This is a genomic window from Bifidobacterium miconisargentati (assembly GCF_019331675.1).
Lineage (GTDB): Bacteria > Actinomycetota > Actinomycetes > Actinomycetales > Bifidobacteriaceae > Bifidobacterium > Bifidobacterium miconisargentati.
Genome location: NZ_JAHBBJ010000017.1, coordinates 1 through 56,653 on the forward strand (window position 1 = coordinate 1; position 56,653 = coordinate 56,653).

The 56,653-nt window shown below is 61.6% G+C and carries 55 protein-coding genes (1 of these 55 cut by a window edge); 39 read left to right on the forward strand and 16 right to left on the reverse strand.

Features of this window, described 5'->3' with window-relative positions; translation table 11 throughout:
• Positions 1 to 532: 532 nt before the first annotated feature.
• The 11 genes from rpsL (at position 533) to KIH81_RS10020 (ending at position 14,210) form a co-directional block, all read left to right on the forward strand.
• Positions 533 to 904: a 30S ribosomal protein S12 gene (rpsL, locus tag KIH81_RS09965; RefSeq protein ID WP_003808601.1), complete on the forward strand. Its 372-nt coding sequence runs from the start codon at positions 533 to 535 to the stop codon at positions 902 to 904.
• 5 nt (positions 905 to 909) lie between these two features.
• Positions 910 to 1,380 (forward strand): 30S ribosomal protein S7, encoded by a 471-nt coding sequence (gene rpsG / locus KIH81_RS09970; RefSeq protein WP_094667337.1) that lies wholly within the window; start codon positions 910 to 912, stop codon positions 1,378 to 1,380.
• 24 nt (positions 1,381 to 1,404) lie between these two features.
• Positions 1,405 to 3,528, forward strand: coding sequence for an elongation factor G (gene fusA, locus KIH81_RS09975; RefSeq protein ID WP_109057244.1), 2,124 nt, complete (start codon positions 1,405 to 1,407; stop codon positions 3,526 to 3,528).
• Between the two features lie 173 nt (positions 3,529 to 3,701).
• The gene (gene tuf / locus KIH81_RS09980; protein ID WP_214305176.1) at positions 3,702 to 4,901 is read left to right on the forward strand and encodes an elongation factor Tu; all 1,200 of its coding nucleotides are present in this window, start codon (positions 3,702 to 3,704) and stop codon (positions 4,899 to 4,901) included.
• Positions 4,902 to 5,168: 267 nt separating this feature from the next.
• Positions 5,169 to 6,212 carry a zinc-dependent alcohol dehydrogenase family protein gene (locus KIH81_RS09985; protein WP_214305177.1) on the forward strand — a complete coding sequence of 348 codons (1,044 nt, stop codon included), beginning with the start codon at positions 5,169 to 5,171 and terminating at the stop codon, positions 6,210 to 6,212.
• 297 nt (positions 6,213 to 6,509) lie between these two features.
• Positions 6,510 to 7,508: a hypothetical protein gene (locus KIH81_RS09990; protein WP_214305178.1), complete on the forward strand. Its 999-nt coding sequence runs from the start codon at positions 6,510 to 6,512 to the stop codon at positions 7,506 to 7,508.
• Positions 7,505 to 7,873, forward strand: a complete 369-nt coding sequence (locus KIH81_RS09995) for a GntR family transcriptional regulator (protein WP_214305179.1) — start codon at positions 7,505 to 7,507, stop codon at positions 7,871 to 7,873. Before KIH81_RS09990 ends, KIH81_RS09995 begins: the two co-directional genes overlap by 4 nt.
• A 152-nt stretch (positions 7,874 to 8,025) precedes the next feature.
• Positions 8,026 to 10,854, forward strand: a complete 2,829-nt coding sequence (locus KIH81_RS12120; protein WP_236029509.1) for an excinuclease ABC subunit UvrA — start codon at positions 8,026 to 8,028, stop codon at positions 10,852 to 10,854.
• Positions 10,855 to 11,037: 183 nt separating this feature from the next.
• Positions 11,038 to 12,396: an MATE family efflux transporter gene (locus KIH81_RS10010; protein WP_214305180.1), complete on the forward strand. Its 1,359-nt coding sequence runs from the start codon at positions 11,038 to 11,040 to the stop codon at positions 12,394 to 12,396.
• A gap of 148 nt (positions 12,397 to 12,544) precedes the next feature.
• Positions 12,545 to 13,582: an AEC family transporter gene (locus tag KIH81_RS10015; RefSeq protein ID WP_214305181.1), complete on the forward strand. Its 1,038-nt coding sequence runs from the start codon at positions 12,545 to 12,547 to the stop codon at positions 13,580 to 13,582.
• A gap of 58 nt (positions 13,583 to 13,640) precedes the next feature.
• Complete coding sequence (locus tag KIH81_RS10020) at positions 13,641 to 14,210, forward strand: TetR/AcrR family transcriptional regulator (RefSeq protein WP_214305182.1); 570 nt, start codon at positions 13,641 to 13,643, stop codon at positions 14,208 to 14,210.
• A 132-nt stretch (positions 14,211 to 14,342) separates the two neighbouring features.
• Here the strand turns inward: KIH81_RS10020 and KIH81_RS10025 are convergent, their stop codons facing one another.
• Positions 14,343 to 14,762 carry a PH domain-containing protein gene (locus KIH81_RS10025; RefSeq protein WP_214305183.1) on the reverse strand — a complete coding sequence of 140 codons (420 nt, stop codon included), beginning with the start codon at positions 14,760 to 14,762 and terminating at the stop codon, positions 14,343 to 14,345.
• A gap of 155 nt (positions 14,763 to 14,917) precedes the next feature.
• Here KIH81_RS10025 and KIH81_RS10030 point away from each other — a divergent pair, with 155 nt between their 5' ends.
• From KIH81_RS10030 to KIH81_RS10055, 6 genes are all read left to right on the forward strand, one after another.
• Positions 14,918 to 15,943 carry a LacI family DNA-binding transcriptional regulator gene (locus tag KIH81_RS10030; protein ID WP_338024759.1) on the forward strand — a complete coding sequence of 342 codons (1,026 nt, stop codon included), beginning with the start codon at positions 14,918 to 14,920 and terminating at the stop codon, positions 15,941 to 15,943.
• A gap of 238 nt (positions 15,944 to 16,181) precedes the next feature.
• Positions 16,182 to 17,495, forward strand: coding sequence for an ABC transporter substrate-binding protein (locus tag KIH81_RS10035; protein WP_214305184.1), 1,314 nt, complete (start codon positions 16,182 to 16,184; stop codon positions 17,493 to 17,495).
• 87 nt (positions 17,496 to 17,582) lie between these two features.
• On the forward strand, positions 17,583 to 18,677 hold the full coding sequence (locus tag KIH81_RS10040; protein ID WP_214305185.1) for a carbohydrate ABC transporter permease: 1,095 nt from the start codon (positions 17,583 to 17,585) through the stop codon (positions 18,675 to 18,677).
• Positions 18,678 to 18,689: 12 nt separating this feature from the next.
• On the forward strand, positions 18,690 to 19,628 hold the full coding sequence (locus KIH81_RS10045) for a carbohydrate ABC transporter permease (protein WP_236029511.1): 939 nt from the start codon (positions 18,690 to 18,692) through the stop codon (positions 19,626 to 19,628).
• A gap of 163 nt (positions 19,629 to 19,791) precedes the next feature.
• Positions 19,792 to 21,177 carry a GH1 family beta-glucosidase gene (locus tag KIH81_RS10050; protein WP_214305186.1) on the forward strand — a complete coding sequence of 462 codons (1,386 nt, stop codon included), beginning with the start codon at positions 19,792 to 19,794 and terminating at the stop codon, positions 21,175 to 21,177.
• 116 nt (positions 21,178 to 21,293) lie between these two features.
• Positions 21,294 to 22,550 (forward strand): MFS transporter, encoded by a 1,257-nt coding sequence (locus KIH81_RS10055; protein WP_214305187.1) that lies wholly within the window; start codon positions 21,294 to 21,296, stop codon positions 22,548 to 22,550.
• Between the two features lie 131 nt (positions 22,551 to 22,681).
• Here the strand turns inward: KIH81_RS10055 and KIH81_RS12125 are convergent, their stop codons facing one another.
• Complete coding sequence (locus KIH81_RS12125) at positions 22,682 to 23,437, reverse strand: NADPH-dependent F420 reductase (protein ID WP_338024760.1); 756 nt, start codon at positions 23,435 to 23,437, stop codon at positions 22,682 to 22,684.
• A 129-nt stretch (positions 23,438 to 23,566) separates the two neighbouring features.
• Between KIH81_RS12125 and KIH81_RS10065 the strand changes: the two genes are divergently transcribed.
• Both KIH81_RS10065 and KIH81_RS10070 read left to right on the forward strand, forming a co-directional pair.
• On the forward strand, positions 23,567 to 24,091 hold the full coding sequence (locus KIH81_RS10065; protein ID WP_236029514.1) for a PadR family transcriptional regulator: 525 nt from the start codon (positions 23,567 to 23,569) through the stop codon (positions 24,089 to 24,091).
• A gap of 83 nt (positions 24,092 to 24,174) precedes the next feature.
• Positions 24,175 to 24,786 carry an endonuclease III domain-containing protein gene (locus tag KIH81_RS10070; RefSeq protein WP_214305232.1) on the forward strand — a complete coding sequence of 204 codons (612 nt, stop codon included), beginning with the start codon at positions 24,175 to 24,177 and terminating at the stop codon, positions 24,784 to 24,786.
• On the opposite strand, the gene KIH81_RS10075 is transcribed toward KIH81_RS10070, so the two are convergent.
• Positions 24,760 to 25,425: a DedA family protein gene (locus tag KIH81_RS10075; RefSeq protein WP_214305188.1), complete on the reverse strand. Its 666-nt coding sequence runs from the start codon at positions 25,423 to 25,425 to the stop codon at positions 24,760 to 24,762. The genes KIH81_RS10070 and KIH81_RS10075 overlap by 27 nt on opposite strands.
• Positions 25,426 to 25,594: 169 nt before the next feature.
• Here KIH81_RS10075 and KIH81_RS10080 point away from each other — a divergent pair, with 169 nt between their 5' ends.
• Together KIH81_RS10080 and KIH81_RS10085 are read left to right on the forward strand one after the other, a co-directional pair.
• Positions 25,595 to 26,074 (forward strand): flavodoxin, encoded by a 480-nt coding sequence (locus KIH81_RS10080; RefSeq protein WP_214305189.1) that lies wholly within the window; start codon positions 25,595 to 25,597, stop codon positions 26,072 to 26,074.
• 20 nt (positions 26,075 to 26,094) lie between these two features.
• On the forward strand, positions 26,095 to 26,493 hold the full coding sequence (locus KIH81_RS10085; protein ID WP_214305190.1) for a cupin domain-containing protein: 399 nt from the start codon (positions 26,095 to 26,097) through the stop codon (positions 26,491 to 26,493).
• A 205-nt stretch (positions 26,494 to 26,698) separates the two neighbouring features.
• Here the strand turns inward: KIH81_RS10085 and KIH81_RS10090 are convergent, their stop codons facing one another.
• Positions 26,699 to 27,490, reverse strand: coding sequence for an ABC transporter permease (locus tag KIH81_RS10090; RefSeq protein WP_214305191.1), 792 nt, complete (start codon positions 27,488 to 27,490; stop codon positions 26,699 to 26,701).
• A gap of 87 nt (positions 27,491 to 27,577) precedes the next feature.
• Positions 27,578 to 28,453: an ABC transporter ATP-binding protein gene (locus tag KIH81_RS10095; RefSeq protein ID WP_214305192.1), complete on the reverse strand. Its 876-nt coding sequence runs from the start codon at positions 28,451 to 28,453 to the stop codon at positions 27,578 to 27,580.
• A gap of 236 nt (positions 28,454 to 28,689) precedes the next feature.
• On the opposite strand from KIH81_RS10095, the gene KIH81_RS10100 reads away from it, so the two are divergent.
• Together KIH81_RS10100 and KIH81_RS10105 are read left to right on the forward strand one after the other, a co-directional pair.
• Positions 28,690 to 29,394 (forward strand): response regulator transcription factor, encoded by a 705-nt coding sequence (locus KIH81_RS10100; protein ID WP_214305193.1) that lies wholly within the window; start codon positions 28,690 to 28,692, stop codon positions 29,392 to 29,394.
• A 109-nt stretch (positions 29,395 to 29,503) separates the two neighbouring features.
• Positions 29,504 to 30,541, forward strand: a complete 1,038-nt coding sequence (locus tag KIH81_RS10105; protein WP_214305194.1) for a sensor histidine kinase — start codon at positions 29,504 to 29,506, stop codon at positions 30,539 to 30,541.
• Between the two features lie 6 nt (positions 30,542 to 30,547).
• On the opposite strand, the gene KIH81_RS10110 is transcribed toward KIH81_RS10105, so the two are convergent.
• On the reverse strand, positions 30,548 to 31,438 hold the full coding sequence (locus KIH81_RS10110) for a LysR family transcriptional regulator (protein WP_214305195.1): 891 nt from the start codon (positions 31,436 to 31,438) through the stop codon (positions 30,548 to 30,550).
• 362 nt (positions 31,439 to 31,800) lie between these two features.
• On the opposite strand from KIH81_RS10110, the gene KIH81_RS10115 reads away from it, so the two are divergent.
• Entirely contained in the window at positions 31,801 to 33,180 is a 1,380-nt protein-coding gene (locus tag KIH81_RS10115; protein WP_338024761.1) for an MFS transporter, read from the forward strand.
• A gap of 50 nt (positions 33,181 to 33,230) precedes the next feature.
• A complete protein-coding gene (locus KIH81_RS10120) occupies positions 33,231 to 34,235 on the forward strand; it encodes a 3-hydroxyacyl-CoA dehydrogenase family protein (RefSeq protein WP_214305196.1) in 1,005 nt (334 codons plus the stop codon).
• A 24-nt stretch (positions 34,236 to 34,259) separates the two neighbouring features.
• Here the strand turns inward: KIH81_RS10120 and KIH81_RS12220 are convergent, their stop codons facing one another.
• The 3 genes from KIH81_RS12220 to KIH81_RS10135 all read right to left on the reverse strand — a co-directional run bounded on the left by KIH81_RS12220 (position 34,260) and on the right by KIH81_RS10135 (position 37,364).
• Entirely contained in the window at positions 34,260 to 34,868 is a 609-nt protein-coding gene (locus KIH81_RS12220; RefSeq protein WP_274608221.1) for a sugar O-acetyltransferase, read from the reverse strand.
• A gap of 330 nt (positions 34,869 to 35,198) precedes the next feature.
• Positions 35,199 to 36,314, reverse strand: a complete 1,116-nt coding sequence (locus tag KIH81_RS10130; protein ID WP_236029515.1) for a CTP synthase — start codon at positions 36,312 to 36,314, stop codon at positions 35,199 to 35,201.
• A gap of 528 nt (positions 36,315 to 36,842) precedes the next feature.
• Positions 36,843 to 37,364, reverse strand: a complete 522-nt coding sequence (locus tag KIH81_RS10135; protein ID WP_214305198.1) for an NAD(P)H-dependent oxidoreductase — start codon at positions 37,362 to 37,364, stop codon at positions 36,843 to 36,845.
• Positions 37,365 to 37,544: 180 nt separating this feature from the next.
• On the opposite strand from KIH81_RS10135, the gene KIH81_RS10140 reads away from it, so the two are divergent.
• Both KIH81_RS10140 and KIH81_RS10145 read left to right on the forward strand, forming a co-directional pair.
• Entirely contained in the window at positions 37,545 to 38,330 is a 786-nt protein-coding gene (locus KIH81_RS10140) for a methyltransferase domain-containing protein (protein ID WP_214305199.1), read from the forward strand.
• Positions 38,331 to 38,394: 64 nt separating this feature from the next.
• Positions 38,395 to 39,366, forward strand: a complete 972-nt coding sequence (locus tag KIH81_RS10145) for an L-lactate dehydrogenase (protein ID WP_214305200.1) — start codon at positions 38,395 to 38,397, stop codon at positions 39,364 to 39,366.
• Positions 39,367 to 39,655: 289 nt separating this feature from the next.
• On the opposite strand, the gene KIH81_RS10150 is transcribed toward KIH81_RS10145, so the two are convergent.
• Entirely contained in the window at positions 39,656 to 40,177 is a 522-nt protein-coding gene (locus tag KIH81_RS10150; RefSeq protein ID WP_214305201.1) for an NAD(P)H-dependent oxidoreductase, read from the reverse strand.
• Between the two features lie 119 nt (positions 40,178 to 40,296).
• A complete protein-coding gene (locus KIH81_RS10155) occupies positions 40,297 to 41,289 on the reverse strand; it encodes an AraC family transcriptional regulator (RefSeq protein WP_214305202.1) in 993 nt (330 codons plus the stop codon).
• Positions 41,290 to 41,514: 225 nt separating this feature from the next.
• Here KIH81_RS10155 and KIH81_RS10160 point away from each other — a divergent pair, with 225 nt between their 5' ends.
• Positions 41,515 to 42,072, forward strand: coding sequence for a DUF1349 domain-containing protein (locus tag KIH81_RS10160; RefSeq protein ID WP_214305203.1), 558 nt, complete (start codon positions 41,515 to 41,517; stop codon positions 42,070 to 42,072).
• 13 nt (positions 42,073 to 42,085) lie between these two features.
• Here the strand turns inward: KIH81_RS10160 and KIH81_RS10165 are convergent, their stop codons facing one another.
• Positions 42,086 to 42,742 (reverse strand): sugar O-acetyltransferase, encoded by a 657-nt coding sequence (locus KIH81_RS10165; protein ID WP_214305204.1) that lies wholly within the window; start codon positions 42,740 to 42,742, stop codon positions 42,086 to 42,088.
• Between the two features lie 494 nt (positions 42,743 to 43,236).
• Entirely contained in the window at positions 43,237 to 44,517 is a 1,281-nt protein-coding gene (locus tag KIH81_RS10170; RefSeq protein WP_214305205.1) for an MFS transporter, read from the reverse strand.
• Positions 44,518 to 44,700: 183 nt separating this feature from the next.
• On the opposite strand from KIH81_RS10170, the gene KIH81_RS10175 reads away from it, so the two are divergent.
• The gene (locus KIH81_RS10175) at positions 44,701 to 45,603 is read left to right on the forward strand and encodes a LysR family transcriptional regulator (protein WP_214305206.1); all 903 of its coding nucleotides are present in this window, start codon (positions 44,701 to 44,703) and stop codon (positions 45,601 to 45,603) included.
• Positions 45,604 to 45,621: 18 nt separating this feature from the next.
• On the opposite strand, the gene KIH81_RS10180 is transcribed toward KIH81_RS10175, so the two are convergent.
• Positions 45,622 to 46,437 (reverse strand): HAD family hydrolase, encoded by an 816-nt coding sequence (locus KIH81_RS10180; protein WP_214305207.1) that lies wholly within the window; start codon positions 46,435 to 46,437, stop codon positions 45,622 to 45,624.
• A gap of 205 nt (positions 46,438 to 46,642) precedes the next feature.
• Here KIH81_RS10180 and KIH81_RS10185 point away from each other — a divergent pair, with 205 nt between their 5' ends.
• The 9 genes from KIH81_RS10185 to KIH81_RS10225 all read left to right on the forward strand — a co-directional run bounded on the left by KIH81_RS10185 (position 46,643) and on the right by KIH81_RS10225 (position 54,941).
• Positions 46,643 to 47,341, forward strand: a complete 699-nt coding sequence (locus tag KIH81_RS10185; RefSeq protein ID WP_214305208.1) for a GntR family transcriptional regulator — start codon at positions 46,643 to 46,645, stop codon at positions 47,339 to 47,341.
• Positions 47,342 to 47,593: 252 nt separating this feature from the next.
• A complete protein-coding gene (locus KIH81_RS10190) occupies positions 47,594 to 48,955 on the forward strand; it encodes a PTS sugar transporter subunit IIC (RefSeq protein ID WP_214305209.1) in 1,362 nt (453 codons plus the stop codon).
• 163 nt (positions 48,956 to 49,118) lie between these two features.
• Positions 49,119 to 49,418: a PTS sugar transporter subunit IIB gene (locus KIH81_RS10195; RefSeq protein ID WP_100496667.1), complete on the forward strand. Its 300-nt coding sequence runs from the start codon at positions 49,119 to 49,121 to the stop codon at positions 49,416 to 49,418.
• A 46-nt stretch (positions 49,419 to 49,464) separates the two neighbouring features.
• A complete protein-coding gene (locus KIH81_RS10200) occupies positions 49,465 to 49,791 on the forward strand; it encodes a PTS sugar transporter subunit IIA (protein ID WP_214305210.1) in 327 nt (108 codons plus the stop codon).
• A 32-nt stretch (positions 49,792 to 49,823) separates the two neighbouring features.
• Complete coding sequence (locus KIH81_RS10205; protein WP_214305211.1) at positions 49,824 to 51,269, forward strand: 6-phospho-beta-glucosidase; 1,446 nt, start codon at positions 49,824 to 49,826, stop codon at positions 51,267 to 51,269.
• A gap of 19 nt (positions 51,270 to 51,288) precedes the next feature.
• Positions 51,289 to 51,549 (forward strand): HPr family phosphocarrier protein, encoded by a 261-nt coding sequence (locus KIH81_RS10210; RefSeq protein WP_100496664.1) that lies wholly within the window; start codon positions 51,289 to 51,291, stop codon positions 51,547 to 51,549.
• Entirely contained in the window at positions 51,549 to 53,177 is a 1,629-nt protein-coding gene (ptsP, locus tag KIH81_RS10215; RefSeq protein ID WP_214305212.1) for a phosphoenolpyruvate--protein phosphotransferase, read from the forward strand. Before KIH81_RS10210 ends, ptsP begins: the two co-directional genes overlap by 1 nt.
• A gap of 19 nt (positions 53,178 to 53,196) precedes the next feature.
• Positions 53,197 to 53,496 carry a hypothetical protein gene (locus tag KIH81_RS10220; RefSeq protein ID WP_214305213.1) on the forward strand — a complete coding sequence of 100 codons (300 nt, stop codon included), beginning with the start codon at positions 53,197 to 53,199 and terminating at the stop codon, positions 53,494 to 53,496.
• A gap of 62 nt (positions 53,497 to 53,558) precedes the next feature.
• Positions 53,559 to 54,941: an MFS transporter gene (locus KIH81_RS10225; protein WP_214305214.1), complete on the forward strand. Its 1,383-nt coding sequence runs from the start codon at positions 53,559 to 53,561 to the stop codon at positions 54,939 to 54,941.
• A gap of 183 nt (positions 54,942 to 55,124) precedes the next feature.
• Here the strand turns inward: KIH81_RS10225 and KIH81_RS10230 are convergent, their stop codons facing one another.
• Both KIH81_RS10230 and KIH81_RS10235 read right to left on the reverse strand, forming a co-directional pair.
• Complete coding sequence (locus KIH81_RS10230; protein ID WP_214305215.1) at positions 55,125 to 55,844, reverse strand: SDR family NAD(P)-dependent oxidoreductase; 720 nt, start codon at positions 55,842 to 55,844, stop codon at positions 55,125 to 55,127.
• Between the two features lie 62 nt (positions 55,845 to 55,906).
• Complete coding sequence (locus KIH81_RS10235; protein WP_214305216.1) at positions 55,907 to 56,422, reverse strand: flavodoxin family protein; 516 nt, start codon at positions 56,420 to 56,422, stop codon at positions 55,907 to 55,909.
• Positions 56,423 to 56,565: 143 nt separating this feature from the next.
• On the opposite strand from KIH81_RS10235, the gene KIH81_RS10240 reads away from it, so the two are divergent.
• Positions 56,566 to 56,653, forward strand: the start of a protein-coding gene (locus tag KIH81_RS10240) for a winged helix-turn-helix transcriptional regulator (protein WP_236029516.1). 278 nt of this gene lie beyond the right edge of the window; the window shows 88 of its 366 coding nt (coding positions 1-88); its start codon is at positions 56,566 to 56,568; its stop codon lies beyond the right edge, outside the window.

Genomic DNA, 56,653 nt, shown 5'->3' on the forward strand with positions numbered 1-56,653 from the left:
GCCGCTTCGTCGCCATGCTGATCCTGTCTTCCATAAGACAAGCCAAACAGGACCGATACCGTTCGCGCTCATTCCCGATGAGGCACCACCACACCCTACGCGCTCAAAAAACGTGAGGCACGTCGCTGCCGCCGCAAAGTGACGGAAAAGTGATATAATTCACAATAACTAAAGATTTGGCGGTGCCCCCGGGTGACAAGGTCTCCCCGGGGGCACCTGCCGTTTACGGGGTGTACGGGGCAACACGCGAGGATGCGCCGTTGTCCGGCGGAACCGTAATATAGATATTCGTGTGTGCCAACGGCATGCCTTATGTGATAGGCGTGCGCGTTGGGATATCCCTCAAGTCTGTGAACGCACGCAGCAATACGGCGCGGGAGACTGGAGGGCCATCGGGCCGGTGGACTGGGCTAACTTTTCCGATTCGTCGGGCATTCTGCGAACAGACATGCCTTGGCAGGTTCAGGGGAGTGGGGCTGCAGTGCGGCGGCCGCACGAATGCAAGAGAAACCACTGAATCGGAGAATTCAAGTTGCCTACTATTGAACAGCTCGTCCGTAAGGGACGTCAGGCAAAGCCGAAGAAGTCCAAGACTTTGGCTCTGAAGGGAAGCCCGCTGCGCCGCGGCGTGTGCACCCGTGTCTACACCACCACCCCGAAGAAGCCGAACTCGGCTCTGCGTAAGGTCGCTCGTGTCCGTCTGTCCTCCGGCGTCGAAGTCACCGCCTACATCCCGGGCGAGGGCCACAACCTGCAGGAGCACTCCATCGTGCTCGTGCGCGGCGGCCGTGTGAAGGATCTGCCGGGTGTGCGTTACCACATCGTGCGTGGTGCGCTGGATACCCAGGGCGTCAAGGACCGTAAGCAGGGTCGTTCCCTGTATGGAGCAAAGAAGGCGAAGTAAGAGATATGTCACGTAAGGGACCTTCCAAGAAGCACGTCGTGCTGCCCGATCCGATCTACGGTTCCACCGTGGTGGCGCAGCTCATCAACAAGATTCTGCTTGACGGCAAGAAGTCGATCGCCGAGGACATCGTGTACTCTGCTCTCGACATCGTCAAGGAGAAGTCCGACCAGGAGCCGGTGGCCGTGCTCAAGCGCGCCCTGGACAACATCCGTCCGTCCCTCGAGGTGCGTTCCCGCCGCGTCGGTGGCGCCACCTACCAGGTGCCGGTCGAGGTCAAGCCGAACCGCGCCAACACTCTGTCTCTGCGCTGGCTGACCGACTTCTCCCGCGCCCGTCGTGAGAAGACCATGGCCGAGCGTCTGGCCAACGAGATCCTGGACGCCTCCAACGGCCTCGGCGCTTCTGTCAAGCGTCGCGAGGATACTCATAAGATGGCAGAGGCTAACAAGGCCTTCGCTCACTACCGCTGGTAATCCAGGAAGAAATAAGGAAAAACGATGGCTGAAGAGATTTCGGACCTCCACGACGTCCGCAATATCGGCATCATGGCTCACATCGATGCCGGTAAGACCACCACTACCGAGCGAATTCTGTTCTACACCGGCAAGAGCTACAAGATCGGTGAGGTCCACGATGGCGCCGCCACCATGGACTTCATGGCTCAGGAGCAGGAGCGCGGTATCACCATCCAGTCCGCCGCCACCACCTGCTTCTGGAACCGCCAGACGCACGACACCAAGGACAAGTTCCAGATCAACATCATCGATACCCCTGGCCACGTGGACTTCACGGCCGAGGTGGAGCGCTCCCTGCGCGTGCTCGATGGTGCCGTTGCCGTGTTCGACGGCAAGGAAGGTGTGGAGCCGCAGTCTGAGACCGTGTGGCGTCAGGCCGACAAGTACGGCGTGCCGCGTATCTGCTTCGTCAACAAGATGGATAAGCTCGGCGCGAACTTCTACTACTCCGTCGACACCATCAAGGAGAAGCTGGGCGCCAACCCGATCGTCATGCAGCTGCCGATCGGCGCTGAGAACGACTTCGCCGGCGTGGTCGACCTGGTCGAGATGAAGGCCTATGTCTGGAACGGCACCGAGGGCCTCGGCGCCAAGTACGACACCACCGACATCCCGGCCGATCTGCAGGACAAGGCCGAGGAGTACCACGAGAAGCTCGTGGAAGCCGCCGCCGAAGCCAACGACGACCTGATGAACAAGTTCTTCGAGGACGGCGACCTGTCCAAGGAAGACATCCGCGCCGGCGTGCGTCAGCTGACCATCGCCAAGGAAGCCTTCCCGGTCTTCTGCGGTTCCGCTTTCAAGGACAAGGGTGTGCAGCCGATGCTGGACGCCGTCGTCGATTACCTGCCGTCCCCGGAGGACGTGCCGGCCATCAAGGGCTACAAGCCCGGCGACGAGTCCGTCGAGATCGACCGTCATCCGACCAAGTCCGATCCGTTCTCGGCTCTGGTCTTCAAGATCTCCACCCACCCGTTCTACGGCAAGCTCGTGTTCGTGCGCGTCTACTCCGGCTCCGTCAAGCCGGGCGACAACGTGCTCGACTCCACCCGCGAGAAGAAGGAACGTATCGGCAAGATCTTCCAGATGCACGCCGATAAGGAGAACCCGATGGATGTGGCCGATGCCGGCAACATCTACACCTTCGTGGGCCTGAAGAACGTCACCACCGGTGACACCCTGTGCTCCATCGAGGATCCGATCACCCTCGACTCCATGACCTTCCCGGATCCGGTGATTCAGGTGGCCGTCGAGCCGAAGACCAAGGCCGACCAGGAGAAGATGGGCATCGCCCTCGCCAAGCTGGCCGAAGAGGATCCGACCTTCCAGGTCACCACGGACGAGGAGTCCGGCCAGACCCTGATCGCCGGCATGGGCGAGCTCCAGCTCGACATCATCGTCGACCGTATGCGTCGCGAGTTCAAGGTGGAGTGCAACCAGGGCAAGCCGCAGGTCGCCTACCGCGAGACCATCCGCAAGGCCGTCATGGACCAGGGCTACACCCACAAGAAGCAGACCGGTGGTTCCGGCCAGTTCGCAAAGGTCCTGATGAACTTCGAGCCGCTCGACACCACCGAGGGCAAGACCTTCGAGTTCGAGAACGCCGTCACCGGCGGTCACATCTCCCAGGAGTTCATCCCGTCCATCGAGGCTGGCGTCAAGGAAGCCATGGAATCCGGTATTCTCGCCGGCTTCCCGGTTGTGGGCGTCAAGGCCACCGTCACCGATGGTCAGATGCACCCGGTCGATTCCTCCGAGATGGCCTTCAAGCTCGCGGGCTCCATGTGCTTCAAGGAAGCCGCCCCGAAGGCCAAGCCGGTCATCCTCGAGCCGATCATGAAGGTCGAGGTCCGTACTCCGGAGGAGTACATGGGCGAGGTCATCGGCGATCTGAACCAGCGTCGTGGCAACATCCAGTCCATGACCGACGCCATCGGCGTCAAGGTCATCGACGCCAAGGTCCCGCTGTCCGAGATGTTCGGCTACATCGGCGACCTGCGTTCCAAGACCCAGGGCCGCGCCATGTTCACCATGGAGATGGACTCCTACGACGAGGTGCCGAAGAGCGTCTCCGAGGAGATCATCAAGGCCCAGCGCGGCGAGTGACACGCGCTGCCCGTTGAAGTGGCCAGTGTCTCCAGTCAGCGGTAAAATCGTGTACCGCTGACTGGGTTCTGGCTCTTCAATGTGGCACATAACCCAGAAACCCAGTAGAATAAGCGAGTCCCCATGCGACCAGCATGGATACACTCACGAGACGTCCAGGAGGACAAAGAGTAATGGCAAAGGAAAAGTACGAGCGTACTAAGCCGCACGTTAACATCGGTACCATCGGCCACGTCGATCACGGTAAGACTACCCTGACTGCCGCCATCTCCAAGGTGCTGCACGAGGAGTTCCCGGATGTCAACCCGGAGTACGACTTCAACCAGATCGATTCCGCTCCGGAAGAGGCGGCCCGCGGTATCACCATCAACATCGCCCACATCGAGTACCAGACCGCGAAGCGTCACTACGCTCACGTGGACTGCCCGGGCCACGCCGACTTCGTGAAGAACATGATTACCGGTGCTGCCCAGATGGATGGCGCCATCCTCGTTGTGGCCGCCACCGACGGCCCGATGGCCCAGACCCGCGAGCACGTGCTGCTCGCCCGTCAGGTGGGCGTCCCGAAGATCCTGGTCGCCCTGAACAAGTGCGATATGGTCGAGGACGAGGAGCTCATCGAGCTCGTTGAGGAAGAGGTCCGTGACCTCCTCGACGAGAACGGCTTCGATCGTGACTGCCCGATCATCCGCGTGTCCGCTTACGGCGCCTTGCACGATGACGCTCCGGACCACGAGAAGTGGGTTGAGCAGATCAAGAAGCTCATGGATGCCGTCGACGAGTACATCCCGACCCCGGTGCACGACCTGGACAAGCCGTTCCTGATGCCGATTGAGGACGTCTTCACCATCTCCGGCCGTGGTACCGTGGTGACCGGCCGTGTGGAGCGTGGCCAGCTGGCCGTCAACTCCCCGGTCGAGATCGTCGGTATTCGTCCGACCCAGTCCACCACCGTGACCTCCATCGAGACCTTCCACAAGACGATGGACGCCTGCGAGGCTGGCGACAACACCGGTCTGCTGCTCCGCGGCATCAACCGTACCGACGTCGAGCGTGGCCAGGTTCTGGCCAAGCCGGGCTCCGTCACCCCGCACACCAAGTTCGAGGGTGAGGTCTACGTGCTGACCAAGGATGAGGGTGGCCGTCACTCGCCGTTCTTCTCCAACTACCGTCCGCAGTTCTACTTCCGCACTACCGACGTCACCGGCGTCATCGAGCTGCCGGAAGGCGTCGAGATGGTTCAGCCGGGCGACCACGCTACCTTCACCGTTGAGCTGATTCAGCCCATCGCTATGGAGGAGGGCCTGACCTTCGCTGTGCGTGAGGGTGGCCACACCGTGGGCTCCGGTCGAGTCACCAAGATCCTCGCCTGATTTCCATCAGACAAGATCTAGTGCGCTTGAACTAGCGTCTTAGGAAATCCCCTTCGGGTTCGTCCCGGAGGGGATTTCTTGTATGCGAACGATTGCCGAAAGGCAAGAGACCTGAGTGGTAAACCATATACGGTATGGCTTGCGCTGGGAGCACACGTTCGTAATCCATAAGTGCAGGGCATGGCCCGACATTGCTGAGGGTTATTGGATTTCGTTATCGAGCGGTTGTTCAATAGAGGAAAGCCGCAACGACAAGGAGCGATGATTATGAGTGAGACCATGAAGGCCGCTATGTTCGTGGAACCCGGCAAGATGGCCGTGGAGGAAATCCCGAAGGCGCGCCTCGAACAGGACGATGACGCGGTGGTGCGCGTGGTGCGCGCCTGCGTCTGTGGATCCGACCTGTGGTATTTCCGCGGACTCTCCGGACATCCCAAGCACAGCCAGATCGGTCATGAGTCCATCGGCGTGGTCGAGGAAGTCGGCCCCGAGGTCACGTCCGTCAAGCCCGGCGACTTCGTGGTGCTGCCCTTCCCGTACAGCTGCGGCAAGTGCCCGGTGTGCAAGGCCGGCTTCGAATCCGTGTGCCCGCACGGCGGTTACTTCGGCGCCAGCCAGGCCGAATACGTGCGCGTGCCCGAGGCCGACGGCACCGTGGTCAAGGTGCCCGGCTCTCCCGAGGATTACGACGACGCCACGCTCGCATCCCTGCTGACCATCGCCGACGTGATGTCCACCGGTTATCACGCCGCAGCATCCGCCGAAGTCAAGCCCGGCGACACCGCCGTGGTGATGGGCGACGGTGCCGTGGGCCTGTGCGGCGTGCTCTCCGCGCATATGCTCGGTGCCAAGCGCATCATCGCCATGAGCCGTCATGAGGACCGTGCCGCGCTGGCCCGCGAATTCGGCGCCACGGACATCGTGGCCGAACGCGATCAGGCTGCCATCGACAAGGTGCTGGAAATGACCGGCGGCTACGGCGCGGACGCCGTACTCGAATGCGTGGGTTCCAAGCAGTCCTTCGATACCGCCATCGGCCTCATCCGCCGCGGCGGCGTGATCGGCCGTGTCGGCCTGCCGCATGATGTCGAGATCAGCGCCGAAGGCACGTTCTACGGCAACATCGGCATCAAGGGCGGTCCGGCCCCGGTGCGTCACTACGATCTTCACGCCGGTCTGCTCGATGCGGTGCTCAAGAAGGAGATCAACCCCGGCCGCGTGTTCACCGCCGAATTCGACCTCGACCACATCCAGGAAGCCTACGAGGCCATGGACCAGCGCAAGGCCATCAAGTCCCTGATCCGCTTCTGAACGTTGCGATACTCGGGCTCCCTCTCTGAGGGGCGCTGTCCCCGAACCCGACCGGATTCTTGCACCGCCCAGCAGGCTCCCCTCCCTGAGGGGAGCTGTCAGCGAAGCTGATTGAGGGAAGCATTCATGCAGCCCGCTTCTCATCTGTGCGGGCACTCATTGCTCAATACTCATTGAAACTGCACCATACTTCTGATACACTTTAAACTGTATTAGAAGTATGGTGCAGTTTGCGTTGGTGGTCGATGATGACCATACGGCGCGACTGCTCATCCAATGAGGAATGGGGTGATTGCGATGGCAATCATGGCGTCCTATGTAATCGTGGCGATGCTGATCTGGCTGCTGATGCTGGTGCTCACCATCACGGTATTGGTGCTGGTGATCAGGGCGTTGCTGCGCATGAATCACGAGCCCTCACTCTCGACGCGGACAGGATCAGCCGGCAGCAATCCGCCGATATCCGCTGACGGACCGCTCTTCGCAGCCCGGCATCGTGTGCTGATGGCGTTGCTCGCTGGTGCCGTGGTGCTCGTTGCGGGACTCGTCATCAACGATGCGTTGCCGCAAAGCATGTACCTCATCGCGGCGCTTACGCCGGGACTCGCCGCATCGGCGGTCATGGCGGTCATCGCACTGCCGTTTCCGGACGCTCCCGTGCGACGCACCACCGCCGGCGTGCGTGTGGCATCGCTCGAATCACGCGAACCGTGGACCTACGCCCGGCGATACGTGCTCATGCAACCGCTGCTCGCCGCAGCGCTGCTCATCGCGTACCTCGGCTTCACTATGGCCACGGCCAGTCCCGACGATTCCGGCCTGATGCGCAACATCTCGCTGACCAACCGGAACGGCGAACTGGTGAGTTCTTCCGGACCGTATCCGGGCGCGTACTATGCGGTGCCGTTGATCGTCGTCACGCTGGTGCTGGTCGCCCTGACCTGTCTGGCGCTGTGGCGCATCGCGCACGCTCCCAGTTCGCCTGACCCGCGATATGCCGAGGAAGACAAGGCCTGGCGCGTGCTGCTGACCCGGTTCGCGGTGTTCCTGTCCTCCGGCGCGATGCTCGCCTATGCGGTCGGCGTGCTGGTGGTGGCCGGTGCCGCCACAGTGCGCGTCGGCACCAATTACGGCTCGCTGCCCCCGGCGTATGCGGACGACGTGTATCCCACGCTGGGCAATGCGCAGATCATCATGGGCGGCGTGGTGGCCGTGGTCGCCTGCATCTATCTGGTCCTGGCATGCATCTCGGCCGTACGCTTGTGGACGAGCCCGAACCGTGGAGTGCGGCGATGAGCGGCGGAGGGGGCGAACTGCGTCTGGTGATCCGCGAATCGTCGCCTACTCCCGTCTACGAACAGATTCGCGCGCAGATCGAAGGCATGGTGCGCGTCGGCGCCCTGCACGACGGCGACAAACTGCCTTCGGTGCGTCAGCTCGCCGGGGACCTACGCATCGCCCCCGGCACGGTGGCCAAGGCCTATGCCGAGCTCGCCGAAAGCGGGGTCATCGAAACCGCGCCGGGCCGTGCCGCACGCATCCGACACGTGCCCACGATTCCCGAGCCGTTGCTCCAGGCCGCCCGTGCCTATGCGCAACGGGCGCACGGCCTCGGCGCGACATTCGATGACGCGCTGAACGCCCTTCGTGCTCAATGGTGAGCGACGCGGATAACTGCGGATAGGGATCGGCCGCATCGCACGCCGGTCACAATCGTGCCGCTGGCATATCAGGCGGTTTGATTTCCGTCCGTGGACTTCCGTGCTCTTTACAATGAGATGCGTTGCATCAATGAGAGGAAACGGGTGGGGCGATGCAGAAACAGGACATGTCGCAGACCGATCGCAGGCGGCGGCCGAACGCCATCGAAGTGCGCGGCGCCCGCGTGCATAATCTCAAGAACATCGATGTGAACGTGCCGTTGGGAGAACTGGTGGGCATCGCCGGCGTGTCCGGTTCCGGCAAAAGCTCGCTGGCATTGGGCGTGCTGTACGCGGAGGGCTCCCGACGGTATCTGGAGGCGCTCTCCACGTACACGCGCCGGCGTCTGACCCAGGCCTCCCGCGCACAAGTGGACGAGGTGTTGCATGTGCCGGCCGCGCTCGCCCTGCACCAGCGCCCCGCCGTGCCCGGCATCCGCTCCACGTTCGGCACGATGACTGAACTGCTCAACAGCCTGCGTCTGCTGTTCTCCCGCTGCGCCTCGCATGTATGTCCCCATTGTGGCGCACGGCAGCGGCCCACGATGAACGTGGCTGCCGAACTGCCCACCGTGTGTGCGCATTGCGGCAAGGAATTTCATGCTCCCGGCGCGGAATCGCTGGCCTTCAACTCCGGCGGCGCATGCCCCACCTGCTCCGGTACCGGCGTCGTGCGCGAAGTGAACCGTGCGGCCCTGGTTCCAGACGAATCGAAAAGCATCGACGACGGTGCCGTACTGCCATGGGGCTCGCTCATGTGGGACCTCATGAAGCAGGTGTGCGGCGCGATGGGCGTGCGTACCAACGTGCCATTCCGCGAGCTCACGCCTGAGGAGCGTGACATCGTATTCAACGGCCCGGCCGTCAAGAAGCACATCCTCTACCGGCCGAAGAAGGGCGACGATTTCGCCGAACTCGACTTCACCTACTACAACGCCGTCTATACCGTCGAAAACGCGCTCGCCAAGGCCAAGGACGAGCAGGGATTGAAGCGTGTGGCTCGATTCCTCGAGGAGAAGCCTTGCCCGGACTGCGGTGGTACCAGACTGAGCAAGGCCGCCCGCGCGCCCGAGATCGAGGGGCTGAATCTGGCCGAAGCCACCGCCATGACCCTGGACGATGCGGTGGCATGGGTGCGTGGCGTGCCCGGCTCGCTCCCGTCCGAAATGCAATCGATGGCCACGAACATCTGCGAATCGTTCCTCGACGTGGCCCGACGGCTGCTGGAACTCGGCCTCGGATACCTTTCACTCGACCGTGCCGGGGCGACCCTGTCCACAGGCGAACGCCAACGTGTGCAATTGGCCCGGGCCGTGCGCAACCGCACCACCGGCGTGCTGTACGTGCTGGACGAGCCGTCCATCGGCCTGCATCCCTCGAACGTGGACGGTCTGCTCGGTGTGATGCGTGACCTCGTGGCGGACGGCAATTCCGTGGTGGTGGTCGACCATGATGTGCGCGTGCTCAAAGCCGCCGACCATCTCATCGAAATGGGGCCGGTCGCCGGTGCCGAAGGTGGTCATGTGATCGCGCAGGGCGCGGTGTCGGACGTGGAGCGCACCGCCGGCAGCCGTATCGCGCCGTTCCTCACGGAGGATGGGCAGCGGCGCGTGCGGGCGCGTGTCGGTGCGGCATCGGCAGGTGGTGCTGGTGCTGACCGTGACGTTGTCGCAACCGACAACGTTGCCACAACCGACGCCGCCGCGACCTGCGGCACCGGTCAGGTCAGCGGTGCCGTCGCAGCCTGCGATGCTATTCAGGTCGGTGATGGTGCCGTGGTCACGTCACCGGACAATCCGGATATGTTCGCGCTCGGCCGCATCCATCTGGAAACCGGCCCATTGCACACCGTCAAGCCGCTCAGCGTGGACATCCCGCGCGGCCGGCTGGTGGCGGTCACCGGCGTATCCGGATCCGGCAAGACCACGCTGGTGCTGGAAACGCTGATCCCCGCGCTCAAGGCCGCGGCGGCCGGCGGCCCGCTGCCCGCGCACGTCCGCAAACTCGAAGCCGACGGCATCGTCCGTGCCAATCTCATCGACGCCACGCCGATCGGTGCCAACGTTCGCTCCACCGTGGCCACCTATGCCGACATCCACGATGAGCTGCGCCGCGCGTTCGCCCGTACCGACGAGGCCAAGGCGGGCGGATACAAGGCCGGCGACTTCTCCTACAACACTGGACGTCTGCGCTGCCCTACCTGCGACGGCACCGGGTCCATCTCGCTGGACGTGCAGTTTCTGCCGGACGTGACCATCGCATGCCCTGATTGCCGTGGCTCCCGATACGCGCCCGCGGCGAGCCTGATTCACCGACCGGTCGCCGTCCGGAAAGCCGGTAAGGCCAGTGAAGTCGGTAAAGCTGGCAAAGGCGGTACGGCCGATGGCACGGACGCCGCCGCTGACAAGACCAATCGAGTTGCCGGGAAGGGCATACAGGATACGGTCGCGACCGGTGAACCGCCGCGCTCGCTGACCCTGCCGCAGCTCATGGCGATGAGTGTGGACGAGGCTCTGGCCGTAACCGCCGACATGCGGAAGGTCCACGCCAGACTGACCACGCTGCACGATCTGGGACTTGGCTATCTGACGCTCGGCGAACCGACGCCCGCCCTCTCCGGCGGCGAGGCGCAGCGGCTCAAACTCGCCAGTGAGATGGGCAAGGTCCAGTCGGACGCCGTGTTCGTGTTCGATGAGCCGACCATCGGCCTGCACCCGCTCGACGTGCGTGTGCTGCTCGGCGTCTTCGACCGGCTCGTGGCATCCGGCGCCACCGTGGTGGTCATCGAACATGATCTGGACGTCATCGCCAACGCCGACTGGATCATCGACCTCGGCCCAGGCGGCGGCGAGGCGGGTGGACGAATCGTGGGCGAAGGCACACCCGAACAGATCGCCGCCAACCCGGCGAGCGTCACCGGCAAATACCTGCATATCCTTTGACTCGCATAATGATGTGGGTGCGACCGCCGTGGGCCTTTCCTTCGGCTCCCCTTGTCAGGGGAGCTGGCGGCGAAGCCGACTGAGGGGTAGTTCCAGGAAACTGCCGATTGGAAGTGACAGCCCTGCCCTCGCAAGGCGGGCAATGCGGAAGCACGGACGCGGCAGGGGAGTAGGATAACCGGCGTGGCTCAGGTTCTAGGCATCAAACGCGCGACAGCGGACGCAAAATACCGGCAAATGACCGAACAACCGGTCCGTCCGCTGATTCTGAGGCTTTGCCTGCCGGCCGTCATCTCCAATCTGGTGACCACCGCGTACAACCTCACGGACACGTTCTTCATCGGGCAGCTCGGTACCTCGCAGTCCGGCGCCATCGGCATCGCCTTCTCCATCATGACGATTCTGCAGGCGATCGGCTTCTTCTGCGGCAATGGCGCGGGCAACTCGATGAGCCGCGAACTCGGCAAACGCAACAACGAACGCGCATCCCGCCTGCTCGCGCTCGGCTTCGCGGGGGCCGTGCTTTTCGGACTGCTGGTCACCATCGTCTGCCTGAGCACGCTGCGTTCGCTGGTGGTGGCGCTCGGTTCGACGGCCACCATCGCGCCGTACGCCGTGCAATACCTGACGCCGATTCTCGTGGCCGCGCCCTGCGTGTGCGGCTCGTTCGCGTTGAACGGGCTCCTCAGATACCAGGGTCAATCCGCATTCGGCATGATCGGCCTGGTGTCGGGCGCGCTGCTCAACTTCCTGCTCGCGCCGCTGTTCATTTTCGTGCTGCATCTGGGTATCTTCGGCGCGGGTCTGGCTACCGGCATCTGCCAAACCGTCAGCTTCATCATCCTGACCACCATGAGTGCCAAATTCGGTGTCCTCAAGCTTTCGCTGCGCAACTGCAAACCAGACGCGCTGCTGCTACGTGAGATCGCGGGCGGTGGCCTGCCGTCGCTGGTGCGTCAGGGCGCGGGCTCCATCGCCACCACCTGCGTGAACATCGCCGCCAATCCGTTCGGCGACGCGGCGATTGCCGGCATGGCCATCGTGATGCGCATCATGCTTGGCGTCAACTCGGTGATCGTGGGTCTCGGCCAAGGCTTCCAGCCGGTGTGCGGATACAATTACGGCGCCGGCAAGTTCGCCCGCGTGCGCGAAGGCTTCTGGTTCTGCGTGAAACTCGCCACGGGCGTGCTGCTGGTGCTCGGCATCGCGATCTGGCTGGCTGCACCGCAATTGGTAGAGATCTTCCGTTCCGATCCGGAAGTGGTGGCGGTGGGCGTGGCCGCGCTGCACTTCCAATGCCTGTCCGTGGCGCTTAACGGCATGAACATGATGGGCAACATGATCAGCCAGACGCTCGGCAAGACCGGTATCGCCTCGTTCCTGGCGGTATGCCGCACCGGACTGTATCTGGCTCCAGTCGTGCTGGTGCTGCCGCACGTCATCGGCATCACCGGCGTGGAGGTGGCGCAAACCGTGTCCGACGTGCTCACGTTCGCCACGACAGTGCCGTTCATGCGGCGCATCCTGCGTCAGCTTCGGTAGCTGCGGTAGCTACGGCGACTCGGGGTGGCGATAGGTTCGGATTAACATCAGGTTCGGGATATTGCTCAATGGGCCCCTCGGTCGGCTGCCGTCGATAGCTTCTCCGGCAAGGAGCGACAAGGGAAGCCAGGATGTGAAAGGGGAATGAGTGGGACAGTTCGGTGTGATGGTCGGCCAGTTGGTCGGCTTTTTCATCATGCTCATGGTGGGTTACGGATGCGTTCGACTGCGCTTCTATGGCAAGGTGGCGCTGGACGGCATGTGCTCGCTGCTGCTCAACGTGCTCATCCCCGTGCTGGTCTTCTCGAACGCCGTGGACGGCACGGACCGCTCGCATCTGGCAGCCAACTGGGGCGTGATGCTGCTCACCGCCGTGATGTATGGCCTGCTCATCCTGACGTTCTGGGCGCTCGCGCATCTGCTGCGTCTGCGCGGCTCCAGAAGCCACATATTCCAGGCGTCGCTTATCTTCGGCAACGCCGGATTCATCGGCATCCCGCTCATCATGGCGCTGTTCCCGAAAGAGGGCGCGATCTACGTGGCGCTCATGTCCATCGTCGATCAGGCGCTGCTGTGGACGTACGGCGTGTGGCTGTGCGAACCGGTCCGCGAAGACGGGCACGACGATGCCGGGGAAACGCCCGACACCGGGAACGCGGCGGGTTCGACGAGCGCGAAAGGCGTGCGTCCCACGCTCGGCGCCCGAGTGCTCGGCATGCTGCGCCGCTTCGTCAACCCCGCCTTCATCGGCGTGATGATCGCGCTGGCCTTGATCCTGCTGGGCGTGCGCGTTCCGGACATCATCCTGAAACCCTTGCACACCATCGGCAATATGGCCACGCCGATGTCGCTCATCTATCTCGGTGGCCTGTTCGCACTGACCCGCTGGTGGAAGGTGCTGCGTCGTTACGAACTGTACGTGGGTCTCGTGGCCAAGATGATCGCGTTCCCGCTGGCGTTCTACGCGCTGCTTACGTCCGTCGTGGGCTGGCTGCCGGCCGCGGTGCCGATTACGCACGACATGGTGCTGATGATTACCGTGATCGCGGGTCTGCCCACGATGACCACCATTGCGATGTTCACCGGCCGCAAGGACAACATGCCCGAATACGCGGTGGGATTCGTGCTCGTGAGCACGCTGTTCTCCCTGTGCTCGCTGGCCGTGGTCTCCGCGATCGTGTTCTGAGGGACGACGTCCGCCGGGCTCGTATGCATGTACCCGTAACCGGGTAAGGTCGGCGGGTATGGAGAGCAACGCTGATGCGCCACGTAGGCGCGTGGACCCCGAACGCAAGCAACGCATCATCGAATCGTGCCTGACGGTGATTGCCGAACGCGGCGTGGCCGGCACCTCGCACCGCGTGGTGGCCGCCGAGGCGCACGTGCCGCTTGGCTCCATGACGTACTACTTCGACGGCATGCACGACCTGCTGCATCAGGCGTTCGACCAATTCGCCGATTGCTCCATCGCGGCGTTCGCGGCACGAATGGGTGCGGCCCGCACGTCCGAGGAGGCATGTGAGGCCATAGCCGCAAGTGTTGAACATGATGTACTCGCCACGGAGCGGGACACGGTCATCACCCTTGAGTTCTACACGCTCGCCGCCCGTGATGCATCGTTCCGCGACATCAGCGACCGGTGGATGGGCGCCGTGCAACGGGAATTGGGCCGGTTCTTCGACGCGCGCACCGTGGCGTTGCTAGATGCGATGATTGAGGGACTGACCCTGCACCGGGCACTCGGCGGCGAGCCCAAGGACGCGAACGACCTGCGCGCAGGCATCCGTCGCGTGGCGTTCGGCGAGGCCCGATAATCGGTGGCTTTGTTAAACCAAGATTGACATGAATTCTATTGGACTGCCCCTCAGTCGACCTCGCTGCCAGCTCCCCTGACGGGGAGGAGCCAGGAATGGGGCATGCCAATCATGGTTTAACGAGCCTGAACGTTACTGGGCAGCGTAGTTGTCGTCGGCATCTCCGGAATCGCCGAAAGCACTGTCGCCCATGTATTCGCGGGCGCTGACGCGGTTCACGTTGCGTGACTGGTCCACCGCGCGCTGGATGACGCGGCGCACGTCGAACCCATGGATGATGTTCTTGAGCACCAGTTGTCCGCCGGAGGACTGGTCGCGCGTCTCCAGCGTGATGGTGGACAGGCCGAACAAACGCTGCAGCAGCGTGCGCGTGACGGTCAGATCGACCACACGGAACAGTTTCGTCACGTCATAGGTCTCGCGCAGAATGCCGGATTTGACCGCGATCTCATCGTTGGTCAAGGTGTAGGTGGTGAACGTGAAAGGGGTGCGGCACCAGTTGCGCTTGCGCTGCGCCCACAGGATATCGCCGTCGGCCATGCTGTTGGACATTGCGGTTCCTTTCGTCAAAGGCCTTACGACTCCCATCGTAGGCGATGATGGTCCCTCGTTCGACGCGAAATCAAACGATTGCTGACTGACAAGTCCGTGGCATGGATGTATGCTAGGCGGCATTACGAGATACGAGGCGGTATTTCCATGGAAACGTGAACCAGGAGGTTCCTGAAATGACACAAGGTGATGCGGTCACGATACGTGACGTGGCGAAATTGGCCGGAGTGGCGGTCTCGACGGCATCGCGTGCGCTGGGGAACGGTTCGGCTTCGGCGAGGACCAGACAGAAGGTGCAGCAGGCAGCCGAAGAGCTGCATTTCGTGCCGAACCAGGCGGCGAAACAACTGACTTCGGGCAAATCGAACATCATCGCGATCATGGTGCCCGAGGAACCTGACTTCGTGTTCCGTGATGCCTTCGTTTCAGGGATGGTGGCACAGCTGGCCACCTCGTTCACCGCGGTGAACCTGTTGCCGTTCCTGGCGCTGACCAAACCGCATGATGCGAAGGGGTTCTTGAAGGTGCTCAAGGGCTCGGGCGCCGCCGGCATCGTCGTCGTCAGCTTCCACTATTCGAAACCGTTCGCGGATGCCCTGAAGCAATGCGGCAAGCTGATCGTGTCCATAGGCACTCCGAGCCCGTCCATGCACTACCCATATGTGGACGTCGATAACTATCAGGGCGGGTACGATGCCGTCATGCTGCTGCACAAACGCGGCTGCCAACACATCGCGGTGATCGCCGGCCCCACCGACATGCAGGCTTCGGTGCTGCGCACCGAAGGCGTGAAGGACGCTCTTTCGTCGTTGGGAATGGAACCGGTTGCATTCATTCCGGGCGAATATGGTGCCCAGCGTGGCGAGGAGGTCATGCTTCAGATACTTTCCGAACACCCTGAAGTGGACGGAGTTTTTGCAATATCCGACGAGACCGCGGCCGGTGCCCTCCGTGCGCTGCTGAATTCAGGCAAACGAGTGCCGGAGGATGTGGCGCTGATCGGATTCGATGATTTCCATGTTGCGCGTGCGGTCTCGCCAAGACTGACGACCTTCGCTCAACCCTTGGCAGCTATGGCGGAAACGGCTACCGAGATGATGTCCGAGCGGTTGGAGACAGGGGAGTGGAAACGCAAGGCCGTGCTGTTCCCGGCCCCCATGGTCAGACGCGAAAGCGCCTGATAATAACGCCCGCATATGTTGATTTGAACATATGCGGGCTTTTCTGTGACGTTTTGTGAATGTGAACGTGCACATCGTGCGCGACACGCCCGTTACCATTTTGTGATTTGCGAACCCGTTTTCAGAATGCTAACTTATAAGTCAGTTTTGGAAACGGTTCCAAAACGGGTGGTGTGATGAAGCGCCACGAAGGAGCAGACACAGAGATGTTATCTGCAGAAAAGGAGAAGTTATGTCAATGAAGCCCGTTAAGAGCGTCATTGCGGCGGCCCTGGCCGTTTCGACGATGGTGAGCCTCGCGGCATGTGGCGGATCCAACTCCAGCGATGGGGGAGCGAAGACCGCTGACGGCAAGACCGTCATCAAGATCCAGACCTTCAACAACTTTGGCTACGGCAAGGCCACCGCCGAGCGTCCGGGCGCCGATCTGTGGAGCCAGTACGAGAAGGAGCACCCGAACGTCAAGATCGAGGAGACCGTGGCCTCCGGCTCCGATGACGCCCGCTCCGCCTTCAACACTGCAATCTCCTCCGGCTCCGACGCCTATGACATCTACGCCGTGGATATCGCTTGGATGCCGTCCATCCTCGCCATGCCTGACTCCTTCATGGACCTGACCGATTACCTCAAGGGCAACGACTGGCTCGACTGGAAGGTCGAGGGTGCCAAGACCGCCGACGGCAAGACCATCGGCGCCGGCAACGACATCGGCCCGACCGCCCTGTGCTACCGCTCCGACCTGTTCGCCAAGGCCGGCCTGCCGACCGACCGTGATGAGGTCGCCAAGATGCTCGGCGGTAACGACGCCACCTGGGACAAGTACTTCGAGGTCGGCAAGCAGTACACCGAGAAGACCGGTCTGCCGTGGTACGACGCCATGGGCGGCATCTGGGCCACCATGAAGACCCAGCTTAAGGAAGCCTACGTCAAGGAAGATGGCACGGTCGTGGCCACCGGCGACAAGATCAAGAGCTTGTACGACCAGCTGACCGCCACCTCCGAGATGTCCGCCCACGTTTCCCAGTGGTCCGACGACTGGAACGCCATGTTCAAGTCCGACACCGGTTTCGCCACCATCATGTGCCCGGCCTGGCTGGTCAACAACATCAAGGGCAACTCCGGCTCCGACTTCAAGGGCTGGGACATCGCCGATGTGACCCCTGGCGGTGGCTCCAACCAGGGTGGTTCCTGGCTTGTGGTGCCGAAGACCTCCAAGGTCCAGGAGGAAGCCGCCAAGCTGGTTGCATGGCTGACCGCTCCTGAGCAGCAGATCGCCACCTTCAAGGCCGCCTCCAACTACCCGAGCTCCCCGAAGGCCATGAAGGACCCGGCCGTTGCCGACAAGACCGATGAGTTCCTGAACAACGCCCCGACCGGCAAGATCTTCGCCGATCGCGCCGAGGCCGTCAAGATCGTGCCCTACACCGGCGCCCAGTACTACGACATCGACTCCAAGTTCGGTGATGCACTCGGCCGTGTGGACGTGACCAAGGAGCAGACGCCTGCCCAGGCTTGGAAGCAGTACGTCGAGGACGTCAAGGCTCTGTCCTGACATCCATAAGTGATTGACAAAAGGTGCCGGTCGGCAGGTTTCCGGTCCGGCACCTTTTCATGTGGGGATTTTGCCAAAGGAGACATTATGGCCGCGAACAACGCAAAGCCAAAGGAATCATGGCGGACGAAGCTCGGTAACTTCGAATGGAAAGCTTCGCCGTACATCTACATCGCACCGTTCTTCATCCTGTTCCTGATCGTTGGTCTGTTCCCGCTGATCTACACCGTGGTGATCGCCACCCGTTCGTACAACACCCTGACCGGCGACGCCGGCCTCGCAGTGTGCGGCGCCACCTGCAACAGCACCACACCGTCCTGGTACGGCAACTTCTTGTGGGTGCTGCACCAGCCCGCCTTCTACGTCGCCCTGCGTAACTCGTTCAGCATCTTCCTGCTGAGCTCTGTGCCGCAGATCATCATCGCCCTGTGGCTCGCCTGGATCCTCGACGCCAACCTCAAGGCCAAGACCTTCTGGCGCATGGGCGTGCTCCTGCCGTACGTGGTCGCACCTTCCGCCGCAGGTATCATCTTCTCCCAGATCTTCTCCGACAAGATGGGCGCCATCAACGTGATTCTCCAGGAGATTGGTCTGCAGCCCATTATGTGGCACGGCAGCGCGATCTGGTCGCATCTCGCCATCGCCACCATCGTCAACTGGCGTTGGATCGGCTACAACACGCTGATTCTGCTCGCCGCCATGCAGGCCATCCCGCGTGATGTGCTCGAAGCGGCCGTCGTGGACGGTGCCGGCAAGTGGCGCACCTTCCGTTCCATCACCCTGCCGATGCTCAAGCCCACCCTGATCTTCGTCATCATCACCTCCACCATCGGCGGTCTGCAGATCTTCGATGAGCCGCAGCTGTTCCACAACGGTGCCAGCTCCGGCGGTGGCCCGAACAACCAGTACCTGACCGTGAGCCTCTACCTGTACAAGCTCGGCTTCGTGAACGTGACCCCCGGTCAGCCGAACCTGGGCCGTGCGGCCGCCGTGGCCTGGCTGCTGTTCCTCATCATCGTGGTGATCGCGCTGCTCAACTTCTACCTGACCCAGCGCATGGCCACCGGTGGCAAGAAGGGCGACAAGAAGGCCCAGAGGCTGTCCGCAGAGCGTAACGAGGCCGAACGCCAGCGCGCCATCCGTTCCGGCGCCAACGCCCGTGCCGCCGCAGGAATCGAGTAAGAGGGAATCATCATGGGTAAGGAATCAAACAAGAACGAACTCGGCACCCCGGTCCTCGAACAGGTCTATGGCAAGGGTGTGTCCAAGGCGGCTTCCCGCCAGCGCAAGGCCCGTCTGGGCATGACCTCCGAGGGCCGCAAGCCCGGCTGGGGCAGCTACCTGGGTCTGATCGTGACCCTGCTGGTCTTCGTGTTCCCGCTGTACTACGCGATTTCCATCGCATCCCAGGACACCCCGAGTAACCAGTACGGCGTCCAGGCGCTGATTCCGGGCTCCTCGCTGTTCCGCAACCTCGGCCGCGCCTTCGCCGAACTGAAGTTCTGGCAGGCCCTCGGCGGCACGTTCACCGTGTCCACCGTGGTCTCCATCTCCACCGTGTTCTTCAGCACCCTGGCCGGCTACTCCTTCGCCAAGCTGCGCTTCCGCGGCCGTAACGTGCTGCTGACCTGCGTGGTGGCCACCATGACCATCCCGCAGCAGCTGAGCGTGGTCCCGCTGTACATCATGGCCAACAAGGCCGGCCTGTACGGCAACCTGCTCGCCGTCATCATCCCCGGCCTGGTCAGTGCATTCGGCGTGTTCTGGATGACGCAGTACTTGCAGGACGCATTGCCCTACGAGCTCATCGAGGCGGCCCGTGTGGACGGCTGCTCCATGTTCCGCACGTTCCTCTCCGTCGGCCTGCCCGCGGCCAAGCCCGCTGCATCCATGCTGTTCCTCTTCACCTTCATCGGCCAGTGGACCAACTACTTCTGGCCCATGCTGGTGCTCGGCTCCAACAAGAACAGCATGCTCACCGTCGCGGCCTCCGCACTGAAGGGCGCCCACTTCACGGATTACACCATCGTGATGTCCGGCGTGCTCCTGACGACGTTCCCGCTGATCCTGCTGTTCTTCTTCGCTGGCAAGCAGCTGGTCTCCGGCATCATGGCCGGCGCCGTCAAGGGCTGATTGCAGACTTCTCTGTCCCCTTCTTCGGCGGTTTCCGGTTTTCCGCAAAAACGGAAGACCGGAAACCGTCCCCTCTTTCTTCCTTTTATTCCTTATATATAACCCTGTTTATATAGGCGAGTGATTTCGCCTTCAATCCAACCTCAAAGTCGAGGAGCTTCCCATGACTTTCACTTTCCCCAAAGACTTCACCTGGGGCACCGCAACCGCTTCCTACCAGGTCGAGGGCGCCATCCATGAGGATGGCCGTACTCCTTCCATCTGGGATACGTTCTGCGCCAGGCCGGGCACCATCGCCGACGGCACGTCGGGCGAGCGTGCCTGCGACCAGTACCACCGCTACATGGAGGACATCGAGATCATGAAGCGAATGGGTGTGGGTGCCTACCGCTTCTCCGTGTCCTGGTCCCGCATCATCCCCGAGCCGGACGGCAAGGTGAACATGGCCGGCGTCGATTACTACCTGCGCCTGCTGGACGCCCTGCGTGAGGCCGGCATCAAGCCCGCCTGCACCGTGTACCACTGGGATCTGCCCCAGTACCTCGAGGATTTGGGCGGCTGGCCGAACCGCGACACCGCCAAGCGTTACGCCGAGTACGCGCAGGTGCTCGCCGAACGGTTCGGCGACCGCATCGACACGTGGATCACGCTCAACGAGCCGTGGTGCGCCGCGTACCTGGGGTACGGCAACGGCGTGCACGCGCCGGGCATCAAGGACTACGCGAAGTCCCTCCAGGCCGTGCATCACCTCAACCTCGCGCACGGCCTGGGCACCCAGGCGATCCGTTCCGTGCTTGGCGACCAGGCCCGCATCTCCGTGACGCTGAACCCGTCGGTCAACATCGCCGAGACGGACGCGCCGGAGGACATCGCGGCCAAGCGGCGCGCCGACCTGATGAACAACGAGGTCTTCTACGGGCCGATGCTCGAGGGCCGCTACGATCCGGACATCTTCGAGGCCACCGCGGACATCACCGACTGGTCGTTCGTCAGGGACGGCGACCTGGAGACGATCCACCAGCCGCTGCAGGTGCTGGGCCTGAACTACTACTCCACCTCGCATGTGCGCGCGGCCGCCCCGGGCAACGTCAACGAGGGCGTGCCGGCCCCCGCGCAGGACATCGTGGAGTTCCTGCCGCCGACCGGCGAACTGACCGCGATGGGCTGGAACCAGGAACCGCATGGCCTGACCACATTGCTGACAGAGCTCGGCACCCGCTTCCCCGACCTGCCGCTCATGGTCACCGAGAACGGTTCCGCTTGGGACGACGTGGTGTCCGAGGACGCCGCGGCCCCCGGCGGCAAGATCGTGCACGACCCGCAGCGCGTCAACTACATGAACCAGCACATCCGCGCGGTCGCCGACGCGATCGAGGCCGGCGCGAACGTCACCGGCTACTACGCATGGTCCCTGCTGGACAACTTCGAATGGGCCTTGGGCCTGAGCAAGCGGTTCGGCATCATCCGTGTCGACTACGACACCGAGGAACGCATCTGGAAGGACTCCGCCCTGCGCTACGGCGAGATCGTCAAGGCCAACGCCATCTGACGATTCCCCGACCTCCGGAACCATACGACGTGTGCCCGCCGGATAACGACCGGCGGGCACACAGCCCGTCAGCCGTCACCCACCAGCAGCCATACCCTCCAAAGGATCATGAATCAATGAGTCATGAGGAAGACATCTCGTCCCGGATCGCCCTTCCCATGCCGACCATGATCCGTTTCCTCACGGGTTTCTTCCTCTGTGGCCTGCTGTGGATGACGGCTTTCAATTCCGCCAGCATGGTGCTGCTCCCGCAACGCCTCAAGGACGACGGGTTCGCCGACCCGAACGGCATGATCGCGCAGCTCAACGCGGCGGGCGCGATCGTGGCGTTATGCGCGAACATCGTGTTCGGTTCGCTTTCCGACCGGTCGCGCTCGCGGTTCGGACGCCGCACGCCGTTCATGATCGGCGGCGCCATCGCATCGGGAACCTGCCTGTTCCTGGTGGCGGTCGCGCAGCAGACGGTCACCATCATCGCGGCCTGGTGCGGTTTGCAGCTGTTCCTCAACGCATTGCTGTCGCCGACCCTCGCCACATTGTCGGATCGGATTCCCGGCAGCCTGCGCGTGCGCATGTCCGTGGCATACGGGCTCGGCACCACCACCGGCAATGCGCTCGGCACCATGCTCGGCGCGATGTTCCACGAACAGAAGACCGTCGGCTTCGCCGTCGCGGCCTGTCTGCTGGCGTTGGACGGCCTCATCGTCACGACCATATGGCCCAAGGAACCGTCCGCCGCGAACCTGCCGAAGGCCGGCGACGGCGTGGCCGCGATTCTGAAAAGCTTCAAACCGCCCACCCGCGGGGCGTCGGACTTCTACAAGGCGCTGGTCGGCCGGTTCTGCCTGATGCTCGCCTACAACATGGTGTTCGCCTACCAGCTCTATATCCTCGAAAGCTATCTCGGGCAGAACGCCAAACAGGCCGCGGCCACCATCGCGGTGCTGTCGTCGTGCACCATGATTGCAAGCCTCACCGGCATGATCGTCAGCGGCGTCATTGCGGAGCGATGGGGGAGAAGGAAGCCGTTGCTCATCATCGCCGCGATACTGCTGGCTTGCGGATTCCTTACTCCCCGGCTGGTGCCTTCGGTGCCGGGATTCTATATATACGGCGTGCTGGCCGGACTCGGATACGGCACCTACAACGCCAGCAATCAGGCGCTCAGCATCGATGTCCTGCCGAACAAGGACGAGGCCGGCAAGGGGCTGGGCATCCTGAACCTCGCCAATACATCCGGCATGATTCTGGTCGCGGTCATCACCTCTTCGATGTACGCGGTATGCGGAACCTACCGGCCGGTGTTCATCGGCGCGGCATTGATGGCGCTGATCAGTGTTCCGTGCATCGCGACCATCAAGTCCGCCCGGTAGGTTCCCGTGACAACGAACAATGGGTGGAATCCCGGGAAGCCGAGGTTCCACCCATTGAAAACATGTCTGCGCAGTTACTGCCTGTTTTGGCCTTGATACCGGCAGTAACTGCGCGGGATACGAGAGGTTGCTTACTTCACGACCTTGAAACCGCCGGTCCACGGGGTCTGCTCGGTCACGCCGAGGACGATCTGCAGGGCGCCGTAGCCCTCGAGGTACTGGGCGCGCTTGAGCGGGCCGGCGTCCACGGTCTTCAGGCCGGCGGCCTCGATGAAGGCGGCCACGGACTTCTTGGCGTCCTCGTCATCGGAGGCGAGCTGCACCACGGTCGGGGCGCCGTCGTTCTCACCGGTGGCGAGCGTGGCGGCGAAGGTGGTGTTGAAGCCCTTGACCACCTTGGACTCCGGCAGCTTGGCGGCCACATATTCGGCGGCGGACTTGAAACCTTCCGGCAGGGCCAGATCGAAGGTGGTGAAGTCGATCGGGTTGGCCACGTCCACCACGGTCTTGCCGGCCAGCTGATCGGCATACGTGGCGAGCACCTCGTCGTAGGCCGGGAACGGCAGGGCCAGCACCACGATGTCGCCGGTGGCGGTGGCCTCGCCGAACTTCGCGCCGGTGACGCCGTTCGCGGCCGCGGCGGCCTTGTCCGGGTTGCGGTCGATGACCTGCACGTTCGCGCCGGCCTTGACGGCGATGCCCGCCACGGCGGAACCGATGTTGCCCGCGCCGAAGATGGTGATGTTGCTCATGGTAAGTCCTTTCGATGGTCGCCGTTGCCGGCACGTTTTCCGCTGATTTGTTGCCTGCGACTGCTTGGTTGCCTCGGTCGGTATCCGTTGCGTTCGCGTTGTTGCCAGTATGCACCTCAACAAGAGATATTTCAAACTGAGATATATCGAGAGGATTTATATCAAACTGAAAAACGTTGGAATTTCGGCGCTTGTGACGTTGCGCCCACCTTCGGCTTCCGGCGTGTCGTTCTGAGATATCTCGGCTTGAGATATCATGAACATATGATGAACACCGTAGAACTCATGACCTTGGGCTTCCTCTCGGAGGAGCCGTTGTGCGGCTATCGGCTGCGCAAGAAGATGGACCAGCTGCAGGGCTATATGCAGGCGGTCTCCGACGGCACCCTGCATTCCGTCACCAACAAATTCGTCAAGGCCGGCTACATCGGCGAGACCTTCAACGTGGTGAACGGCCGCCGGCTGCGCGAATTCCATCTCGAACCGGCCGGGCGCGACGTACTCATTGAGGAGCTGAAGAACACAAGCGGCTACAACCTCACCAACATCACCAAATGGGCGGTCGTCATGTCGTTCCTCTCCGTCATCCCCGACGAAGCCGACCGCCGCGCCGTGCTGTGCAGGCGTCTCGAATCGCTGGGCTCCGACGTGCGCCGGCTGTACAGCGACGGCGAGGGGCCCATCGACAACGACAAGGTGGCCGACAAGTACCGTCGCGCAGTGCTCATGATCCACGACGCCGAAATCGACGCCGAACGCCAGTGGCTCATGGAGGAGCTCGGCGAGTGAGCGATGCGGAAGACACGGCCGGCGTCGCCGATTCGCCGGTCCGTGTGCCGACTGCGGCCGATATCGAAGCGCTGTACGACCGTATGGAACGCGAAATCGGCCCCACGAACTGGTGGCCGGCGGACAGCACGTTCGAGATCATGGTGGGTGCGGTGCTCACGCAGAACACCGCCTGGGGAAACGTCGACCGTTCGCTCGGCGCGCTCAAGGCGGCCGGGGCTCTGGAGCCGCATGCGATCGCGGCATTGGAATCGCATGCGTTGCAGGATCTGATCCGCCCGTCCGGCTTCTATCGGAACAAGGCGAAGGCGCTGCAATCGTTGAGCCGATGGTACATCGACCGGTGCGGCGCGCGTCCGGAAGGCGCGGCGGACATCGCCGACGACGAGCTGCGCGCAGAGCTGCTGGGATTGTTCGGCATCGGCGGGGAGACGGCGGACGACCTGGTGTTGTATGTGTTCGGCCGCCGCGCCTTCGTGTCCGACACCTATGCGCGGCGGCTCTTCGTCTTTCTGGGATTCGCCGTGCCATCCGGATACCCTGCATTCCACAGGACCTTTGCGCCGGCCGTATTGGCGACTGGTCTGGATGTCGCGCAACTGCAGGAATTCCACGGTCTCATCGACGAATACGGCAAGGCGTATCGCACTGAAGAGGCCAAAGCGGAATCATTCCTGCACGGCTTCAAGATGTGAACGGACCTTCACCACCACATACCAGACAAGCAGCGCCACCACGATGGCTGCCACCGCATACTGGAACTTATCGAGGAACCCTAGGATTGAGCACCAACCTGCCCCCAGCACATAACCGGCCATGACCAGAATCGTGTTCCATACCGCGGAACCCAGCGTGGTGAGTAGTGTGAACTTCATGAGATTCGTGCGGGCGATGCCGGCGGGAATCGAAATCAGCGAACGCGCGATCGGGATCACGCGGCCGATGAGCACTGAAGCCAAGCCGTATTTCGCGAACCAATCGTTGGCCTTGTCGATGTCGGAAGCGTCGGTGAGCGGCATCAGATCGAACAGTTTGCGCATGCGTGTGGCACCAATCGCATAGGCGATGGCATACAGCACCAGTGCTCCGATCACGGAGCCGATGGTCGCGCCGGCGATGGCTTCAATAAGGGTCATGCGGCCTTGCGCTGCGGTGAAGCCGGCCAATGGCAGGATGACCTCGCTGGGAATCGGCGGGAACAGGTTTTCGAGGAACACGGCGATGCCGGTGCCAAGCCAGCCCATGAGGGACATAAGGCCGACGAGCCAGTCCGTGATCGCGCCGATGAATCCGCCCGTGGAAACCGGGCACTGCGTAATGGTTGCAATGTTCATGGCACTCACGCTATGGTATGCGTGCTTATGCGAGTCTAAGACACTGATATTGGCTGGTTGCAGCGGTAATCATGCATTTTGCGTATAGCAAATCATCGTTGTTTTCTATTGGACGGATAAGGTCAACGGCGATTCAATGGAGCTGAACATTGTGATGGAAGGAATCGCTATGAGTAAGAAGATTCTGGTTACATACTTTTCCGCCACCGGTACTACCGAGGCGGTGGCGGAACGTCTGGCGAAGGCGATCGGCGCGGATCTGACCGAGATTGAACCGGCCGAACCGTACACCGCGGCCGACGTGAACTGGCGCGACACCGCGAGCCGTTCGTCCGTTGAGCATGCCCACCGCGACATGCGTCCGGCGTTGGCCAAGCCGATTGACGTGAAACCGTATGACGTGGTGTTTGTCGGCTACCCGCTGTGGTGGGAGACCGCGCCGCGCGTAGTGCGCACGTTCCTGGAAAGCGAGGATTGGGCGGGCAAGACCATCGTGACGTTCGCCACGTCCGGTTCCAGCACCCGTGGCGCCGACGGCGTGCAACTGCACGATTCCGCGCCGACCGCACATTGGGTCGCCGGCCGTCGTCTGGCCGCCAACGCCAAGGAATCCGAACTCGCCAAGTGGGTCGGCGGACTCGATCTGTAACGAAGAAAGGACATTCAGTCATGGAAAATCCGAGCGCATTCCCGATGGGCAAACCGAACGATGCCTTCGCCCAGTATTTCGAAGGCCAAAGCTACCTGGCTCCGCTCGCCGGTGATGATCAGGTGAACGTGGCCAACGTGACCTTCGAGCCCGGCTGCACGAATCACTGGCACATCCACCACGGCATCTGCCAGATTCTGCTGGCCGTGGGCGGGCGTGGCTACTACCAGATCGAAGGCCAGGAGCCGGTGGAGCTGAAGCCGGGCGAGGTGGCCTACATCCCGCCGGACACCAAGCACTGGCATGGCGCCGCGCCGACCGAGGCATTCGCCCATGTGGCCGTCATGCCCAAGAAGGAAGGCGCCTCCACCGAATGGCTGGAGCCGGTCGACGAGGAAGCCTACAGGAAGCTGGCGTGACGGCTCAATCGCCCCTTGTTTATCCGTCGATGACGGGTAAATCTGTTTGAAGCCTCACTAAGTATGCGGCCGAACCAAGATTCCGCATACATAGTGAGGCTTCGAGCCCTAAAACCCTCACTAAGTATGCGGGTGCTTCGTTGAGCCGCATACTTAGTGAGGGTTTCCGCGTATCTGGCCTCCGAAAGCGGCTCCTAACTGCCCGCTACCGCATTTCCGGCGGCTTGTACTGGTCGTCGGCGGTGAAACAGGTGCGGTAGACCATCGCCATGATGAGGCTGTCGGCCACCAGGGTCAGCGCGGCGATGGCGGCGAACACCACGAACTGGTACTTGGCAGCCTCAAGCGGGTCGCCGCCGGCGATGACCTGACCGGCCATCATGCCGGGAATCGTCACGATGCCGCAGGATGCCAGCGTGGCCGTTGTGGGCAGCAGACCCAGCCGGATCGAGGAGACGATCGAAGGTCGGGCGGCCTCCCAGGCGGTGGAGCCCAGGGCCAGGAGCGTGTCGATTTCGTCACGGCGCTCGTTCATGCTCTCGTAGAACCGGCTCAGGCCCACGGCCAACGCGGACACGGTATTGCCGAGCAGCATGCCGGTCAGCGGCACCACGAGCTGCGGCGCATACCATGGGTGCGGGCGCACCACGAGCTCCGTGACCAGCGAGATCATGAGCAGCATCGTGATGGTCAGACTCAGCAGCACCGGACCGGCGAGACCTTTCGGTATGCCCTTGGCGCGCGAGAGCGTGATCTGCACGGCGGCCACCAGCATCACTGCGATCACCGCGAACACGAGGAACACGTTGTTCGTGCGGATCACATAGCCGATGATGAAGCCCATCGCGCACAATTGCAGCAACGCGCGGCATGCGGACCACAGCAATGTCTTGCCGATGTTGATGCGCATGAGCTCGCTGATGCCGGCCGCGACGGCCACCATGGCCAGAGCGACCAACAGGCCCCAGATGTCAATATCGTATGCGTTACCTGTCATGCCTGGTGTCTTCCTTCATATTCACGATTCGCTCCCTCAGTCCGCTTTGCGGACGGTCCCCCTCAGGGAAGGGCGCCGGCAGCGGGGTCATGCCTGCGCCCCGGTCTTCGTGGTCTTCTCGGTCAGTGTTCCGTTGGCCAGGGTCACGATTCGGGAGGCGCGGCCATCCGGCGGGCGGTGACGGATACGGATGATCGCCATGCCGCCGGCTGCTGCGGTGGCCATGATATCCGCCACCTTCTCGGCGTTCTCGTCATCCAGGCCGGCGTCCACCTCGTCCGCCAGCAGCACCTTCGGTTCGGTCAGGAGCGTGCGCGCCAGTGAGACGCGCGCCGCCTGGCCTCCGGACAGGTCATGCGGCGGACGGGCGAGGTCGATATCCTCGCAACCCATCGCATCCAACGTCATGCGGATCTTCTGATCGGTGAGCAGTCTGCGCGCCTGCTGGTCGTTGTTGCGGAACAGCGCCACGAACCTACGGCCCAGACCGACCTTGCCGATGCGATGTGGCGAGGAGGGCGCGCCGGTGGTATTGACGGGCGCGGCATGGGGAGTGGAGACATCGGCCGTAACGTCTGCCTTGACGGCGTCACTTGCGTTGCCAATGCTGTCGGCCCCCGCGCGAATCACCAGCGTGAACGGCAGACGAATCGCATCGGCCACCGTCTCGCCCGGCAGAATCGGTTTCTGCGGCAGATACGCCACCTCATGCCGCCACTGCTGCGGCGTGAACTCATCGGAATCATGCCCGTCCAGCGTAAACGAGCCGGTCGCATGCGGGTTCAGTCGTGCGAACGCCGTCAGCAGACTGCTCTTGCCGGAGCCGGACGGCCCGACCAGATCCACGATCTCACCGGGGGCAATCGCAAATTCAAGATTCTTGAAAATCGTGCGGCGCTCGCCTTGCGTCGGCACGATGCATGTCACCCCGTTCGCGGTGAATACGTTCTCCGTACTGCTCATATTGGGCACGTTACTTCGCCGGCGGCATTGCGCCAACGTCCGCGCGTTTCTTAGCGGACTCTTAGATGCTTGGCGGTCTGATATAACCGTAGGAAAAGGCTTATCGCCGAGCCGAATACGCGCACCGGGCCGGTTCACCTCGTGAAAGTTCTCTGCAGGGGCAGGTCTTTACGAAGGTTTCCATGGACGGGATCGCGGTTGTTCGGGCTGGGCAATGCGAATGCGAAGGTATGCGGATGACGACGGCGAACGATTACGCGACCGATCCGGGACGACTGCTGCTGCCGGCCGTGCTGTTCATCGAGGACGATCCGAATCTGGGATCGATGACCGCGGAAATGCTGGGACTGGATTATCGCGTGGACTGGGTGCAAACGATTGCGGATGCACGGGGCAGGCTTGCCGCGGACACGTACGACGTGATGATCGTGGACCGCCGTCTGCCGGATGGTGACGGATTGGACCTGATTCGTGGCCTGCGCGCGGCCGGGGTCGCCACGCCCGCGCTGGTGCTGACCGCGCTCGCCGAAGTGGACGACATCGTGGACGGACTGGATGCCGGGGCCAACGACTATCTCACCAAACCGTTCCATGTGGTGGAGCTTGAGGCCCGGCTGCGCGCGCTGCTGCGCGGGTTCCACGCGCAGGCGGCGAGCATCATGATCGGCGACTGGCTGCTGAAACCCGGCTCCAACATCATCGAGGATCCGGATGGGCGGACGGTGCCGCTGACCGACGTGGAATCGAAGTTGCTCGCCACCCTTGCCGCGGCGCCGGACCATGTGTTCAGCCGCGAGGAACTGCTGAAGAATGCGTTCTCGACCGGCAGCGACATCGGTGCCGTGGACGTGTACGTGTCATACGTACGCGGCAAAACCACGCGCGGCATCATCGCCACCGTGCGCGGCAAGGGCTATCGGATCGGGCGGCCGCAGGATTAGACGGCGGTTTCGTTGGCGCTCCCCATCAGGGGAGGCGACGGTCCAGCCGTCTGCGGAATGGTTCGGCGGGGCCTGATTGGATGAGGAACGGCATGAGGAAGGATGAACAATGTCGAATGACTCGCGGTCGGACAAGCATGCAGGCACACATACGGACAAGCATGCGGACACACGTCGGCCCGGCAGCGTTGCCGGCCTGATCAGCCTGCGCATGACCATCGCGATGACCATCATCACCGTGGTGGGCGGGCTCATATTCGTGGCGGGCGTGCTGCTCGGCTCGTGCCACGAGTTCACCGAGCGCGGGCTTGACCCGAATGCCATGTCCGTCACCGAACAGTTCGGCTCGGGCACGATGGTCATCGACACCAGAAAGGCCGTGGGATTCACCGTGCTGTTCGTGTTCGGCGTCATCGCGGCCGTGGCGTTGATCGGGCGATACTACTCGCACAAGGAGGTCGCGCCGTTGGAGCACGCCTTCGAACTGCAGAAGGACTTCGTGGCGGACGCCAGCCACGAGCTCAAAACACCGTTGGCGGTCATCTCCACGCGCATCGACCTCATCGAATTCCGGCGGGCCCATGGCCAGCCGATCGACGGTGCCATAGACGACCTGCGCGGCGATGTGGACCGTATGAACGCCATCATCACCGATCTGCTGGTGGCCGCGCGCGGTGCCGTGGACGCCAGGCCGGTGGCGCTCGCCGAGGTGATGAGCCAGTCCATCGATTCGGTGAGGCCGCTGGCGGACAAGCGCGGCGTGGGCCTAAACACCCATATCGACGGGGATCCGGCGCGGTTCGTGGTGCGCGGCAATGCCGTGGGACTGTCGCGCTGCCTGGTGGCGGTGCTCGACAATGCCATCGCGCATTCCCCGGCGGATTCCTCGGTCACGATCTCGCTCGGCTACCATCATCACGGCGACGTGGCCATTCGCGTCGCCGATTGCGGCAGCGGCATCGGCTCGAATCCGGAGCGACTGTTCCGCAGGTTCGCGCGCGATGACGACGGCACCGAACATCAGGGCTACGGGCTGGGACTGGCGTTGGCCCGCGACGTGGCCAGCCGATACGACGGCACGCTGAGTGTGGAATCCACGTCGGATTCCGGCACCACGATGCTGATCACCCTGCCGTTGGCCGCATAGCACCGGTCAGACCGTCGCAAGTTCGCGGATGCGTTCGATGAACGCGGCGACGGCGGGGGAGGGGTCGCGCGGATACAGCAGGCCGTAGGACAGGCCCACCGGTTCGGGCCAATCCACCGGCACGTTCACCAGTTGCGGATGCACGTCCGCCCACATGGGCTTGGAGATGAGCAGGTCGCCGGCCTGCGCGCATGCGTTGAACGTGTCCAATCCGTAGTGGTCGATGTCGACGAGCTCGATGCCGGCATGCCGGGAGAGCAGGTCGCGGGCGGTCTCGTCGCCGCCGTGATGTTGGGCGATGATGTGGACGCGCGTGCCTGTCAGGTCGTCCAGTGTGATGATCGGCAGGCGGGCGAGCGGGTGCTCGCGCGGCACGGCAAGGCACAGCGGCTCGTAGTCAAGCACTAGGGTGCCGCAATACCGGCTCCAATAATCGGCGTCGAACGCGGTGGACACCATGTCGATATCCTGACCCAGATGGGCGATAATGCTGTTGATGGTCGTGGTGTTGTCCGCAAGGGAGACCAGTTCCAGACGGATCTCCGGGTGCTTGCCGGCGTCCTTCTGCCACAGGTCGAGGATGCGGCGGCCGGAGCGCAGCACGGAGACGCCGAGACGCACCGGTTCGACATTGGCGGCGGAGCGACGCCGCGTGCGACTGATGAGCTCCCTGCATTGGTGCATGATGCCGCGCGCGTCGGCGACGAAATCGCGGCCCTGAGGGGTGAGCTCCACGCCGCTGCGGGAACGGACGAACAGGGTGAGGTCGTATTCCGTCTCGAACGTGTTGATCTGCTTGGCCAGGGCCGGGGTGGAGATGTGCAGTTCGTGCCCGGCCTTGGCGAAACTGCCGGTGTCCGCCGCCGCGATGATGGCGTCCAATCGCTTGTCGTACATGATGAAACCGGCCTGCCTTTCTTGGAATGCTCCCCTTGGTCGGCTATACCGACAGCTCCATCGGCGAGAAGCCTTCGGTATGCTGACTTTCTGGCTCCCCTCGCTGAGGACATGCCGTGAAGCAAACAGCAGAGCTGTTTGTAGGCAATGTGCGAGACGACGGTCGAGCCGGCACAACGCGAACGGAGTTCGTCATTAATTGCAGGACGAGCTGCCGGTCGGAGACCGACTGAGGGAAGCGGTTATAAACTATTAGTTTACAACCCATAAACCACAATCATTCACAAACGCATATCTTTCAACATTTCACAAGCGTACAGTATCTCACGCAGTAACCAAAAGTATATGTATGAAGGATACCTGTGAGTTCCGTATCGAAGCATTCCGCAAACCTCACCACGGCTGCGGCGGCCATCGCCTCGTTCCTGGCCGGCATGGACGTGCTCATCGTCAACGTGGCGCTGCCCACCATCGCATCCGACCTCGGCGGCGACATGGCCGTACAGCAGTGGGTGGTGGACGGTTACACGCTCCTGTTCGCGGCCCTGCTGCTCTTCGCCGGCAGTCTCGCGGACCAGTTTGGCGCCAAACGTATCTTCCTCATCGGCGCGACGCTGTTCGGTGCCGCCTCGCTGTTCTGCTCGTTCGCATGGTCGATGATGGCCCTGGTCGCCGGCCGCTGTGTGCTCGGCATCGCCTCGGCCCTGCTGCTGCCGGCGTCGATGTCGCTGATCAACGAGGCCAGCCCGAATCCGCGATATCGCGCGTGGGCATTGGCGCTCTGGGGTGCAGGCGGCGCTTCGGCCTCGGCCGTCGGGCCGCTGCTCGGTGGATTGCTGACGCCGATCCACTGGAGCCTGGTGTTCGCCATCAACGTGCCGTTCTGCCTGGCCATTCTGGCGGTCGCCCCGCGCATCGTGCCCTCGCCTCAACGCCCCACCCGATTCGATTGGATCGGCCAGATCCTGGCGTTGATCGGATTGGGGACGTTGGTCGCGGGCATCATCGAAGTCGGCTCCGCCGGTATCGCAGCTCCCGTGACGCTGCTGCCGCTCCTGGCCGGCGTGGCGGCGCTCGTGGCGTTCGCGTATTCGCAGACCAAGGTCGCCGCCCCGATGATGCCGCTCGGCCTCTTCCGCGTGCGCGGCATGCAGGTGGCGTTGCAGATCGGATTCATCATGATCTTCAACTGGTACGGCATGGTGTTCATCTGCACGATGTTCCTGCAGAACGAGTTGCACATGAACCCGTTCATGGCCGGACTGGTGTTCGTGCCGTCCGCGTTCGTGACCATTGTCGGCAACCTGACGGGCGGGCGCATTGTCACCGCACGCGGCTCGAAGTTCTCGATCACCCTGGGACTGGCCATCATGATCGCCGGGTTCATGTTCGAGTTTCTGACCCCTCAGCCGATTCCGGTGTGGGTGATCGCCACGGGGCTGAGCGTGGTCGGATTCGGAGCGGCCATCACCACGCCGGCGGCCGCGGGGGTGGTCCTGAAAAGTGTGAACGCCTCGCAGGCCGGCATCGCCTCCGCCATGTTCAACACCTTCCGCCAGGTCGGCGGTGCCATCGGCGTGGCGGTATTCGGCGTCATCGCCACATTCCTGCCCTCGCTGGACCTTGCCCTGCGCTGCGTGTTCCTAGCCTCCGCGCTGCTGCTCGCGTACGTGCTGGCATTCGAACTCCTGCGGTGGAAGGATGCCCCCATGACTGCCGCGGCCGCCGAATCGGTGGCATAATCGGGAATTGCTGGGTCATCAACGTCGAGGATGAATGGAGATGGTGGCGAATGGCACAGGAGCAGGATGGCGCGGCGGCGTCGAACGTGAAAAACGTGAAGAATGCGAACGATATCAAGGTGATCGCCAACGTCGGCACGGGCACGATGGGCCATGCCATTACGTTGCAGTTCGCGCTCGCTGGCTACCAAACGCGCCTGGTCGGCCGCAGCGAGGCCTCGCTTGACCGCGGCATGGCCCGCATTCGGGCTGACGCCGAGACGTTCGCCGGTGCTGGGCTGCTGTATGAAGGCGAATCCGTGGACGATGTGCTCGCTCGCATCACGCCGGTCGTCGGCTATGAGGAAGGCGTGACGGATGCCGATTTCGTCATCGAATCGGTGGCGGAAAACCTGGAGGTCAAGCAGGATGTGTGGCGAGAGATCGAGCGGTTCGCGCCCGAGGACGCGATTTTCGCCACCAACACGTCGGGGCTCAGCCCGACCGCCATTCAGTCGGTACTGCAGCATCCCGCGCGATTCGTGGTCGCCCACTTCTGGAACCCGGCGCAACTGATGCCGTTGGTGGAAGTGGTGCCCGGCGCCCACACCGACCCGCATGTGGTGGACGTGACCTTCGACCTCATGAATCTCATCGGCAAGAAGCCGGCGAAAATCAAGAAGGAATCGCTGGGCTTCGTGGGCAACCGACTGCAGATGGCCGTGCTGCGCGAGGAATTCCACATCATCCAGGAGGGCATCGCCGACGCCGCCACCGTGGATGACGTGATGAAGTACAGCCTCGGCCGCCGCTGGAACCTGGTCGGCCCGGTGGCCAGCATCGACCTTGGCGGCCTCGATGTGTTCTACAACATCAGCACCTACCTGTTCGACGACATGGACAACGGCACCGGCCCCTCGCCGCTGCTCGCCGAAAAGGTCAAGGAGGGCAACCTCGGCGCCAAAACCGGGCGTGGCTTCTTCTCCTGGCAGGGCGAGGACGGCAAGCGCGTCATCGAGCAACGCGACAAGGCCCTGCTGCGCGCACTCAAGGAGGATGCCGCCGCAGCCGGATAGTAACCTGCCGAAAGCCGGGCTCCGTTACTCCCACACGTCGAGCTTGCGGTCCTTGAAGTAGTATTCCCGGTCCTTCTCGCCGATCGGGCGCACGGCCTTGCAGGGCACGCCATAGGCCACGGTGTCCGCCGGAATGTCGTGGCTGACCACCGAACCCGCGCCGATGACGCAGTTGTCGCCGATGGTCACGCCCGGCAGGATCGTCACGTTCGCGCCGACCCACACGTTGCGGCCGATGGTCACCGGAATCGCGTACACGTAGTGATGCTCGCGCAGCACCGGCAGCACCGGGTGGCCGGCGGTGGCGATGACCACGTTCGGGCCGAACATGCACCAGTCGCCGATGGTGATGTCCGCGTCGTCCACGCAGGTGAAGTTCACGTTGCAGTAGACGCCCTTGCCCATGTGCACATGGTGGAAGCCCCAGTTGGCGCGCGCCGGTGTCTCCATATGGCATCCGTCGCCGATCTCGGCGAACATCTCCTTGAGGAGTCGTTGTTTGCCTTCCGCGTCGGTGGGGTGCGTCCGGTTGAACTCCCACAGCTTCTCCTGGTATTCGAGTTGGCCGCCCATGATGCTCGGATCGTCATAGTGATACGGCACCTGCTCTTCGCGCCGCTTCGCGTTGTCCATTGATGGCCTCCTATAGTCGCGTGATTCCAACGATGTTTGCGTTATCATTATAGGTTGCCGCAGTGCGATGGGCCAGCGGGGCGTATAGCGGAGTCGCGATCCTCACTAAGTATGCGGCTCAACGGAACGCGCGCATACATAGTGAGGATTGGGCCCCTTGAATCCTCACTATGTATGCGGTTCCTTGGTTCGGCCGCATACTTAGTGAGTATTGCGGCGGCGTGAGGTGTGCTGCCGTGACGTGATGCGTGAGAAGGCCAATCTGCGGAGACGGCCGGCGGCACCGGCGGCCTCTCGCATAACCGGTGCCGTGTGCGTTGTGTTCGTTGCCTACGTCGCCTGTCCATCGGCATCCGTCGCCCGCTCGAAGAACGGATTCATGGTGACCATAGGGACCCCGGCCTCGAGCAACTTGCGGATCAGTGGCGTCTGCTGCACGGTCTCGTCGTAATTGGTCCGGATGATCGTCGACACGCCGGCTTTGCGCAAGCCTGCTTCTCGCTCCTGCTCGGCGTTCACCACCTGTTGGATGTTCCGGCGATTGGTCATCGTGGGATCCACATATTTGGCGGTACCGTCAAACTCCAATACGATGATGCGCCCCGCGGGCGTGTGCCAAACGAAATCCACCCGATATTCCTTCCACGGGGCATCGGGATTGGTGAATGCATGCTGCAGATCGGGAACCACGAACCCGGCTTCGATGATGACGGCGCGACACAAGGATTCACCGCCGTTCTCGCTGAGCGGATTCATGTAGTGCGCAAGTCTTAACGCGCGACTGCAATCCGTTCGCGATTGATCGCAAACCTCGATGATTTGCTCGGTGGTAACGAGCTTTCTGCGTGCCGCGGAATCGAACATGGGCAAGGCATGCATGAATGAGAACTGCAATCCGCAGTCGACCAGGGTCTGTGCGGGGGAGGTTGTCGGTACGATATTGGTGATCTCCGGCTTTCTTCCGCCAATCGTTATGTTGGCTATTCGCGGTGATTCAGGCGGTAACGCAAGGAACAATGTGCCGATTCCACTGCCTGTGCGGTAATGCAGCATGGTCGTGACTGTCGTCGTTGAAGCGTGGATGCGCTGTATGCCTTGGTATGTGCGTGCGGACGTTCCCGTCTGTTGTGTGACGAATACGACGTTGTCGCGATGAAGGCTCCAGCTGTAGTCCAATTGCAGGATCGCCGCCGCGCTAAGGCCCGCAAACACCCGATTGGGGAATTGTCGGGAAAGCGTTCGAATGATATGGCGTGATTGCTCCGCCGGATTCAGCGACTTCCAGTAATCGGTGCGTGCGTATGCGTTGCGGAAGGTTCGTGTCACATAACCATTGCGAATTCGTACGAGGACGGCTTGGCGCAAGGTGTTGGTCGGCGGGTGGAAACAACGTAGGTTCTGCTCGGCGTCGTTGATGAGTCGGTCAAGGGCATGGTGCGTTCTCATGATGCCATGGTCAAATGCGAGGCGTTGGCTTGGCAAGTCGAAACGGGGTATGTGGTTCCAGCTTCGGTCGGCCGGTCTGGCGCTGTGGATAACCCGATTGCGACTGTGCGACGGTGTGAAGCCGTGTTCGTTTGCTGGGGCATTGCGGGTCTGATGGAGCTGCGTGGGTGCTGAATGGTGTTGACTGTCCGTGACTTGACTTTGCGTCCTCACTATGTATGCGGCTGAACCAAGTACCCGCATACATAGTGAGGATTCGGGGGTTTCAACCCTCACTATGTATGCGGGCGCTTCATTGGGGCGCATACATAGTGAGGGTTAAGTGCGCGCGAGGCATACGGTTGGACGGTTGGGCGGATGGGCGACTGGGCGACTGGGTAACGCCATCGGGACCAGCGACTCGCGGCCGTGGCCCGCCAAGGCTGTCGCACGATGGGCATGCGCGCCTGACATGTGCGCGCCAGACCAATAGCGTCGGTATGCGTTCTGAGACCTCAGCCGTCTTCTGCCGGGAACGGCGTCGACGTATCAGGCCGAAAGGAACGCCTGATACTGCTTGGCGGTTTCGGCCAACGCCTCGTCGGAAAGCTCCATTGCGCCGAAGACCACGAAGGGCTCGCGCCAGGCGGCGTGCACGTAACGGGCCATCATGCGGTAGGGCGACAGCACTTCGCGCATCGTGGCGCCGTTGTCTTCCGGCTGGTATTCGCCTTCCGGGCCGCCCGCGGTGGTGGCCACCGTGATTTCCTTGCTTTCGAGCGCCTTGCCGTCCGGCCCGTATGCCCAGCCGAACGCCAGCACCTGATCCTCCCATTCCTTGAGCAGGGCGGGGGAGGAGTACCAGTAGAGCGGGAACTGCAATACGATGCGGTCGTGTGATTCGATGAGCCGCTGTTCTGCGGCGACGTCGATCCTGCCGTCCGGGTACTGCGCGTATTCGTCGCGCACGGTGACCTCGTCTGCGGGCAGTTCCTGTGCCGCGGCCATCAACGCCGCGTTGGCGCGGGACTTGCTCATGTCCGGGTGAAATACCAGTACCAAAGTCTTCATGGGGGAACCTTTCTGCCTTGTGGGTCGCGAATGCCGATAATGCGGCGACATTGCCGCTCCTATCGTACTGCCATCGATATGCCGTTTCGCGCAGCCGTGCGCAACCGCGGCTGTTGGCGTGCGGTCCGGCATGTGGTCAACAATATGGACACCCTTGTGTCGCGGATTAGCGTAGGCCCCATGGTCGTATGGGATTCCGCGCAATACCTGCGCTTCAAGAACGAACGCACGCAACCTTCGCGTGATTTGGCGATGCAGCTGCCTCCCGATGACGGCAGTGTCAAGCGTGTGCTGGACATCGGCTGCGGACCGGGCAACAGCACCGCGGTCCTGCGCGAACGCTACCCGCATGCGGAGATCCTCGGCATCGATAATTCTCCGGAGATGATCGATGCCGCGCGTAAGGCCCATCCCGATATCGATTTCGCGCTGTGCGACGTATCGCAGCCGGACGAGCTCGCCGCGCTGCCGGATGACTTCGATGTGGTGTTCTCCAACGCATGCATCCAATGGGTGCCCGACCATGAGCGACTGATCCCGGAACTGCTTGCGCGCCTGAAGCGTGGCAGCATGCTGGCCGTGCAGACGCCGATGAACTATGAGGAACCGATCCACCGCATCATCGCTGAAGTCGTGCACTCGCCGGACTATGCGGATCGACTGCCGCAGCAGCGGGAATTCTATAATCTGACGCCGCCTGATTATTGGGAATTGCTGCATGAACACGCGGCAAGTTTCCGTATGTGGAAGACCTCGTACATGCATACGTTGCCTTCGCATGAAGCGATTATGGATTGGTATCGCGGCACGGGGTTACGCCCATATCTGCAGGCGCTGCCGGATGATGAGTCGCGCGCGAACTTCGAGGCCAAGGTATTCGCCCAAGTGCGTGAAGCCTACCCGACCCAGTCGGACGGCAGCATCATCTTCCCGTTCCCGCGATTCTTCTTCACCGCAGTGAAGTGATGCGGGTTGGGTTTCGACAGCGGTTGCGGGTCGTGGGAAGGCTCGCGCAAGGAAAGGAAAGCTTGTGATTGCCTCGCATCACAATCGGGTGGTGATCGTCGGAACCGGCAGCGTGGGTTCGGCGGTGGCCAGCGCCATCGTGGAGCAGGGATTGTGCAATGAGCTGGTGCTCATCAACCATAATCCGGATAAAGCAAAAGGCTTGGCTATGGATTTGGCCGACGGCTCCGAATTCCTCGGCCGGTTCATCACCATCCGGCCGGGTGGCTGGGATGATTGCGCCAGCGCCGATGTGGTGGTCATCACGGCCGGGCCGAAACCGAAGCCGGGCGAGACTCGTATGCAGGAGCTCGATGCGGCCATCGACATTGTGGATCCGATACTGAAGAACATCAGGGATTCGGGTTTCGATGGCATTTTGATCATGGTGTCGAATCCGGTTGACGTGTTGAGCTGGTTCGCGTGGCGACGTACCGGTTTGCCGCGCGCGCAGGTGTTCGGTTCGGGCGCCGCACTCGATACTTCCCGTATGAAAGCGATTATCGGCACAACCACGCATCTCGATCCGCGATTGGTGTCGGGGTATGTGATTGGCGAACATGGCGATTCACAATTTGTGCCGTGGTCCACGGTTTCGTTCATCGGCAAATCGTTCGCGCAGTATTTGGAGGACAATCGCGACCGATATCCGGGGGTCACGCTTGCCGGCATCGAAGAGCAGACCCGCAGGCGAGGCCTCGACATCAAAGGATTGCGCGGCGGAACCAGCTACGGTATCGCCGCAACCGTCGCCGGGCTGATTCGAACGATCTTGTGGAACGAACGCAGCGTCGTATCCGTATCCACATTGATAAGCGGCGAATACGAATATGGGGAACGGGGTGTATTCCTTTCGCTCCCGGTTGCGCTCGATGGCAGTGGCGTGGGCGACTTCGTCGACCTTCATCTCAACAGTGAGGAATTGGCGAAATTCCACGCTTCCGCTGCCGTGGTGCGGGAGCATTGCGCGCTGATTGCTGACCGATTGGGGGCTTGAAGGCAAAAACGGCTCCTTCGTGGTGGAAGGAGCCGTGGATGATTGAAGAAGGTTCTGTTAAACCAAGATTGACATGAATCCATGTCTGACTACCCCTCAATCGGCTTCGCCGCCAGCTCGTCCTGCAATTGAGGACGAACTTCGTTCGCAGTCTGTTGGCTCGACTGTCGTCTCGCACATCGCCTACAAACAGCTCCGCTGTTTGCTTCACGGCAATGTCCTGACAAGGGGAGCCAAGAATAAGGGCCATGTCAATCTTGGTTTAACAGAGCCTTGAAGAAACCTTGGGTTACTTGGTCAGGTAATCCTTGTAGTTCTTGACGGCCTCGGCCAGCGCCTCATCGGAGATGCCGAAGGAGCCGAAGGTCACGAACGGCTTGATCCAGGTGGCGTTGATGTGGTTGGCAGTGCCCTGGAACGGCACGAGCACCTGCTCGATCTTGAACTTGTTGTCGCCCTCCGGCTGGTACTTGGACTCCGGGGAGCCGGTGGAGACGGCGACGCCGAACTCCTTGCCCTCGAAGGCGTGGCCTTCGGAGCCGTACGCCCAGCCATGCTCCAGCACGTCGTCCTCCCAGGTCTTGAGCAGGGCGGGGGAGGAGAACCAGTACAGCGGGAACTGGAACACCACGCGATCGGCGGCCTCGACGGCGGCCTGCTCGGCCTTGACGTCGATCTTGCCGTCCGGGTACAGCGCGTACTCGTCGCGCACGGTCACGTTCTCCAGGCCCTCGGCGGCCTCGGCCAGTGCGGCGTTGACGTGGGACTGGCCCTTCAGGGACGGGTGGAATACGAGCACCAGGGTCTTCATGTTGCCTCTCCTTTGCGAGTGGGTGTTCACATGGCTCGCTGAGTAATATCGCAAGCCGGTATATCTCAAAATGAACTATATGCGTAACGGTGGAGCAACCGGCATATGGCGTGTCATATTCATCTCACAGCTGACGAATCTGACGAATCACGGTCGCCATATTGCTTGCGGTATATACCGGGAGAGAGCGCGAAGTGCTCGCGGAATCGTTTGCCGAAATAGCTGGCGTTGGCGAAGCCGCAGATGCGGGCGACATGGGCGATGCTGTCGTCGTTGGAGACAAGCTTTGCGGCCGCCTGCCTCAGCCGGTACGACAGCAGATAGTCCACGGGGCTGCTGCCGGTATGGGTTTTGAAGAGACGGTAGCATTCCGTCCTGCTGACCGAAGCGCTCGCCGCGATGTCATTCAGGTCGATCGGCTCACCGTAATGCTGCTGGATGAACACGAGCATGACCCGCATACGTTGTTCGCGGCGCTGCTCGACGCTCGGCGCTTCCGGGACGTCCCTCGTGGACAGTGTACGGAGCAATTCCTTCCATAGTGTGGCCATATGCGTCATGTAGTCCAATGCCCGCATGGGGTCATGCCGACCGACCGCAGTGAGCGTCCGAATCTCCCCGAGCATGGCGGCATCCCGTTCGGCGGTGAGTTTCAGCCCCGCGAACGGCTTGTTGGCCACCGGCAGCACATGGTCGAGATAGATAGTTCCGGCCGGTTGCCCCGAGAAGAACAGGGGAGAGACGGTCAGACAGCTCATCGCGGCCCCCGGCGTGGGATTATCCGCCGAGTGCAGCATTTTGGAGTTGACGAAGACGCCGTCGCCCTGTCGCAGCCGGATCGTATTCGAGGCGCCGTGCAGGTGATAATCGCACGAGCCCTTCAGCATGAAGGCGAATTCGAAATCCGTGTGCCAGTGGACGTTGATTTCGTGACCGATCAGCGTATCGAAGTAGTCCATGCAGAAATGAATCGGTATGGATGGGTCGTCGTAGTGGATGTCTTCCGAATAATCGTCATTGACGGGGACCGCTTTATTCAGCGCGTCGCCCGCATGTCTTGCGATGGGCGGCATGGCATATGGCGAGGATGCTGATGTGAGTTCGGCTGGCATGGTTGACTCCTTGCCTATCGCAACGATTGTGGAAATATAGTTGCATGTTCTGATTCAATAATAGCGAAAACAGGCCATTGCTCTGGCGCTGGTGAATTGGTTCTGGAATTAATCTCATAGTACGCATGGCTCAGTAAAGCCATGTTCGCACAACCGGACCCCGTACCTGTACAACGGCTGCATCCCGACAAAGGACTACGGGCGAGACGACCGAAGGAGACGATCATGTTGCAGGGAGACTGCACTTTCGAAATCAAGGACAACATGCTGATCATGGAAGCGGAGCCAGGCAGGGACTACTTCGTCAATCCCGTCAGCGGAGAGATCAAGGCGGACGCCGCGTTCGCGTATACGACGATCGAGGGCGATTTCACCTGCCGCGCCAAAGTGCAGTTGGAGCACAAAAGTCAGTTCGATGGCGCCGGTCTGTTCGCCTTCCAGGACGACACCCACTGGGTGAAGGCCTGCTTCGAACAAGGTGACTACGGATTCAAGTCGGTGGTCACGGTGATGACAAACGATCATTCCGATGACGGGTATGGCGTGACCATCCCTGGCGATTCTATTTGGCTCCAGCTGGCCCGCACCGGCGACGTGTTCTCCATCCACTACTCGTATGACGGCGACTTCTACTACATGTCCCGCCTGGCACGCATGCCGTTCGCCAGGACGCTCCAAGTGGGATTCGAGGCGCAGTCGCCTACCGGCGAGGGCGGCAAGCGATACTTCACCGATTTCACCATCGTGCGTGAGGGACTGAAGGATCCGCGCGCAGGGCAGTGAAACCGATAGATGCTCAGCGCGCGGCATTGCGGGCGGCGATGCGCTCGCAGAAGCCGGTCTTGTCGGCCTCGGTGATCGGACGCAGCACTCGGGCCGGGTTACCGACCGCGACCACGCCGGCCGGGATGTCCTTGGTGACCACCGAACCGGCGCCGATCACCGAACCGCGTCCGATGGTCACGCCGCCGAGCACCGTCACGTGGCCGCCGAGCCAGACGCCGTCCTCGATGACGATCGGCTTGGCCTGGCACGCGCCGTTCTTGCGCTCCTCGAAGTCGAGCGCATGATTGGTGGCGAACAGGCCCACCATCGGGGCGATCCAGACGTAGTCGCCCAAGGTGATGGGCGCGTTGTCGAGCATCACGCAGTCGAAGTTGATGTAGGCGTGCGAGCCGATGGTGATGTTGCGGCCCATTTCGCACCGGAAGTTCGGCTCGATGAACACGTCCTCGCCAACCGCGGCGAACAGCTGCTCCATGATGGCGCGGCGTTCGGCCTCCTGGTCGTAATCAAGCCGGTTGTAGGCGCGGAACAGCTTCTTGGCTTCCACGCGCTTGCGTTCGATTTCGGGGTGCGAGTCCTCATAGACTTCGCCGGCCACCATGCGCTGCCATTCGGCAAGTCCCTCCGGGGTGAGGTCCGCGGTGACGTCGTACGTGTTTACGGTCATAATCGCTCCTTTGCTTGGAATCGGTCCACCGTTGAAGTGACGGCATGGCATTGCCTTGCCCCCGCTTGGTTCACGGCCTACTGTCATCGTAGTTTCTCGAAGTGCGCGCAACGCTTGGGGTGGCAGGTGATTGCAGTGCGATGGTTCCCGTTGCTATGACGATTGTTCCATTGCGGTTATGTATCGTGCGCGAATCCGTGGGCAATGGTCGTGACGCGATACCGCGGTTTTACCGATTTGTTATAGAAAAAGGTCGCTGTGTGATGTGCTGAAAACTCAGTGCATCGCACAGCGACCTATGCAAGAACTATTGCTGTAATCCTCACAGGCGGCACAGGGCAGCTGCGGCAAGGGTGGTGATAGTTGCGATAGTAATGGCGGCCATAAGAACTTCCTTCCTCTCTTTTCCAATAGCCGGAACTGGATAGTAGTGGCAGGGGTCGAAAAGGAAAGTGGGAAATGTTCACTTTTTGGACGGCGATGTGTTGGCGGTCTTATGAGCGGCGGGCACTTAGATTTGCTTCATTGCGATTCGTCAGTAGATAGATAGCGATGGCGATGGGCATGGTGAGCATCAATATCGGATAGAACCATGCCAAATCGATATTGGCGTACAGTGCTCCGCCGATGATCGGCCCCAACGCCATACCCAGATCGAGACCTATGTAGTACGTGGCGTTGCCGCGGCCTCCATGCCCGGTGCCGGCCAAGCGCACGGCGGAGGATTGACTGACCGAACTCATGATGCCGTACGATGCGGCCATGAACATCGAGGCGATCAGTAATACGCCGTTGTTGTTGAGTGAGGCCAGCGCGCCAAGCGCAACAATCATGCATGCGGCGCAGAACCATAGGAACCAGCGGAATGAGCGACGGTCGAACATGTTGCGCATTGCTACGCGCAGAAGCAGCAGTGCCACAGCATAGAGCGGGAAGAACAGGCTGACATTGACGCTCAGATGGCGAGCTTGCGTATACGTGACGATATAGGACTGCGTGGCGCAGTAGGGGATGGCGAACAACATGAATACCGCCGCCACGGGAATCACGCTTATGGAAATCACCTGCTCTATGCGATCGCGGAGGGTCGAATGCTGCGGTTGCTGTGTTGACATAAGTATGGGCGTGGATTCTTTGGTGGGCGTTCGTGGCGTCGATGGTGAACCGCCCCGGCGAACCAGCATAACCATGATGAGCGCCGCGGTCATCGCCGCCGTGGTCACTGCGAAAGCGGCGCGATAGCCCAAGGAAGCACATATGCGAATGCCGATGGCTGGTCCGAGCGCCATAGCCAGAGCATTGGCCAAGCCGTAATAGCCCATGGCCTTACCGATGTGTGCCAATGGTATGAGCGAAGACATCCAAGCCGCGAGACATACGGACAGGCCGGAAAACCCGATGCCATTGATGATTCGGGCTACGAACAGCGTTGCTGCATGAGGGGATACCATGTAGCCAGCATTGGCGGCAATCATCAATAGGACGGCGATGATGGAGAACCGTTTCATCGGTATGCAGTCGCTGAGGCGGCCCGCCCAAGGCCGGCAAAACAGGGAAACGATGTTCATGGTGCCGGCGATGGTGCCGGCGAACTCTCCGCTCGCTCCCAAGGTGTGCGAATAACCGACGATGAGCGTGGTGCCCATCATCGTGGCGGGCATGTAGAAGAACGCGGCCGCCATAATCAGGATAATGCTGCCATTCATGAATCTGTCATTATCTTGAGGTTCGCTGGCAGGGGTAAAGCCTAGGGTTTTCGCTGATGATGACGGCATGTGTGTTGTTCTCCTTATGCTGCTGCAATCATTGGAACTACCCATTGCAGCACTTCCAAGCAATGCATTGTAGAGAATCGCATGTGGATTTGGGGTGAGTCTGTGGCCTCTATTCCGGCGAGAGTGCACTCTTTTGGTGGTAACGCGACGTACGCTGGCTGGAGAGGAAAGAAGGTGCCGAGCATGTATGACCGACGGCTGGTCGCCATCATCGCGGCAGGGGAATGCGGTAGTTTCAATCAAGCGGCGCATCGGTTGCATCTTTCGGCAACCGCATTGATCAAACAGGTCACCGGCTTTGAGCATGAGTATGGGCTTACGTTGTTCGAACGCGGCAGCAATGGCGTAAGACCTACTGTTTCTGGTCGGGTCCTGATTGAAGACGCAAGAAATCTCATTCGGCAAAGCGAGCAAACCTTGCGCCGCGTGCGTGAACTGGAACAGTCCGATGAGTCGACCGTCAGGCTTGCCGTTTCGATGCTGCGTCCGGCGACGCCGGTGCTGGAACTTTGGCCGCGTGCCTCGGCATGGCTGGAACAGCAGCGACGGCAACAGTTGCGTTTGGAATTGGTATCGATGTCGGATTCGCCGGAGGGGTTTATGGATGCACTGAATCATCTTGGCGAGGAGGTGGATGTGGCGGCCAGTGGTTTTTCGCCGGTGAACCAACAGCATCCATGCCAGGTGCTGAAACTCGGGGAGTATCCGCTGCAAATGGGAGTGCCAGTATCGAATTTGCTGCACGCCAAACCTGTTACGGCATTGGGTCTGAGCGATCTGGAGGGTCAGCGCATCCATATCCCTCAGGCGGGCGACAATGATGCGATGGATGAGGCGCGCGACTTGCTGGGCAAGATTGCTGGGGTCACGCTGATCGACATGCCGCAGTACACGTTTGAGGAATTCAATACGTGTGCCGCCAATGGTGATCTCATCGTCGCGCGAACTTTCGGCTCCGATCTCCATCCAATGATTCGCACCATGCCAGTGGAATGGAATGTGACCATCGACTACGGACTGTTCTACCCGAACAATCCTTCTGAAGCGGTGCGGCGATTCGTGGAAGCTATTGCCGCTGTACGCTAACAGTGGGCGCGGGGCACTTTAGGGGAGGAGCCGATGCAGGGCTGCGGCCAAGCCGTTGTTATCGACGTGTGGCGCAATCATGTCGGCGACTGATTTGGCGGGTGCCGTGCCGTTGCCCATTGCCACGCCGATGCCTGCGGCCTGAATCATCTCAAGATCGTTTTCGCTATCTCCGATGGCAATGGTGTCGGCTAGCGGTACTCCGAGACGCTGGGCAATGGCGGTAAGTGCGGTTCCCTTATTGACTCCGGGAATAAGAATTTCACCGTTGTCGTCGCTGGAAGCGTGGATGGATCCGTGAATGATGGTTGCGTATCCGGCAAGTGCGTGCTGTACATCCTCTATGGTGAGGCTGCCGTCTTCGGGAATATAGAAGGTGCCTTTGCGGACGACCATCGGAGGCTTATCGGGATTGGTGATAGTATGCCAGGATCCGCGCATTCGTGGATATCGCAGCATTTTCTTCCATACGCCAATCCGGTTCAAAAAGGGTATGGTGGCATGCATGCCGTCAGGGCAGTGCCATGCGTACGGCATGGTATGTGCGTTGAAGAATGCGGTTGCTGCGTGGATGGATTCTTCCGGCATATGCTCATCGATAATGGTTTCACCGTCAAGCTCAGCGCAAGCACCGCCGTCGGACACGATGCCGTCGAAACCGAGTTCAAGCACCGGAGGATCGATATCCGACGCCGCACGGCCTGAACAAATGAACAGTTTGTGTCCGGCCTGCTGTGCGCGCTGGCACTCCTTGCGCGCGGATTCAGGAATATGATGACTGCTATCAAGCAGTGTTCCGTCAATGTCGATGAACACTAGCGTGGGCTTTCTCATGCGCGTACTCTCCTATGGAATGTCGACATCAGCGTCTGAACTGTAGACGGCGTCCTCTAAGAATAATTCATTCGAATGAATCATGCAATTGTGGGTGATGGATGTGTCTGTAATTCGAATGAATATGAGTCATGCGATAATATGGCTCATGTGCGCTGCGGCGATGTGGCGCGGCTGGATGATGCGATTTCGGAGGGCATGTCATATGAAGTACCGTGAACTGGCGAAGATTCTCAAGGTGGAGATTGATAAGGGCAAATACCGTGACACGGGGAAGCTGCCCACCGAGCCCGAGCTCATGGAGCAGTTCGGCGCGACCCGGTACTGCGTGCGTAACGCCATAGCCCTGCTGGCCGAGCTAGGCGACGTGTACCCGGTGCAGGGCAGCGGCATGTTCGTCCGGGAGAACAGGCGCGAAGGCTGCCTCAACATCAACGGCACGAGAGGCATGACTTCGGAGTTTCCCGGCCATTCCGTGTCATCCAAGCTGATTAAGCTGGAGCAGCGCGAGGCGGGCGCGGATTCTGCGCGCCTCAAGTGCGCCGTCGACGCCAAAGTTTATAGCGTCTCGCGCCTGCGTTTGCTGGACGACGAGCCGTTCGCCATCGAGTACGCCCTGTATCTCAAGGAGTTCGTGCCGTATCTCAGCGAGGAGATTGCCAGCGGCTCCATTTATGCGTATATTCGCGAGGACCTGGGGCTGAGCACGGGCTTTGCGGACAAGCTGATATACGCGCGAGAGCTGGACCATGGCCGGGCCGACCTCCTCGGCCTGTCGGCTGGGGATCCCGCCCTGGTGGTCGAAGACGACGCCTATCTGGCCAGCGGCCGCATGTTCAACGCCGGCACGGTCTACTACCACTACAAGAAGGCCACGTTTTTTAATTTCGCCGACCTGAAGTAGTTCCTTATATGCGTGAGGCTGCGCCGCCGGTTGGGCGGCGCGTCGTCGTGCGGTATTCCCTCGGGGAGGCGACACGCCGTATCCAAAAATCATTCGAATGAATTTGACGCAGACGGATGAAATTCGTATATTGTAGTCAAGTCATTCGAATTACGCCTATTCATTCGAATGACTTGATACTGAACAAGAGGAATCGGGCCGGCAACAAGGACGCCGGCCCGGGGACGTCAACCAGTCCAAAGGAGGACGAGAATGAAGGAGTTCGGCAACAAACTGCTTAACGGCTTCATGAAATTCGCGACGACCAAGGCGGTCACCGCTCTGAAGGACGGCTTCGTGCTCACGATGCCGGCCACTCTGGTGGGATCGCTGTTCCTGCTGCTTGCGAACCTGCCGTTCGAGGGCTACACGGACTTCATGAACAACCTGCTCACCGATAAGTGGAACATCGGCCTGAACCAGGTGTCCGCCGGCACATTCAACATCCTGGCCATCTTCATCGCGGTCGGCATCGGCTACGCCTACGCGCGCAACGAGAAGGAGGACGGCATCTCCTCCGGCCTGCTGGCCCTGGTCGCCTTCTTCATCCTCTCGCCGTCCTCGGTGAGCATCGACCACAGCACCGTCGACGCTTTGAAGGAAGGCACCACCGCGTCCGTGTCCGGCGCGATCTCCACCTCGTGGACCGGCGGCAACGGCGTGATCACCGCCATCATCGTCGGTCTGCTGTCCGGCCTGGTGTTCGTCAAGTGTATGAAGCACAACCTCAAGATTAAGCTGCCCGACTCCGTGCCCGAAGGCGTGTCCAATGCGTTCTCCGCCATGATTCCCGGCTTCTTCGTGGTGCTCGGCTCCGCCGTCATCTACCACCTATGCCAGGTGTTCGGCGGCGTGAGCTTCACCGAACTCATCTTCAAGATCCTGCAGACCCCGATGCAGAACCTCACCGACAATTGGGCCGGCGCGATTATCATCACCCTGCTCATCTCGGTGCTTTTCTGGTGCGGCATCCACGGCCCGAACGTCGTAATGGGCATCATGGCCCCGCTGCTGACCGCCAATTCCGTGGCAAATCAGGCCCTTATGGATGCCGGCAAGGCCGTGAACACCGCCGACGGCGGCCATATCCTCACCCCGCAGATCGTCGACTGCTTCGTCAAGTTCGGCGGCACCGGCATCACCCTTGGTCTGCTTATCGCCGGCCTGATTGTGGCCAAGTCGAGCCAGATGAAGGAAATGTCGAAGCTGTCCATCGTGCCCGGCCTGTTCAACATCAACGAGCCGGTCATCTTCGGTCTGCCGATTGTATTCAACCCGTTCTTCCTGATTCCGTTCATCGTCGTCCCGCTGATCGCCATGATCATCACCTACGGCGCGATGTACATCGGCTTCATGCCTCCATTCGGCGCCGTCCAGGTGCCGTGGACCACCCCAGTGATCATCTCCGGCTTCCTGCTGGGCGGTTGGAAGGGTGCGCTCATCCAGCTCATCATCCTCGTGATTTCCGTGGTCGTCTACCTGCCTTTCGTCAAGAAGCAGGATCAGGCATGGGTCGCCGAGCAGGCCGCCAACGACGCCGATCTCCAGACCGCCGCCGAGGCCGCCAAGGCCTGAGCTGCGGGCGGAACGGCTCCGCTCTTCCGATTGACGACAATCGGATCATGGGAGACCGGTATGAGCGACCACCCTTGCCGGGCTCCCGCCTTATCAAAACTCAACGCATATAGAGAACCAATCGTCCCACAATCGGTGTGGGCCCATTGAAAGGAATAACACCATGAAGATCGTACTGTGCTGCAATGCCGGAATGTCCACCAGCATGCTGGTCAAGAAGATGCGTACCGCCGCCGAGACCAAGGGCATCGAGGCCGAAATCGACGCCTACCCGATCTCCGAGGTCGAGGAGAAGGCCGCGAACGCCGACGCCGTGCTGCTCGGCCCGCAGGTGCGCTACGAGCTCGACCACGTCAAGAAGCTGCTGCCCGGCAAGCCGGTCGAGGCCATCAACCCGCAGGACTACGGCATGGTGCGCGGCGACAAGGTGCTCGAACACGCCATCGCCATCGCCTCCAAGTAACCCGACACCAACAGACAACCAAACGAACGAACCAAGGGTGGTAACAATGGCAGAAGACAACAAGGACTTCGACTGGGAGACCCTTTGCTTCCAGATGATCACGGCCGCGGGAAGCGCCAAATCCGACTACATTGAAGCGCTGCAGGCGGCCAAGGCAGGAAAGTACGACAAGGCCGACGAGCTCATCAAGAGCGGTGACCAGAGCTTCGCGGCCGGCCACGACCTGCACACCAACCTCGTGCAGCGCGAGGCCGCGGGCGAGAAGATCGAGGTCAGCCTGCTCATGACCCACGTCGAGGACCAGATGATGGCTGCGGAGACCGTCAAACTGCTGGTCAACGAACTCATCGCGCTGTACAAGAAGATCAACTGACCCATAGGGCTTATCAGAAAAAGGAACACAACATGGGTTTCCCAAGCAACTTTCTGTGGGGCGGCGCAGTGGCCGCCCACCAGCTCGAAGGTGCATGGAACGAAGACGGCAAGGGCGTGTCCATCGCCGACGTGATGACCGCGGGCGCGCACGGCGTACCCCGGCAGATCACCAGCAGCGTTGAGACCGGCAAGATCTACCCGAACCACTGGGGTAACGACTACTACCACCGCTTCCGCGGCGACGACTCGCTGTTCCAGGAGATGGGCTTCAAATGCTTCCGCACTTCCATCGCATGGTCGCGCATCTTCCCGAACGGAGAGGAGGACGAGCCCAACGAGGCCGGACTGAAGTTCTACGACGACCTGTTCGACGACCTCAAGGCCAAGGGCATGGAACCGGTTGTGACGCTCTCCCACTTCGAGATGCCACTCAACCTGAGTCTCAAATACGGCGGGTTCACCGACCGCAGGCTCATCGACTTGTTCGTCAAGTTCGCGCTCACCGTCATGGAACGCTACAAGAACAAAGTGAAGTACTGGCTGACTTTCAACGAGGTCAACAACCAGATGAACCTCGACAACCCGATCTTCGCCTACACCGATTCCGGCATCCGTTTCTCCGACACGGACACGATCCACGAGCGCAAGCGCAAGGTCTGGCAGGCCGTGCACAACGAGTTCGTCGCCAGCGCCCTGGTCGTCAAGCGCGGCCACGAGATCAACCCCGACTTCCAGATAGGATGCATGCTGGCCATCGTGCCAATCTACCCGGCCACCTGCAACCCCGACGACGTGATGCGTGCCGAAGTCGCCATGCGCGACCGGCTTGTGTTCGGCGACGTGTACGTCAACGGCGAATACCCGAACTACGCGAGGAACATGTGGGCCCGCGAGGACGTGGCCCCGCACATGGAGCCAGGAGACGAGGAGACCATAGCCGAGGGCACGGTCGACTTCATCTCCATCAGCTACTACATGTCGATGGCCCTGTCCGCCGACGACTCCACCCCAGGTGACTTCGACTCCGGCATCGCCGGCGTGGTACGCAACACGTACATCCCCGCCACCAAATGGGGCTGGCAGATCGACCCCGTCGGCCTGCGCTACGCATTGAGCGTCCTGTACGAACGTTACCGCAAGCCGATCTTCATCGTGGAGAACGGCTACGGCGCATACGACACCGTCAACCCCGACGGCACCATCGACGACGACGACCGCATCGACTACCTGCGCGCCCACATCGAACAGGTCGAGAAGGCCATCGACCTCGACGGCGTGGAGGTCATGGGCTACACCGTGTGGGGCTGCATTGACGTGGTCAGCTTCGGCACCGGCGAATTCAAGAAACGCTACGGGCTGATCTACGTCGACGCCGACGACGAAGGCCACGGCAGCTTCGAACGACGCCGCAAGAAATCCTTCGGCTGGTACCAAAAGGTCATCGCCACCAACGGCGAACAACTACAAAACGCATAAACGTATAAGGAGCATCATCATGTCTCAGGAATTCACGTTCACCGTATCCGACCCCGAGGGCATGCACGCCCGCCCCGCAGGCCTGCTGGTCGCCAAGGCGCAGCAGTATGATTCGACCATCATCGTCAGCCATGACGGCAAATCCGTGGACGCCAAACGCATCTTCGGCGTCATGGGACTCGGCGTCAAGCAGGGCGACGAGGTTACCGTTAAGGTGCAGGGCAACGACGAAGTCAAGGCCGCCGCCGAGTTCGAACAGTTCCTCAAGGAGAACCTGTGATGAAGACGATACAAGGAGTCGGGGTTTCCGCGGGCATCGCCATCGGTGCGGTTCGCGTGCTCGACACCGCCGACCACGCTGTCGAACGCCGCGTGGTCGACGATCCGCAGGCCGAGGTGGAACGCTTCCGCACGGCCCGTGCCACGGCCGTCTCACAACTCAAGCAACTACGCGACAAAACCGCGGCCGAATTCGGCGAGGGCAAGGCCGAACTGTTCGACACCCACCAGCTCATGCTCCAGGATCTGGACTACGTGGAAAGTATCGAGGGCCTGATCACTCAGAGCAAGGTAAACGCCGAGTTCGCGGTCAACAGCACTGCCGAACAGTTCGCCGCCATGTTCGCCGCGATGGACAACTCGTACATGCAGGCGCGTGCCGCCGATGTCAAGGATGTATCCCGCCGCGTGATCAACGTGCTCGAAGGCAAGCGCGGCGGAGCTGCGGCGGATGAGGAAGGTGGCGAGAGCCGGATCATCCTCGCCGAGGACCTGGCCCCCAGCGAGACCGTGCAGCTCGACCGCGCCAAGGTGCTCGGCTTTGTGACCGCCAAGGGTTCCGCGAACTCGCACACCGCGATTCTGGCCCGCACGATGGGCCTGCCCGCCATCATCGGCATCGGTGACGCCTTCGACCTGGATGATGATGGCCACACCGCGGTGATTGACGGCACCAGCGGACTGGTGTTCGTCGACCCGGACGAGAAGACTCTCGCCGAATACCAGAGCAGGAAAGCCAAGTACGACGAGCATCTGCGTTTGCTGCAGGAGCTCAAGGGCAAGCCCACCGAGACCAAGTCCGGCCAGAAGGTGCGTCTGTACGCCAATATCGGTCGCCCCTCGGATGTGGCCGCCGTATTGGCCAACGACGCCGAGGGTATCGGTCTGTTCCGCAGCGAGTTCCTGTACCTGGAGAGCGAGGACTACCCGACCGAGGAATTCCAGTTCGAGGCGTACAAGGAAGTCGCGCAGAAAATGGGCGACCGCCTCGTCGTCATCCGCACGCTCGACATCGGCGCTGATAAGCAAGTCAGCTACTTCAATCTGGAGCGTGAAGCCAACCCTGCGCTCGGCTACCGTGCCATCCGTATCTGCCTGACCCGGCCGGAGATCTTCAAGGTGCAGCTGCGTGCCCTGCTGCGCGCCTCGGTGTATGGCAACATCGCCATCATGCTGCCCATGATTACCTCGGTGCAGGAGGTGCGTGATGCCAAGAAGATTCTCGAAGAGGTCAAGGATGAGCTGCGCGGCGAACGCATCGACTTCAATGAGCACATCCAGGTCGGCATCATGATCGAGACGCCCGCGTCGGTGATCATGGCCGACGAACTGGCCGCCGAGGTCGACTTCTTCTCCATCGGCACCAACGACCTGACCCAGTACACGCTGGCCTGTGACCGGCAGAACCCGAACCTCGGGCGCTTCGCCGACACGCATTCGCCGGCCGTGCTGCGCATGATCAGGATGGCCACCGAAGCCGCCCATCGTCATGGCATCTGGTGCGGCATCTGCGGCGAGCTCGGCGCTGATCTGAGCCTGACCGACATGTTCCTCGAGATCGGACTTGATGAACTATCCGTCTCGCCCACCAGCGTGCTGCCTTTGCGCGACGCCATCCGCAACTACTGAGCGATACTAAAAGACACTAATGGCCCGCACCACCGCAACATATGTTGTGGTGGTGCGGGCCATTGTCGTACCTGTGGCTGCCGCGATGCCGCCGCGCCGTGTTCCAAGAATCGGACATAGCGCGCCGGAGGCAGACGGCATGTCAATGTCGATGATTATGGTCGGCAACTATGTGTTCTATGCGTTGCATGATGACGATGGCGCGATTCGCGCTGAAGCCCGCGATCTAACGGGTAAGCGGGCCCATCGTTGGGTCTGGGCATATCGGAGAGAGCCGGTATGCCGATTCGGTCATATGCAAACCAATGTCGTGCGATGACGAATAGGCGGGTATGGATACGCCTGAATATCGCATGCGAACAGAAAGATACGAACACATATATGTCTCAATATGCTGCTCAGGCATCAACCGCGCTTGAATCCGGCTGGAAGCGGCGTGCCGCGCTGCTGCTCACCGGTCAGGCCTTCTCGCTGCTCGGCTCCAGCGTGGTGCAATTCGCCATCTGGTGGTGGATCGTGATGCAGACACGCACCGGCTCGGCCATGCTGCTGGCCACCTTGTTCGGCGTATTGCCGCAGTCGCTGGTCTCGATTTTCGGCGGGCCGATGGCGGACCGATACAACCGCAAGGCGCTGATTATCCTGCCGGATCTGATTATCGCCGGTGTCACCGTGCTGCTGTCCGTCAGCTTCGCGCTGAACTGGGCGAGCCTGTCGCTGATTTTCATCGTGCTGCTGATTCGTTCGGCGGGCGGCGGCATCCAGCAACCGGCCGTGCAATCGTTTATTCCGGACGTGGTGCCGGAAGGCAAACTGTTGCGCATCAATGCGGTGTACGGCGTGATCGATTCCGCGAACCGCATCGCGGCGCCGGCGCTCGCCGCGGTGCTTGTCAATCTGGTGCCGCTGTGGGCGATCCTGCTGGTGGACGTGACCACCGCGGTCATCGGCGTGAGCTTCGTCGCGATGATTCGGGTGCCGCGCGCGACTGAGCGCAACGGTGCGGTGGAATATGCGGCGGAATCGCAGGGGAGCGCGACTGCGGGGACCGACGGTCCGGCCGGCGTCGCCGAAGTCGCAGCCGCCAATCCCGTCGCGATACTGCGGCGTACCTTCGCCGACCTCAAGGTCGGTCTGGTCTATGCGATGCGCCACGCGCATATCAAGGGCGTGATCCTGGGCGATGCGCTGACCTGCTTCGTGGCGGTCGCGCCGATGAACCTGACGCTGCTGCTGATGACCCGTGAATTCGACGGCATCGACCTGAACCTTGGATTCATCAACCTCACCACGGCATCCGACAAACTCGCCGCCAACGAGCTGGGCATGAGCGTCGGCATGCTGCTCGGCGGTGCGGTGATGTCCGCCATCGGACCGAAGCTGCTGCGCAAAAGCGTCGCGCAGATGTATGCGGTCGCATTCGGCATCGCCATGGTCGGCGTCACCGTCATCGGCCTAGGCGTCGTGCGCGATCTGATGCTCTATCTCGTCATCGATGTGCTCAACGGCGTCGCCTCGGCCGTGTGCGTCGGTCCGATGCGCACCGTGATGCAGTCCGAATCCGACGAGTCCATGGTCGGTCGCGTATTCGGCCTCGACACCATGCTGTCCACGCTCGGCATGCCGTTGGGCATGCTCATCTTCGCGCCGCTCGCTGACGTGATTCCGATTGCATGGGTATTCGTGGCAGGTGGTTTGCTGACGTTGCCGGTGGCTTGGTATGTGCTGATGCTGTCGCGCAAGGATGTGCCGGTGCGTGCTTGATGGGTGTCGGTTGGCAGCGGAATCGCGGAATCGGATGTGAACGGACTTTGCCGTGATTCCGCCGCCGCCGACCGGCCGGCTCACATCACAGCGCGCAGCTCATCCAGAAACGCGGCGGCAGTCGGAGTGAGCGGCTGACTTTTCTTCCAGACAATGGCTTGACGGCATTCCCGGTGACGCCGGTCACCACGGCAGCGGCCGGCCGTCGCGGAAGAATCCGCCGGTCGGGCCGTCGTCGGGCAGGGTGGCGGCCCAAGTCACGCTTTTCGCGCTGACCTCGACCGGGCGGCCGAACATGCCGGAGCCGAAGGTGTCGGTGATGTCCGGGCAGACCGCATTGACGAGGATGCGGTCCGCGGCGAGTTCCTTCGCGGTCTTGATGGTCAGGCCGTTGAGCGCGAGCTTGGAAATGCCGTAGCCGGATGCGGGGATGCCCATCGAACCGTGCAGGAAGCCGTATTGCGGATCGCCGTAGGAGCCGGCGCCGCTGGACACATTGACGATGCGGCCGTGCTCCGACTTGCGCAGCAGCGGGATGAACTTCTGGGTGACGTTCCAGGTGCCGATGACGTTGGTGTCGAGCACCATGCGCATCTCGGCGAGATCCTGCTTCTCGACCGATTCGCCCGCGCGCATGGACGCCGCGTTGTTGATGAGCACGTCGAGCCGGCCGAACCGGCGTTCGACTTCCGCGGCGGCGGCCGTGACGCTGGCCTCGTCGGTGGTGTCCATCACCACGTAGCTGGCGGAGATGCCCTGGTCGATGAGTGCCTGGGCGAGCTGCGAGAGCTCGGGGCGGCGCGCGGCGAGGATGACGTGGTATCCGGCCTCGCCGAGCTGACGGGCGGTTTCGTAGCCGAGGCCGCCCTTGCGGCCCGAACCGGTGATGAGTGCGATCTGCATGATGATGCTTCCTTGTTGCGCTATGGCTTGTTTGCGTCCTGTGTGCTTACGTGCCGTGCCGTTCAGAACTCGCGGCCGAGCTCACGGGCCTTGTCGAGGTAAGGAGTGCTGGCGACCTGACCGGGGGCGAACACACCGGAGGCGATCACCGAGCCCTTGATCTTCCAACCAAGGCTCTCGCCGAAGCACATCTGGTAATAGCCGAGCACGTTCTTGGTGAGCACCTCCTCGGGGCTGGCGCCGGCGACCAGCAGCGCGGATTCCTTGCCGGCCAGATCATCGTGTGCGTCGAACGGCAGACGGTCCATCATCGCCTTGATCTGCGCCGAGAACTGCATCCAATAGGTCGGCGTGGCGATGACGATGCCGTCCGCCGCCTTCATCTGCTCCATCACCTGCGTCATGTCATCGGCCGGCTGGTCGTAAGCGGTGAACGGGGCGATGTTCATGTCCGCGAGCGTGAGCTTGGTCGCGGTGTTGCCGGCGGCTTCGACCCCTTCGATGAAGGCGTCGGCGAGCATGTCGGCGTTGCCGCCCTTGGTGGGGCTGCCCTGGATGACGAGGATGTGCTTGGTCATGGTGATTCCTGTTCCTTTCGATGTCGCCGCGGTCGTACCGCGGTATTGCTGATAAGGACAGTATGCATCAGTACATATACTTTTCGTCCTTAGAATAAAAAACTGATTTTTGTGATATGGCAACGATGTTAGGATGGAAAACCATGAGCAAGCATGTTGAAAACACCGGAGCCGACGGCATCACCGCCCCCACCTGCGCGATGGGTTATGCGTTCAAGGCCATCGAAGGCA

Excerpts from the sequence above, each read along its gene's own strand:
- rpsG (WP_094667337.1), top strand. The coding sequence starts at position 910 with ATGTCACGTAAGGGACCTTCCAAGAAGCACGTCGTGCTGCCCGATCCG.
- KIH81_RS10220 (WP_214305213.1), top strand. The coding sequence starts at position 53,197 with ATGGCCCGCACCACCGCAACATATGTTGTGGTGGTGCGGGCCATTGTC.
- KIH81_RS10230 (WP_214305215.1), bottom strand. The coding sequence starts at position 55,844 with ATGCAGATCGCACTCATCACCGGTTCGGGCCGCAAGGGCGGCCTCGGC.
- KIH81_RS10160 (WP_214305203.1), top strand. The coding sequence starts at position 41,515 with ATGTTGCAGGGAGACTGCACTTTCGAAATCAAGGACAACATGCTGATC.
- KIH81_RS10045 (WP_236029511.1), top strand. The coding sequence starts at position 18,690 with ATGGGTAAGGAATCAAACAAGAACGAACTCGGCACCCCGGTCCTCGAA.
- ptsP (WP_214305212.1), top strand. The coding sequence starts at position 51,549 with ATGAAGACGATACAAGGAGTCGGGGTTTCCGCGGGCATCGCCATCGGT.
- KIH81_RS10190 (WP_214305209.1), top strand. The coding sequence starts at position 47,594 with ATGAAGGAGTTCGGCAACAAACTGCTTAACGGCTTCATGAAATTCGCG.
- KIH81_RS10170 (WP_214305205.1), bottom strand. The coding sequence starts at position 44,517 with ATGCCGTCATCATCAGCGAAAACCCTAGGCTTTACCCCTGCCAGCGAA.
- KIH81_RS10175 (WP_214305206.1), top strand. The coding sequence starts at position 44,701 with ATGTATGACCGACGGCTGGTCGCCATCATCGCGGCAGGGGAATGCGGT.
- KIH81_RS09985 (WP_214305177.1), top strand. The coding sequence starts at position 5,169 with ATGAGTGAGACCATGAAGGCCGCTATGTTCGTGGAACCCGGCAAGATG.
- KIH81_RS10165 (WP_214305204.1), bottom strand. The coding sequence starts at position 42,742 with ATGACCGTAAACACGTACGACGTCACCGCGGACCTCACCCCGGAGGGA.
- KIH81_RS10085 (WP_214305190.1), top strand. The coding sequence starts at position 26,095 with ATGGAAAATCCGAGCGCATTCCCGATGGGCAAACCGAACGATGCCTTC.
- KIH81_RS10205 (WP_214305211.1), top strand. The coding sequence starts at position 49,824 with ATGGGTTTCCCAAGCAACTTTCTGTGGGGCGGCGCAGTGGCCGCCCAC.
- KIH81_RS10210 (WP_100496664.1), top strand. The coding sequence starts at position 51,289 with ATGTCTCAGGAATTCACGTTCACCGTATCCGACCCCGAGGGCATGCAC.
- tuf (WP_214305176.1), top strand. The coding sequence starts at position 3,702 with ATGGCAAAGGAAAAGTACGAGCGTACTAAGCCGCACGTTAACATCGGT.
- fusA (WP_109057244.1), top strand. The coding sequence starts at position 1,405 with ATGGCTGAAGAGATTTCGGACCTCCACGACGTCCGCAATATCGGCATC.
- KIH81_RS09990 (WP_214305178.1), top strand. The coding sequence starts at position 6,510 with ATGGCAATCATGGCGTCCTATGTAATCGTGGCGATGCTGATCTGGCTG.
- KIH81_RS10140 (WP_214305199.1), top strand. The coding sequence starts at position 37,545 with ATGGTCGTATGGGATTCCGCGCAATACCTGCGCTTCAAGAACGAACGC.
- KIH81_RS10100 (WP_214305193.1), top strand. The coding sequence starts at position 28,690 with ATGACGACGGCGAACGATTACGCGACCGATCCGGGACGACTGCTGCTG.
- KIH81_RS10025 (WP_214305183.1), bottom strand. The coding sequence starts at position 14,762 with ATGTCCAACAGCATGGCCGACGGCGATATCCTGTGGGCGCAGCGCAAG.
- KIH81_RS10105 (WP_214305194.1), top strand. The coding sequence starts at position 29,504 with ATGTCGAATGACTCGCGGTCGGACAAGCATGCAGGCACACATACGGAC.
- KIH81_RS10035 (WP_214305184.1), top strand. The coding sequence starts at position 16,182 with ATGAAGCCCGTTAAGAGCGTCATTGCGGCGGCCCTGGCCGTTTCGACG.
- KIH81_RS10120 (WP_214305196.1), top strand. The coding sequence starts at position 33,231 with ATGGCACAGGAGCAGGATGGCGCGGCGGCGTCGAACGTGAAAAACGTG.
- KIH81_RS12120 (WP_236029509.1), top strand. The coding sequence starts at position 8,026 with ATGCAGAAACAGGACATGTCGCAGACCGATCGCAGGCGGCGGCCGAAC.
- KIH81_RS10130 (WP_236029515.1), bottom strand. The coding sequence starts at position 36,314 with ATGAGAACGCACCATGCCCTTGACCGACTCATCAACGACGCCGAGCAG.
- KIH81_RS10150 (WP_214305201.1), bottom strand. The coding sequence starts at position 40,177 with ATGAAGACCCTGGTGCTCGTATTCCACCCGTCCCTGAAGGGCCAGTCC.
- KIH81_RS10180 (WP_214305207.1), bottom strand. The coding sequence starts at position 46,437 with ATGAGAAAGCCCACGCTAGTGTTCATCGACATTGACGGAACACTGCTT.
- KIH81_RS10135 (WP_214305198.1), bottom strand. The coding sequence starts at position 37,364 with ATGAAGACTTTGGTACTGGTATTTCACCCGGACATGAGCAAGTCCCGC.
- KIH81_RS10095 (WP_214305192.1), bottom strand. The coding sequence starts at position 28,453 with ATGAGCAGTACGGAGAACGTATTCACCGCGAACGGGGTGACATGCATC.
- KIH81_RS10020 (WP_214305182.1), top strand. The coding sequence starts at position 13,641 with ATGGAGAGCAACGCTGATGCGCCACGTAGGCGCGTGGACCCCGAACGC.
- KIH81_RS10155 (WP_214305202.1), bottom strand. The coding sequence starts at position 41,289 with ATGCCAGCCGAACTCACATCAGCATCCTCGCCATATGCCATGCCGCCC.
- KIH81_RS10040 (WP_214305185.1), top strand. The coding sequence starts at position 17,583 with ATGGCCGCGAACAACGCAAAGCCAAAGGAATCATGGCGGACGAAGCTC.
- KIH81_RS10070 (WP_214305232.1), top strand. The coding sequence starts at position 24,175 with ATGGAACGCGAAATCGGCCCCACGAACTGGTGGCCGGCGGACAGCACG.
- KIH81_RS09995 (WP_214305179.1), top strand. The coding sequence starts at position 7,505 with ATGAGCGGCGGAGGGGGCGAACTGCGTCTGGTGATCCGCGAATCGTCG.
- KIH81_RS10075 (WP_214305188.1), bottom strand. The coding sequence starts at position 25,425 with ATGAACATTGCAACCATTACGCAGTGCCCGGTTTCCACGGGCGGATTC.
- KIH81_RS10225 (WP_214305214.1), top strand. The coding sequence starts at position 53,559 with ATGTCTCAATATGCTGCTCAGGCATCAACCGCGCTTGAATCCGGCTGG.
- KIH81_RS10110 (WP_214305195.1), bottom strand. The coding sequence starts at position 31,438 with ATGTACGACAAGCGATTGGACGCCATCATCGCGGCGGCGGACACCGGC.
- KIH81_RS12220 (WP_274608221.1), bottom strand. The coding sequence starts at position 34,868 with ATGGACAACGCGAAGCGGCGCGAAGAGCAGGTGCCGTATCACTATGAC.
- KIH81_RS10055 (WP_214305187.1), top strand. The coding sequence starts at position 21,294 with ATGAGTCATGAGGAAGACATCTCGTCCCGGATCGCCCTTCCCATGCCG.
- KIH81_RS10080 (WP_214305189.1), top strand. The coding sequence starts at position 25,595 with ATGAGTAAGAAGATTCTGGTTACATACTTTTCCGCCACCGGTACTACC.
- KIH81_RS10065 (WP_236029514.1), top strand. The coding sequence starts at position 23,567 with ATGATGAACACCGTAGAACTCATGACCTTGGGCTTCCTCTCGGAGGAG.
- KIH81_RS10235 (WP_214305216.1), bottom strand. The coding sequence starts at position 56,422 with ATGACCAAGCACATCCTCGTCATCCAGGGCAGCCCCACCAAGGGCGGC.
- KIH81_RS10185 (WP_214305208.1), top strand. The coding sequence starts at position 46,643 with ATGAAGTACCGTGAACTGGCGAAGATTCTCAAGGTGGAGATTGATAAG.
- KIH81_RS10200 (WP_214305210.1), top strand. The coding sequence starts at position 49,465 with ATGGCAGAAGACAACAAGGACTTCGACTGGGAGACCCTTTGCTTCCAG.
- KIH81_RS10195 (WP_100496667.1), top strand. The coding sequence starts at position 49,119 with ATGAAGATCGTACTGTGCTGCAATGCCGGAATGTCCACCAGCATGCTG.
- KIH81_RS10090 (WP_214305191.1), bottom strand. The coding sequence starts at position 27,490 with ATGACAGGTAACGCATACGATATTGACATCTGGGGCCTGTTGGTCGCT.
- KIH81_RS10050 (WP_214305186.1), top strand. The coding sequence starts at position 19,792 with ATGACTTTCACTTTCCCCAAAGACTTCACCTGGGGCACCGCAACCGCT.